We start from the raw sequence: 57671 nt of genomic DNA on the forward strand, positions 1-57671 counted from the left end.
TGCGGGAATAGCTCAGTTGGTAGAGCACGACCTTGCCAAGGTCGGGGTCGCGAGTTCGAGTCTCGTTTCCCGCTCCATATTTAACGAAAACGCCGATCAGCAATGATCGGCGTTTTTGTTTGTGCTGATTTTAATCAGCCGGGTCAGGAATCTGCGCCAGGGCATAGGCGAGAAGGAACAGGCTTATCAGGCCGCCTGCCTCGGCGTTGCTCATGTCGAATTCTTTGCGAATAAATGGCATCGCCACACCGAGGTTGGCGCGGTCGGCCGCCGCAATGGCGTAGATGACGAAAATCAAACCGGCGACCACCCAGCGATAGCGGCTGCACGCGACATGTGTAGGCCTTGTTGTGAAGTGCGTGGGAATAGTCTGTAGTTAATGGCGGGTGGGTGTGTACTGGTTCTGCTGTCTCTACTCTGGCCAGCCCAGTGTGTGTGTTCACTTCGGAGAACTGCCCAGATGTTCCAACTCGATTTTTACTCAACCCTGGTCGCCGCCTCTCTGGTGCTGCTGTTGGGGCGTTGGCTGGTCGCCCGCATCGGCTTTTTACGCGCCTACAGCATTCCGGAGCCGGTGGTCGGCGGCTTATTGGTGGCTGCACTGCTGCTGTTGCTGCGCGCATTAACGGATATCGAGGTTCGATTCGACGCCTCATTGCAGGCCCCCTTGATGCTGGCGTTCTTTGCCACCATCGGCCTGAATGCGGACTTTGCCAGCCTGAAGAAAGGCGGGCGCATCCTCGGCATCTTCCTGCTGGTCGTGACGGCCCTGCTGGTGGTGCAAAATGCCATGGGCATTGCCCTGGCCAAGGCGCTGGGGCTCGACCCGTTGATGGGGCTGTTGGCCGGCTCCGTCACCTTGTCCGGCGGGCACGGCACTGGCGCAGCCTGGGGCGCGGTGTTCAGCGAAAAATATGGCGTGGCTTCGGCGTCCGAACTGGCGATTGCCTCGGCGACGTTTGGCTTGGTATTGGGTGGGCTGATAGGTGGCCCCGTTGCCCGCTTGCTGATCAAACGTGTGCAGGTGCCCGGCGTTGAGCTGGCGCAACCGCCCCAGCCCAAAGGCTTTGAGCAGCCCAACCAGGAACGCATGATCACCTCGTTTTCATTTATCGAGACCCTGGCGTTATTGGCGATCAGCTTGCAGGTCGGCACCTTCCTGTATGGCTTTATTAAAGGTACGGCTTTCGAATTACCGACGTTTGTATGCGTGCTGTTTGTGGGCGTGGTGTTGCGCAACGGCTTGTCGGCGTTGGGCTGGCATCAGGTGTTTGAGCGTGAAGTGTCGCTGCTGGGCAATGTCAGCTTGTCGTTGTTCCTGGCGATTGCGCTGATGTCGCTCAAGCTCTGGGATCTGGCGGCATTGGCCTTGCCGATAGTGATTCTGTTGGCGGCCCAGGCGTTGCTGATGGCCCTGTTTGCGATCTTCGTGACGTTCCGGGTTATGGGCCGCAACTACGATGCGGCCGTGCTGGCGGCGGGGCATTGTGGTTTTGGCTTGGGGGCCACGCCGACCGCCATTGCCAATATGCAGGCGGTCACGCAGCGCTTCGGGCCATCGCCGATTGCGTTTCTGGTGGTGCCGATGGTGGGGGCGTTTTTTATCGACATTACCAATGCGGTGGTGATCAAACTGTACCTGGCGTTGCCGTTTCTGGGGGCGGCGGGTTGAGGGTACCTTCGAATGGTCGCCAAGCGGCGCCGTCCTGACGGATCAGTACGGCGTCGTGGCTCATGTACAGGTCGATGACTTGCTCTATTTGCACGTGGCGAAGCTTGAAGTCATGCGTTGGGGTGATTATCGCGCCATGTTTGTACAGCGTGTAAAAATGCACCTCACCCGAGAGTTGCAAGCCGGCCTCTTGCTGCGCAACTTCGAACGCTTGATCCGGTAATTGCACCTGAAAAAACGCCAGCAGAGGCCAGCGTTTTCGTTGTTCTTTGTCTGATCCGACCCCTACTGCCTCATAAGCACGACGCATCCCCAGCACCCTCTGGTGGTACTGCGCGGTGCTGGTCTGCCCGGTGATGGCCAGCGACAGTTGGCCATCCAATGCGGCCTGCGTGTAGTCGCTGTACTCATAAGCACGGTACTGCACCAGCATGCGCCCCTGCGACTCAATCAAGGTGGGACCGGCGCGGCCATCCCAGGCAGGGCTGTCGCCCAGGCCGATTTCGCTGTCTGTCAGCGGAATGACCGTGGCCGAAACATTGCGCGGTTCAAAGCTGCGGGTGGAGTCAGGTGCCACCCCTGGCCAGTAGGAGCCGAGTGCCGCACAGATGCGTGCATCCTCAGTAAACGGGCTGGCTAACTGATAACCGCACAGCATGTTCGTAAACGGAGCGTCTACCAGGCCCCGGCCCACTTCCCAGCCCGGTCCAAAGACCCCGCTGGCGAAATCCGGTAGCCAGGATTGCCGTTGAGCACGCTGCACAGGAAGGGCCAAGTCGGGTGTTGTGGAGGACTGTGGGTGGGAGACGATGGCGGTGACGCCACGGTCTTCAGGGGCGAAGTAACCACCGGCAAGGGCCTGATTGATAAAAAAACGCACGTCGGACAGTGGGTTGACCCGTGTATGCCAAACCTCTGGGCAGGGCGGCGCAGGGCAAGGGAAAACCGCCGGGTCGCTGGACCATTGCTTGAGCTCTCGTTGCCCACATAACGGAAAAAAATCCGGCGCACCGATGATGGAGTAGGCGGCGATGCTCGCCAGTTCCAGCGCAGGGCAGTGGGCCCGTACCCAGCCGTCGGCCATGGCATCCTGATAGTGCAGGGCTCGGTAGCCGCCCGCCTTGACGATGGCGTCGACATCCTGTCGCTGATTGAGGTCTTCGATCGAACCGTCGTCGCGTAGATGATGGCGCCCATGCACCAACCCGCCGGTATTTGGGGGCATCATGAACGACAGCGGACGGTCTTGGTAATAGGCCAGTTCCACCAGCGCCTCTTTGGCGTCGGGCATCAACAGCCCCGGCGCGAACTCATCGGTATTCGCCCAATGGGACAAGCCCTCGGTAATGACGAAAGGCGCATTGAGAATGTCAGGCTCTTGCCAGCCGGTATCGCGAAATCGCCTATGGATCTGTCCGATTTTTTCATTGATCTGGTGGTTTTCCAACTGCACAGTCAGGTCCATTCCGGCCAGGCACTCGTTGCCATCGAACACTTTGTGCAGGGGCACCCAGAACTCCAGATCCTCATCGATAGATTGAGCATCCATTGGGCCAAACCGCGCCGGTTGGCCGGTGTGCCGGGCAGCGATGAACGCGCCGTAGCGCGCCGGTATCACCCGCATTTGGTTCGACTGGCCCTCGACAAAGGGCAAAAAACCTCTTTGCTGCGGGTTATACAGCGCGTCCGCCGTGCCGACCCGGGCCACCCCGGTACGCGAGAAACACAGGTCCGCCTGGCGCCTGTGCACAGTTTCGGCGTAGGGCCGGTATTCATACGCGAACACCGCGATCGCCAGTTGCGCCTCACCGGCCAGTTGCTGCAAAGCCTCCAGGGTCGGGGGAGCGGCGCCGTAGACATAATTGAGGACGTGCTCGATTTCAGCGGCTGTGGGGAAGGCCGTGAGCGTTTTACCCTTGACCGCGGTGACCACATGGGGCGAGGCGAAGGCATGAAACAGCAGGCTGTCGGCCGGGTGCCCTGGCTCTATGCCGCGTGTGGCATCAGCGGAAAAATCCTCAAAGCCTGGCTGGGTGCGATCAATCTGCACAGGCCTGGCGAGTTCCTCACGGAGGCTTGTCGAGGTGATGTCCAGGCCGTGGTGCAGCAACAGGTCATGCCATCCTGCTGAGGCCAGGCGTGTGCAAGCGCGTTCTACATCGCTGATCAAGGACATCACGCCCCCTCCGAGAGAAACCAGGGGAAAGGGTAAGCAAAGGGGGCATGCGCGGTAACTGACCGAACGGCTAGGTTACCGCCCGGGGGCTTCTTGAGGATGGCGAGTGATCGCGCGCCTAACTCAGCGTGTAAACGTCCTGTTTAGGCATGAAAAAACGCGAAAAGAGTTCGGACTGCGATTTGATGTTGAGCTTGGTGTAGATATTGCGCCGGTGCACCTTGATGGTTTCTGTCGACAGCGCCAGTTTGCCGGCGATTTCTTTATTGGAAAAACCACTGAGCAGCAACTTGAGCACGTCCTTCTCGCGCGTGGTGATCTGTGTGCCCAACTGCACAATGGCTTCGGACCAGGGCGGCGGCTCACTGAGGTTTTTTTCTTCATCGACTTCAAAACACATGCGTTGATGCATCAATGCCATGACCCACGGCTTGATGATATCCAGTGTGGTGATCTGTTCCGGGGTGTAGCGCGTGTTACTGCCAAATGAAATACACAGGGTTCGATCCGCGTCGAGCTGGACGTTGTACTGCACCTCATCGACGGACACGTACCGGGCGAAATACTGATGGTAGTACTCGGTGGTCAGGAAGTGCTCGGGTGCAATGTCTGACAGATGGAAAAAACCGCTCTGCGGGTTTTCACGGTTGGCAATGTAAAACGGGTCCAGCAGGTAAAGGCCTTTTACATACAGTTGCGTCAGGGCGTCGACTTCGTCGGCATCGGCTACCTCGGTCACGCTGACGACGTTGACTTGCTGGTTGCTGAACACCAGGACCACCCAATTGTCGATCTGCACGTACTCATTCAGGACGCGAACCAGCGAGCTCCAGAAAGCTGGGCGGTTCAGCTCCATGATGAGTTTGCCGGCTGACCGGTGCCAGGCGAGGTTGTGAAGGTCGAGTGACATGGACTACCCCTTTAGGGTTAGGGATTCAGGCGAATGAGCTAAGTATTTGTAGGTATTTACTATTCGACGACGCCGGGTATATTCACCCACCAGCGTTGATGGCCATGAAGGCCTGTCGTTTTTGACAAGGATAGTTATATGAATAAATCACATTTGCGAGCCATTTTTTTAGCCTCGCTTGTCTGTGTCGGGGCCAGCACGCCCGCAGCGGCGGCAGAACCCCGGGTTAACCTGTACAACTGGTTCGGGTTGATCGCTCCCGAGACACCGAAGGAATTCGAGCAAAAAACCGGCACCAAGATGCACATCGATACCTTCGACAGTGCCGAGGTCATGCAAAGCAAGGCCATGGCCGGGCGCACCGGGTATGACGTCGTCGTCGCCACCTCCAACGTGTTGCCAAGCCTGATCCAGGCGGGTGTGCTAGCCCCGCTGGATCGCAGCCAACTGAGCAACTATGCGCATATCGACCCGGAAATGCTGGCCTTGCTCGCCACTAATGATCCGGGTAACCAATACGCGATTCCGTACCTGTGGGGCACCACCGGCATTGGTTATGACGTGGATAAGGTCAAGGCGGCACTGGGTGATAACGCCCCGGTGGACAGCTGGGACTTGATCTTCAAAGAAGAAAACATCAGCAAGCTCAAGTCCTGCGGCGTGGCGATGCTCGACTCGCCGAGTGAAATCATCTCCATCGCCTTGCATTACCTTGGCCTGCCGAGCAACAGCCAGAACCCCGAGGACTACCAGAAGGCCCAGGCGCTGCTGCTGAAAATCCGCCCTTATGTCCTCTACTTCGACTCCTCCAGAACCGACGCCGACTTTGCCGATGGCAATATCTGCGTGGTCGTGGGTTGGGCGAGCGGGGCGCTGACGGCCCAGGCCATCAATGAGAAAAACCATACTGGCCGCAAGATTGCCTACAGCTTGCCGCGCGAGGGTGGGCTGGTCTGGTCGGAAAACTTTGTGTTGCTCAAGGATGCGCCCAACGCCAAGGCCGGCTTGGCGTTTATCAATTACATGCTTGAGCCCGAGGTGATTGCCAAGAGCTCCAATCACACGCTGTACCCGAATGCCAACAAGGACGCCACCGCGCTGGTTGAGCAGAAGTTGCGCGATAACCCGTGGATTTATCCGTCCAAAGCCACCATCGCCACGCTGGTGCCGCTTGAGCCGTTGCCCTTGAAGCTGGAGCGTATCCGTACACGTGTGTGGACCAAGGTGAAGAGCGGTACGTGACTGGCTGAGTGAGGCCCGAGTGCTTTCGCATAGATCCCAGAGAGGGAGATAAATCATGGCCCGACGTGATGACCCGTGCGATGTGAAATCGGACGATTATCAGGCGTACAAGGAGATTGAGGAGCAGATCGGTCACTGTACGCCGGAGCAGGCCTGGGCCATGTATTACGTCTCGACCGGGATGGTGCGTGAATACGTTACGCGGGCGGTCATGGAGCATATCGGCAGGGGTAATCGGGCGCTGCTGCTGGAGTTTCCTGAGTTGGCGCGGGTGCAAGAGCGGTCTCGATTGATGCTTCCTCTTTGAGGGTGGTGCTTTTTCAGGTCTTTTGAGGCGGTCTTAGGGGCGGTGGTTTTGAGTGTATATCCGTTGCTGCGGTAACGGCGGCTTAGGGTTCCGCCCTTACGGCGGGTCACTTTTGGCAAACGCCCGGAATGCCGGCCCAGCCAAAAGTAACCACTGAATACACTGAAAAACTGCTTTTCTGTGGGAGCTGGCTTGCCTGCGATGCAGGCACCTCGGTGTGTCAGGCACACAGAGTTGATGCCATCGCAGGCAAGCCAGCTCCCACATTAGACCGAGTATGGCTCTGCTGTTGCTGTTGCTCTGGCCCTTACATCCTTTTCGATGACGAAGTCAGCGGTCTTTTGATCTGCGCTTTTGATCTTGATCTGAAATCGCCCCCCAAATCACTGGCGGATTGCGGGCATGCCGAGCCATAGCGAGGCACCGAGTGTTGGGGCGAGGACCTTTTGGTTACTTTTGACTGGGCCGGCATTCCGGTCCTTGCAAAAGTGACCCGCTGTAAGAGCGGAACCATAAGCCGCCGTTACCGCAGCAACGGATATGTACTCAACAACCATCTCCCCACACAGAGCGTTCGGCCTGTGTTCAACACGTCTTCATGGCCCGCGCCAAGCGCAACGTACCCTGGCGTATCTCATCCCGATTGAGCGAAGCAAACCCCAGGCGCAACGCGTTCTCCGCCAAGCCCTCAGGCGAAAACTGACGCGCACTGCGCACCACAACTCCCTGGCCCAGGGCATCCTCCACTAACCGGTCAACATTCGTCTCATCCTGGAAACGCACCCACAGCGCCAGCCCGCCCTCGGGCGTACGCACCTGCATACGCTCGCCGAACGCCTCGTGCAGACAGCTCTGCAACACTTCCCGCCGCGCGGCGTATTCTTTCGAAACACGGCGCAAGTGCTTCTTCAATTCACCCTCATTGATCAGGTCCGCCAACATTTTCTGCGCGACGGCATCGGTGTCGCCCACTACCAATGCGGCGCTTTTTTGCAGCACTTCAGTCACATGGGCAGGCGCCACCACATAGCTGCAACGAAACGTCGACCCCAATGCCTTTGAAAGCGAGCCGATGTAGATCACATGGCGTTGCGCGCTGTCACTGGCCAGCGGCAAATAGGGCCGCCCGTTAAAGTGATACTCGTGGTCGTAGTCTTCTTCGATCACGCAAAAATCATGCAGCGCCGCCAAGGCCAGCAGCTGTTGCCGACGTGCCGCATGCAGGCTTACGGTGGTGGGGAATTGATGGTGCGGGGTGAGATAGATCATGCGCACTTTATGCGTTTGGCAGAGCTGCTCGATATGGTCGGTGCGGCAGCCTTCATCGTCCATGTCGACCGTGATCAAACGCGCTCCGAGTTTGCGGAAAATCTCCCACGCAGGCGGGTAACTCAGGCGCTCCACCAACACCACGTCACCGGGCTGGATCAGCAGGCTGGCCGTGAGGTACAGCGACACCTGGGTGCCTGGCGTCAGGCAGATATTCTCGGCGCTGATCATCAGCCCGCGATTGTTGCGCAGCATGTCGGCCAGCGCGCAGCGCAGGTAATAGCCGGTGCCTTCGCTGCCGTAGCGCACCGTGTTGGTGGTAAAGCTGCTGCGCAAGGCGTTGCGGTAGTAACGATGCAGCACGGCTTGCGGCAGCAAGCGGTGATCGCACGCGCCGTTATCGAAAAATAACGCGTCATGCCGGTGCTCCAGGGCAATCACCTGGGCGTTCTGGGCGAAGTAGGGCACGACCGCCTGTGGCACCAGCGCTGGGGCGAAAGACGGTTGCGAGCGACTGGGCACGGGCTTGGGCGCCAGTTGCGCATTGACGAAGGTGCCACGGCGCGGCTCGCTGATCAGCCAGCCTTTGGTCATGGCCTCTTCGTAGGCCAGGATCACGGTTTTGCGGTTGACGTCGAGCAGGTGCGCCATCTCCCGAGTGCCCGGCAGCAGCGTGCCGGGCGGCAGCCGCCCTTCGAGGATGGCCGCGACGAGGCCTTCGGCAATCTTGCGATAGGAGGCTTGGCTTGAACCATCATCAAGTTTGAGCAAGGGGCGCCACTTACGCATCTGGACCATCTGAAGTATCCAAAACTGGAGGTTTTAATGGGCCTAGTCTAGCGCAACAATCAGGCCTCACTTACTCCGAGGTCTTTATGAACACACGCCATGTAATCGAACTCTCTCCCTCGGGTAAAACCTTTGAAGCCGGTGACGAGCTGTTGCTGGACGCGATGCTCGCCAGCGGTTTGTCAGTGCCGTTCTCGTGCCGACGCGGTGCCTGTGGGTCGTGCAAGGTGGTGGTCACCCAAGGTGAATACCGCGCCAAGCAACTGGCCCCCGGCGCACCCGCGCCGAGCTACCCGCTGGCGGCCAATGAAATGCTGCTGTGCCAAAGCCATGCCTGCGCCGACATGCGCCTGGAAATTCCCGGCTGGTCGCTGGACACGCCCGCGCTGGTCGTCGAGTCGACAGTGCTGAGCAAGCGCGCACTGAGCCCCGACATCATCGAGTTGGTGGTGATGCCGGATATGCCATTGGCCGTGCGGGCAGGCCAGTACCTCAAGGTCCGCCTGGTCGATGGCGATTCGCGGTGCTTCTCGATCGCCAACTTGCCGGCCGACGGCGATGGGCGGCTGGTGTTTCAGATTCGCCAGGTGAGCGGCGGGTTGTTTTCCGAGACCCTGCTGGGCAGCCTTGAGGCCGGCGACCTGTTGCCGCTGGAAGGGCCTTTTGGTGCCTGCACCTGGCAGGACGATGACGCTGCGCCGGTCGTCCTGTTTGCCACCGGCACCGGCTATGCGGGTATCAAGCCGATCTTGCTGACCGCCTTGAAGCGTGATGTGGAGGTGACGTTTTACTGGGGCGGCGCGCAAGCAGCAGATTTTTACGACCGCGCATTCCTGGACCAGGCGGTCATCGACCACCCGCGTTTCCACTGGCACCCAGTATTGGCCTCGCAGGGCAAGGTGCAGGAAGTCGCGCTAGGCCACGGGCACCGTTGGGAAGCCGCTCAGGTGTATGCCTGCGGTAATGGCGGCATGATCAGCCAGACGCGTGCCGAGTGCCTGGAAGCAGGTTTACCGAGCCATCGGTTTATCGCCGAAGCCTTTGTGCCCAGCGGCCAGTCGAGCGCCGACGCGCTGCTCAAGACCCTGGATGACACCTGGGAAAAGGTCGGCCCGAGGTATTCGCTGGACGGCATGCTCGCCGCCCGTGAAAAAACCATCCGCGCCCTGGCAGCGATTGCCAGCCAGCTCAAGGTCGGCATGACCACCGGGGAAGCCCTCGACATGGCCGCCGAGCAGTTGCAGGCCATGGGCGCCTCCCACACCTGGCACCCGACGTACATCCGTTTTGGCGACGACACGGTTCGCCCATCGAGAGAAGGCATTGACCCACTGCGCCCGCTGCGTGCCAGCGATATCGTGGTGGTCGACCTCGGCCCGGTGTGGGACGGCTACGAGGGCGACTATGGTGACACCTTCGTCTTCGGCGAGTCAGCGCTGCATCGCGATTGTTTCAAGGCCGTGCATGAAGTGTTCGATGAAACCCGCGAGGCCTGGAAGCGTGGCATGACCGGCTGTGAACTCTATGACTTTGCCGAAGAACGGGCCGTTTCCAAGGGCTGGCGGCTGTCGCGCAACCTGGCCGGCCACCGTATTGCGGATTTCCCCCACGCATTGTTCGGCACCACGGAATTGGCCGAGCTTGAGATCACACCGAGTGAAATGGTGTGGGTGCTGGAGATCCAGCTCTGCCACCCCACCGAGCCGGTTGGCGGGTTCTTTGAAGATATCCTGATGCTTGAAGCTTGAAGGGCTGAGGCACTCTAGGTGTTAGGTAGGAGGTTTCCCGAGTTTCCCTGAACTATATGGGCGCAGTCGGCTCATACAGACATTGCCAATCACGGCAATTATTTCTGTGCGATAGGGATATCACCTGTGAAATATGCAATCTGCGCCACCTTGCTGCTGTCACTGAGCGGCTGCCTGACCATGTCGGGTGAATACACCGTGACGGCTCAGGACGCCTCCGGCGCCCCGTTAACCAGGCTCGGCACCTTCACCGCCGAGGGCCATAACATTTACCCCATACGCAATGCGTTCTGCCTCAATGCGCCGGGGGCGACGGTCATCATTCGCGATGCCCGGACCGGCGAGGAACTGCGCAGCGAAAGCCCTTATCACTGCCGTTAAGCCTCAAAAAAAGGATTTCCATGAGAGCGTTTCTGATAGCAGGCCTGGCCGTGGCCGTGAGTGGCTGCGGCAATATTTCCAATATCCGTGCTTACAACACGGCCTATGTTGAACCCACATCCGGGGATACCGCACGTTTGCGTGTAATCACCAATGGCATGGCGCGCGGCGTGCCGGGCCGTGATTGCATCGACTGGCGTGTGCCTGGCGCCGGGGTGATGGCCGTGTCCGAATCAGGCTTTGCGGGTCAGAATAATGGCCGCAGCCTGGGCATGCCCGAGAGCAACCGCCGGGTGGAGGCGCAAGGCTCGGCGCGTAGCGAACTGAAGGTGCCGGCGAACAAGCCTTTTGCCATGAACTTCCAGAGTGAGGGCTATGTTTCTGGCGGCAATTCCTACAGCTGCAGGCAGAGCTTTCACTTCACCCCTAAGGCCGGGCAAGATTACGAACTGATCCTGCTGGACGGTGGCCAGTGCCTGATTGCATTGCAGCGCCTGAACCCGACGGGGAAACCGCAGAACGTGCCGGTAGAGAAGGCCAAGCTGTGCAATGCGATGGATATGTTTTAGGCCGCAAGCCAGACCTGTTTAACCACAACGCCGATCAATGTTGATCGGCGTTGTGGTTTTTACCTGCGCTTATCAGAGCTTCGGCAGTTGCCCCACACGGCCGATCATTTCCGTGACGATCTGCAGGTCCAACAGGAACTGCTCGACGGTCTTGAACTCACCGTCGGTGTGCCCGGTGTACTTCACGTCCGGCTTTGCCAGGCCGAATTGCACGCCATTGGGCAGCTCATGCACGGAGGTCGCGCCGGCTGAGGTGCCGAACTTGTGCTCCATGCCGAGGTTTTCGCTGGCCACGGCCAACAGCGCTTTGACCCACTCACCTTCAGGGTTGCGATACATCGGTTCTGCCACCGAGTAAGTGACGTCCATGGCCACTTTGGTGTGTTTGTCCCAGGCGCTGATTTTCTCTTCGATCTCGGCCTTGAGTTTTTCCGGCGACTTGCCCTTGGGAATGCGCAAGTTCACCGCCAGTTTGAAGGCTTTGGCGTCTTGGCCAACAAAGGTCAGCGAAGTGGTCAGCGGCCCCATGAATGCATCGGAGAAGCCCACGCCCAACTTGCCGCCCAGGTAATCCAGGCCCCAGTTGTCGGCGGCATATTTTGCGGCGTCGGTGATGTGGTTGTGCTTAAGGGCGATCTTGCCGTCGACGCTGTGGATCAGCTCCAGCATGCGTGCGACCGGGTTCACGCCGGTTTCCGGCTCGGACGAGTGCGCGGACACACCAGTGACCGTCAGCTTGACCTCTTTGCCCACCACCTTGGCCGCCACGGTGAAGTCAGCGCCGTTATTTTTGGCGTATTCGTCGCCGGCTTTTTGCAGGTTGGTCGCCAGCTCCGCAGGCTTGTCGCTGAGCAGAGTGGCCACCGACACCGAAGGAATCTGATTGGTGGCCGCGCCGCCGGTCATGGCGATGATTTCTGCGCCTTTGCCGTCACCTTTGCGCACCGGGAAGCTTGCCATGACGGTGCCGTAGCCTTTTTCGGCAATCACCACCGGGTAGCCGCCATCCAGCGCCAGGTTGTATTGCGGCGTCGGGTTATGCTCGAAGTAGTAAGGAATGGCGTCTCCGGACGTTTCCTCGGTGGTGTCCACCAGCAGCTTGAAGTTGCGCGCCAGTGGCAGCTTTTCTTCCTTGATGACCTTCATCGCATACATCGTCACCACGATGCCGTTCTTGTCATCCTCGGTGCCACGGCCGTACATGCGGTCGCCGATCAGGGTTACTTTGAACGGGTCGAGCCTGGTGCCGTCCTTGAGCACCCAGTTTTCCGGGGTCACTGGCACCACGTCGGCGTGGGCGTGAATGCCGACCACTTCATCGCCGCTGCCTTCCAGGGAGATTTCATACACGCGGTTGTCGACGTTACGGAAGTTCAGGTTGAAGGCTTTGGCCAGGCCCTGGATCTTGTCGGCGATCTTGAGGAATTCCGGGTTCTTGTACTGCGGCAGGCCGTCGATGTTGAAGGTTGGGATCTCGACCAGCTCGCGCAGGGTTTCCAGGGCGGCCTTGCCGTACTTCACGCGGGTATAAATCCCCAGCAGGCGATTGATTTCGTTCTGCTGGTCGGCGCTCAGGGGTTTGTTGGCGAGGAAGGCTTCGATGGCCGGGCCGACGTCGTCGGTTTTTCCCAGGTCGCCCTTGGCCAGGGTGGCGAGGAAACCACGGAAATCGGTGGTTGGGGTTTCACCAAAGTGCTTGATGATGGCTGTGCTTTGTTCGACGCTGATATTGGCGGACGCAGGCGTGGCGACGGCCGCAAAGCTGGCGACGAACAGGGTGGCAGCCACCAGTTTCTTGAGTGGAAAGTGCATGGTTAGAGGCATTCCTTTGCAGGCGGTGAGTAAGAGGTTTCTGATCGATCTGTCAGAAACATTTCCACACACTACCATCACCAAGGCCGGGATAGGGAGCCTCGATATGGGAAATGTCCTACTCAAGTATCAGGGTTGCCCAGTAACAAAATGTGGGAGTTGGCTTGCCTGCGATAGCGGTGGATCAGCAATGAAGTTGTCGACTGACAGTCCGCCATCGCAGGCAAGCCAGCTCCCACAGGGGGGTACAGTGAAGTTTGAAATGAGTGCTCAAGGCTTACCCGGATGCGGCTCCGGATACGATGCCATCACGTCCAACGCCTTGGCATACGGCCCCTCCCACAACTGCTCGTGCAACTGCCCGATGCGCTTGGCCATCGCCGCGTCGTGCATCACCACTTCCAGGTTGCGCGAGTTATCCAGATACCCGCCCAACCAGTTGCTGGTGCCAACCCAGGCCACTTGCCCGTCGATCTCCATGGTCTTGCTGTGGATCACCCGCGCATACGGAATAAACCCTTGTTTGGCTTCGGGCAGGGTGACGATCTTGACCTCGACGTTGGGCAGCACGGCCAGGCTTTTGAGGTAGGGCAGTTCCAGCTTGTCGGTGTTCCAGTTGGACACCATCAGCTTGACCGACACCCCACGCGCAGCGGCGGCGCGCACGGCGTTGTCGATCACTGCGTAGTAGGGGCGGGTTCTATCCGGCCCGTAGGACAGCGGTGCGTAGTCGAGCAATTGCACGCGCACTTCTTTCTTGGCTTCGCTTAGCAGGCGCGGCAGTTCCAGTTGTGAGTCGCCCACGCCGGGCGGGTTGTAGCGTTGCGGGCTGGCCACCAGGTAGTTGCCGGTGCGCGCAGGCTCCTGGGCCGCAGCGGGCAGTGGCACCGGTTGCTTATCCGCCAAGGCGGCCTGGGCTTGCCAGTCCTGGTTGAAGATCGCCTGCACCTGGCTGACCACGCTGGCATCGCTGATGCGCAAGCCGGTTTCATGGATATGCTCCAGCGAGCGCCAATCGAAATTCTGGCTGCCGACAAACGCCTGCTTGCCGTCCACCACCATGTACTTGGCGTGGATGATCCCACCGCTCAACTGCCCATAGGCCAACACGCGAAAGCTCAGGTTAGGAATTGCGCGCAGGCGTTCCAGGGTAGACGCCTCCGACAGCCGAATACCTTTTTCCTCCAGCAGAAAGCGAATCTTCACACCCCGTTTGCCGGCAGCTTCCAGATGCTCGATCACCTTGTCCATCACCGAACCGGGATGGTCGGCCGCGTAGAACTGGCCGATATCAATGCTGCTTTTTGCGCCGTCAAACAGCTCGATCCACACCGGCCCCGGCTGGCGCAAGTCGGCAGTCCCCAGCGCAGTGTCCACCGGCACGGTGTGTACCAGTTCAAACCCTGGAATTGAAAAGTCCGCCTGGGCAAGCGGACTCAACAGAAGGCCGGTCAGGCCTGCGATACGCAACTTTATCGAGAGGGACATAGGCGTCTCATCGGGGCAAAAAGAAAGGCGGGCGCATCATGCGCCCGCCCTGAAGGTCATGCAGTGCGGGTGTGCAACGGCGTTGGCACCAGATGCGGTACTTCACCCTGTACACGGGCGCCGGTGGCCGCGCGGATCAGCAGGATTTTCAGCTGGTCGTTGATGCGCTCCAGGCTGTCCTGGAAGAAGTTGTGGAACACCACGCAGAACAGCGCGATGGCGATACCCAGGCCGGTGGCGAACAAGGCCGTGCCGATGCCACCGGAGATCTGGCCCGGGTCGGACACGCCGGCGCTGGCCAGCGCCTTGAAGGTGTCGATGATGCCGAGGATGGTGCCCAGCAGGCCCAGCAATGGCGCGGCGGTGGTGATGGTCTCGATGATCCACAGGCTGCGCGACAGCGGCGCACGGGTCTTGAGGTACTGGGTTTCGATTTCGTCGTCCAGGTCCTTGCGCGAGCCGTTGGAGGCCTTCTGCGCGAGGATCGGCAGCACCATGTTCAGCGGCAGGCTGTCGCGGCGGGTGAGGCTTTCTGGCAAGTCACGCTCGCTGTGCACGTTGGCGCCCAGCACGTCGGTCAGGGCGCGGGCCTGGCGGCGCACGTAAGCGAAGTAGATGCCCCGTTCGATGGTGATGAAGATCGCAATCGCCATCGCGGCGTACATCACATAGAAGGTGATTTGGTGCAGCAGGTCCATGTCCATGAGTGTGTTCCTCTCAGGTGATTAATCAGAAATTCGCTTCCAGGGAAACCGTGACGGTACGGTCCAGGCCGACGATGTAAGCCGGGTCGCCATCGCGGAAACCGCTGTAGCTCGCCGCGTTGGTCTTGGTGGTGTACACGCCGTCCAGGTACTTCTTGTCAAACAGGTTGTCGACGTTCAGGCGCAGGGTGGCGTCCTTGACTACCTTCTTATCGACCGGCAGATAGATACCGGCGCCGAGATTGAAAATGGTGCGCGCCGAGATGGCTTCGTCGTTGGTCAGGTCACCGTAGAGCTTGCTGGTGAACTTGCCGCCGAAGGTGCCGTAGAAGCGCCCGTCGTCGTAGCCGATGTTGGCCGCCAGCATGTTGGTCGGCACGTTGGCGAACTGCTTGCCGCTGGTGGGCAATACGATCGGTTTGCCGGCGCTGAAGACGGTCAGGTCATCCTGCTGCTTGGAGCTGGTATAGGTGTAGGAGGTGTAGTAGTTGAAGTTGTGCGGCAGCTTGCCGCTCCACTCCAGTTCCAGGCCTTTGTTGATCACGGTACCGGCGTTGATGTCGGCCGAATCGCCGTTGCTGTCCAGGGACGTGAGTTGGCGGTTCTTGAACTGCATGTAGAACAGGGTGGCGGCGAGGGTCATGTCTTCGCCGGTGTAGCGCCAGCCCAGTTCCTGGTTCCAGCTCAGTTCCGGCTTGGAGTCCAGGGAACCCACGCCTTTGTCGTACAGCACGTAGTTCTGCGGGATACGCATGTTGCGCGAGAGGCTGTAGAACAACTGGTCACGCTCGTCGAGCTGGTATTTCAGACCTGCGTTGGGCAGCAGCTTGTTGTAGGTCTGGTTGGCCTTGCCCGGTTGTTCGGTGAGGCTGCCGTGGTTGGTGCCCTCACGCTCGACATTCATGTAGGCAAGGCCCGCGATCAGGGTCCAGTCCGAGTTGATGTACCAGGTGTCCTGAGCCCAGACTTTTTGCGCTGGCGTCACGGTGTAGCGGTCGCGGCCTTGTACGGTGTTGCCATTGGCGTCGACCACGGAGCTGGCGTCCGGCCAAGTGTCGCTGGGCTTGCCGCTGTTCTTGAGGGCAATGAACGGTTGGGTCTGGCTTTGGCGGGCGCGTTCGTACCAGTAGCCGAATTGCAGGCTGTGGTCGCCTAGGTCCCAGTTCAGCTTGGTGGTGATGCCCGGGCGCCAGGTCTGGGTGCGCGAAGGGCGGTAGTAGACGCCCGTCGTCGCGGAGCCGTCGGCGTTGTATTGGGCCTGCGTCGGCAGGTTGCCGAGGTCGAATACGCCGCCTTTGTTGGAGCCGCTGTTGAGCGCATAGGCGGAGGAGCCCACGCCGCTGCCGTTGCCGTAGTAGTAATACGGGATCACCGAGAGCGACAGGTTGTCGCTCAGCTTGTACTGGGTGTTGAGCACGGCGGTGAAGGTCTGGAACGGGTTCTGTGCCAGGTCGTAATAGCTGCTGATCTTGCCGTTGGAACCCAGCGCCGGCTTGGCCGGGTACGGGTCATACTTGCGGCCGAACTGCTGGAACTGCGCCTTGGTCAATTGGCTGTAACTGTTGTTGTCCTGCTCGTGGTACTTGAGGATCAGGTTGGCGGTGTTGCCGTTGCCGGCGTCGAAAAAGCTGTTCCACTCCACCTTGTCCGCACGCACCGCGCCCGAGCCGCGCCACATCTGGCCTTCGGTGTGGGACGCCGACAGCCAGTTGGAGAGGCCGTTGACTTCGCCGGTGTTGAGGCGCGCAAAGGTTTTGCGGGTGGCGTTGCTGCCCACCACTTGTTTAACGAACGCACCGGTTTCCTTGGTCGGGCGAATCGTCACGATGCCGATGTTGCCGCCACTGGAGCCGATGTGCGGGCCGTCGGCTTCCGACGAGCCCTGGGTGACGAAGATCTGGTCGATGTTTTCCGGATCGCCGAGCAGGTTGGAGTACAGCGCGTAGTTGCCGGAGTCGTTGATCGGCATGCCATCCACCGACATACCGACCTGGTCGGAGTTCATGCCGCGCATGGTGAAGCGAAAGCCCGACAGACCGGTGTTGTCCTCACTGGAGATGTTCAGGCCCGGCGTGTACTTGAGCTTGTCGATGGCGTTGCCGGTGGCGGTTTGTTTGTCCAACGCTTCCTTGGTGATGGTCGAGCGGCCCTTGGCGCTCTCTTCCTGGACCATGTAACCGCCCCCCGCGGTCGCCTTGCCTCCCTGAACTCCGATCGTGCCGACGTCACTGTCGCTGGTAGCTGCCATGACCACTGCGTGGGTCATGCTCGTCGCGGCAACAAGTGCCAGATGAATACGTGTGAACCTCATCACTGTCGTCCTGGTGTCGGTGCTTATTGCACGCTGTAGTTGAAGGTGGCGGTGAAGCGTTGCTCGTTACGTCCACCGAAGGCTTGTTCGGGGAACGGCTTGACCTGCTTGATGCGGCGCAGGCTATTGGTAGCGGCCCGATTGAGCAGCATGCTCGGCGCCGGGGTCTGGATCCCGGCATCAAGGACGCGGCCTTGTCGATCCACCATCAACCACACCACCACCTCGCCGCTGGGGCGCTCGAGGGACGCCTGGCGCCCGGTGGGGTATTGCTTGTAAGTGTCCAGCTCGTTGCGCAGCCCTTTGAGGTAACCGCCTTCCAGTGCCTGGCCATCCACTTTGGGCGGTGCCGGTGGCGCGGGCGGCGCAGGTGTCGGCGCGACGGCGGCCTGTACCGGCTTGGCCGCCACTGGTGCGACTGGCGCTGGCGTGGGAGTCGGTTTGGCGGCCACCACGGGCTTGGGTTTGGGCACCGGCTTGGGCTTGGGTTCAGGTTTTGGCAAGGGTTTGGGCGGTGGTGGCGGCGGGGCCGGTTCGGCTTCTTCGTCCTCGATCACCGGCGGTGGCGGCTCTTGCTCGACCACAGGCTCAGGAACCACTTCGGGCTCGGGTTCGACCAGGGCCAGCTCGACCGCCGACTCGTCGTACTGCGGCTGGATTTTCAACGGTTGGGACTGGATACCCAGTGCAATCAGCACCAGGGCGATCAGGGCCGGGACACTGCCCAGCAGCTGACGCGCACGAAACAATACATACATGATCAAGACTTACGCGTGGCAATGGACACGGAGGTAAAGCCACCCAGGCGCAGGGTGTCCATGACTTCCACCAGGCGCGAAACCTCTACGCCTTTGTCGCTGTTGACGATGATGGTCGACTTGGTATCAGGCTTTTCTGCAGCCTTCAGTGCCGGCACCAACGCATCGACCGTGAGGTCCTTGCCGTCGAGTTGCAATTGGCCTTCCAGGCCCAGGGTCAGGATGAATTTATTCTGCGGCTTGAGTTGCTGCGAGCTGCTGGCGCTGGGCAGTTGGGTCTTCATGCCGAGTGCGGGGATCACGTTCAAACTCACCAGTACGAAAAACACCAGGAGGAACATCATCACGTCGATCATGGGGATCAACTCGATATGTGCCTTGCGTTTCTTGGGTTCATCCCAGGTTCTCATTCTGTTACCCCGTCGTTGAATTAGGGGCGACACGCTAACAACCAAAAATGACCGAATGGTTAACTTTAATTGACGTTTTAAAGGCTCTAGGACGCGTCTTTCAGAGATTTTACCTTGCGGTTTCATGACGTAATGCAATTGACACGAAGGCAGTACATTCTGGGGGAATTTACTTGAAGAGCTGCCGCGTATGCCCACTGCACTGCCTCAATTGTCGACCCCGCGACTACTATTGCGGGCGCTGGAAATGGACCAGGCCGAGGTGCTCTTCATGCTCGCCAACGGGCCGAAAATCGCTGACAACACGGCCAACATTCCGTCGCCCTATACCTTGGAAACTGCACAGAGTTTTATTGCCGGGGCCGCAGACAAATATCGGGCGGGCGAGTTGTTGAACCTGGGCATGCATGTGCGTGAAACCGGTGAGTTGGTTGGCATGGTCAGCCTGCGCCTTAACGCTCGTCATCACGCAGGGCATTTGGGCGGCTGGGTCGCGGCGCATGCGCGTAACCTGGGGTATGCCGCTGAGGCGGCGAGCGTGATGATGAGTTTTGGCTTCACCGAGCTTGGGCTGCAGCGTGTCGGCAGCCAATGCTTTGGCCGCAACAAGGAATCGGCGCGAGTGATGCAGAAAATCGGCCTGCGCTACGAGGGTTGCCTGCGTCAGGCGTTTCTCAAAAATGGCGTGTACGAAGACCTGCTGGGCTTTGCCACCGTGCGTGAGGACTGGGAGCGCGCGTTGTGAATGACGCAGTGGACCAAGGCAGGCGGCGAGTCCTTAGCGGGCTGGCGGTCGCTACCGCGTTTTCAATCCTCAGCCCATTTGCGCGCAGTGCCGGGGTGGATTACCCGTTCACCCTCGGCGTGGCTTCGGGCGACCCGCTGCCGGATGGTTTTGTGATCTGGACGCGCCTGGCGCCGTTGTTCAATGCAGCCGATGGCAGCGGTGGGTTGAAGCGCGCGGTGCCGGTGCGTTGGCGGGTGGCCAGTGATGCGGCGATGACGCGCATCGTGAAGCAGGGCGAAGTCTTGGCGACTGAGCGGTTCGCCCATTCGGTGCATGTTGAAGTGGCCGGGCTGGCGGCGGGCCGGCCGTATTGGTACCAGTTCGAAGGCCTCGGCGCGCAGAGCCCGGTGGGCCAGGCACGTACCACGCCACCTTTGCAGGCGATGGCCTCGGCTCGGCTGGGGTTTGTTTCCTGCTCGCATTGGGAGCGCGGTTACTTCAGCGCCTATCGCCATTTAGCCGCAGAGCAACCTGACCTGGTGTTTTTTCTCGGGGACTACATTTACGACAGCTCTTACGCCGTCGACTCGGGGAAAGTCTTTCGGGCCCACGGCAGCGGCAACGCGGTGAGCTTGAGCGACTACCGCAACCGCTACGCGCTGTACAAAACCGATCCGGACCTGCAAGCCCTGCACGCGGCTGCCCCCAGCGTGGCAACCTGGGATGACCATGAAGTGCAGAATGACTACGCCAACCGCTGGTCCCAGGACCCGAAGATTCCCGTGGCGCAATTTCTCCAGCAGCGGGCGGCGGCGTACCAGGCGTTTTACGAGCACATGCCGCTGCGCGCCAGCAGTGTGCCGAAGGGGCCGGACATGCGCATTTACCGGCGCCTGGATTACGGTCGGCTGGCGCGCTTCCATGTGTTGGATGGGCGCCAGTATCGCTCCGAGCAACCCTGCATCCAGGCCAACGGCAGCCATCAGGGGCATATCGCCGCCAACACTTGCAGCGACCTGCGTGATCTCGGCCGCACCATGCTGGGTTGGCAACAGGAAGCCTGGCTGGACCAGGGCTTTGCCCAGTCGCAGGCACAGTGGAATGTGATCGCCCAGGACTTGCTGGTGGCGCCCTTGCTCCAGCGCGACCTGAGCAACCACAAGGTGGGCCATTGGACCGATGGTTGGGACGGCTACGTGGCCAATCGTTCACGCATGCTGGCGTCCATCTGGCGTCACAAGGTCAGCAACCCGGTGTTCTGGGGCGGTGATATCCATTCGTTCTGGACCACTGACCTGCACGCCGACGCCAACAACCCGGACTCGCCAGTGATCGCCACTGAGTTTGTCGGCAGCTCGGTGACCTCCGATGGCCCGCCCTTTGAAGCGTTCAGCAAAATCCTGCCGCTTAATCCGCATGTGAAGTTTTTCGACAGCCGCCAGCGTGGGTATGTGTCGGTAGAGCTTACGGCTCAGAAGATGCTGACGAACTTTCGGGTGATAACTGACCCGCGCGATCCCAACGCCACGGTGTCGACCCTCAAGTCGTTTGTGGTGGAGCCGGGGCGAGCGGGGGCGATTGCGGTTTAGTCCAGGCTGTAACGCACCGACAGCGCGCCTTTTTTCTCCGACAAGGCCAGGATCGTCACCTGGCCCAGCTCACTCAACGCTTGCACATGGGTGCCGCCGCAGGCGTAGGCGGGCAGTTCGCCGAAACCCACTTCGCGGGCGCCGTCTTCCAGGGTCATATGGCGCGGGTAGTCGGCGGCGATCCATTGGTTGACCTGTTGCTGGATCGCCTCGGCGTCGATGGCCTGGGCCATTTCGCCACGGATAAAGGTGATTTTGCACTCGCCCGGCCAATGGTGGGCTTTGATCGGCATCCAACCGAAGCTTTCTCCCGCATTGCCGATCAGGTGCCCGGCCGAATGCAGGCGCGTGTACAGGGCACGGCGTTGTGCGTCGACCCGTGCGCTGATCGGGCCGGGCTGCACAGGCTGGTCCACGTAATGCACCACACGGTCAGCCTCCTGAGTCACGCGCAGCACCTGGCTGTCGCCCAGCCAACCGGTATCAAAGGGTTGCCCGCCGCCTTGGGGATGAAAAATCGTCGACTGCAGGGTGACCGCGAACAGGCCTTCGTGGGGTGTGCAGCTCAGCACTTCAAGCTCGGCGGTCAGGTGGTCGTGGGTGAAAAACAGGCGCTCGGTCATCATTTACATCCGCATCAGGGTTCTACGGGCAGTATAAATAGTGCGTGGATGGGTGATAATCCGTTCAATTATCAATGGACCTGTGCGTCATGAGCATCAATCTTCCTTTGCCACTGCTGGGTGAAATGGCGATTTTCGTCAAAGTCGTGGAGACCGGCAGTTTCTCCGAAGCGGCGCGACAACTGAGCGTTTCGCCCTCGGCCGTGAGCCGCAGTATCTCGCGTCTCGAACAGGCGCTGGCGACACGCTTGCTGCAACGCACCACGCGTAAATTGCGCTTGAGCGAAGGCGGCGAAGAGGTGTTCAAGCGTTGCCAGGAGATGGTCAACGCGGCGCGCTCGGTGATGGAGATCAGTGGCCAGTTCACCCATGAAGCCGAAGGCCTGGTGCGGGTCAGCGTGCCCAAGGCGGTGGGCCGGTTTGTGGTGCACCCGCATATGTCGGAGTTCTTGCGGCGCTATCCCAAGGTGGATGTGCAATTGATCCTGGAAGACCGGCATGTGGACCTGATCGACGACAATGTGGACCTCAGCATCCGCATCACCGACAGCCCGCCGCCGGGCTTGGTCGGCCGCCAACTGTTACCCATCGAGCACCTGTTGTGTGCCACGCCGCAGTACCTGGCCGCGCAGGGTACGCCTGAACATCCCCATGATTTGCTGGAACACAGCTGCATTTACCTGGGCGAAACGCCGGGGGATTCACGCTGGAAGTTTCGTCAGGGTGCCAAGGCGGTGACCGTGGGCGTGCGCGGGCGCTACGCCGCGAACCACACCGGCGTGCGCCTGGATGCGGTGTTGCAGCATGTGGGGATTGGCAGCTTGCCGTACTTCACGGCGCGCCACGCCTTGGCGGCGGGGAGCCTGGTGCAGGTATTGCCCGAGTGGGATTTTATTGCGTCCTACCATGGTGAGGCGTGGTTGCTGCATTCGCCCACGCGGTATCTGCCACCGAAGTTGCGGGTGTTTATTGATTATCTGGTGGAGTGCATGGCGAAGGAGCCGACACTGCGCCGAAGGTAGGAGTGCGGTCCAACTGTGGGAGCTGGCTTGTGTGGGAGCTGGCTTGCCTGCGATGCAGGCGACTCGGTCTATCAGTTAAACCGAGGCGATACAATCGCAGGCAAGCCAGCTCCCACACAAGCCAGCTCCCACATTTAAAATCAGTGCTTGCTCTGATCCTGCGGCATGGCCAGCAGCTGTTTTTCCTGGTTCCAGTCGAACGGTTCATCGTTCTGTTCGGCTTCAAAGCGACGTTCTTCCAGGGCCTGGTACAGGTCCAGTTCTTCATCGGGCATGAAGTGCAGGCAATCACCGCCGAAGAACCACAGCAGGTCGCGTGGCACAAGGTGGGCGATTTGCGGGTAACGCAGGATGACCTGGCTCATCAGGTCCTGGCCCAGGTACTGGCTCTCGATCGGGTCGATCGGCAGCAGGGCGCGCAATTCGTCGAAGCGCTCCAGGAACAGGGTGTGGCTTTCCTCGGGCACCTGTTCGGCTTCGCCGACGGCAACCAGGATGCTGCGCAAGTGGTCGAGCAAGACGAGATGATCGGCAACGACGTTGGACACGAGATAAGTCCTCTAAAGCAAAAACGGGCGCGAGAGTATATGCCTCTCGCGCCCGTATTTATATGACCTTAGCTTTATAGGGTGTGAGCGGTCAGCGCACTTTACCCTCAGCCTGGGTCAGCTCTTCCTTGCTGAAATCATCCACATCGATCACCTTGCGGCGCGCGGCTTCGGCGTCGCGCAGGGTTTGCGCTTCGGCCGGTTGCAATACGCCCGCGTGCAGCGCCGCGTCGATGGCATGCTCGCCGGCGGCCGGTTTGACCTGGCCGCTTTTGAGCGCGGTGTGGAGTTTTTTCTGCAAGGGGTGGCTGGCACCCAGCAGGTCGTAGGCATGTTGCAGGGCACCCACCGGGTCTTCTGCCGATTGCGGGCGATAGCAACCCGCCAGCAACTCTTCCAGGGTCGGGTCGCCTTTGGCACGGCCAATCACCGCAGCCACTTCGGCGTCCAAAGCATCGGACGGCCCGGTGTGACGACGGCCGAACGGGAACACGATCACCCGCAGCAGGCAACCGAGGACCCTGTTCGGGAAGTTGCTCAGCAGCTCATCCAGGGCACGCTCCGACTCACCGAGGCTTTCTTCCATGGCCCAGGCAAACAGCGGCTCCAGGTGATCCGGCGAATCCAGGTCGTGGTAACGCTTGAGCGCGGCCGAGGCCAGGTACATATGGCTCAGCACATCACCCAGGCGTGCCGACAGGCGTTCGCGGCGTTTCAATTCACCACCCAGCAACATCATGCTCAAGTCGGCGAGCAGGGCGAATGCGGCGGCCTGACGGTTCAGTGCGCGGAAGTAGCCCTGGCTCAAGCGGTTACCCGGTGCCTTCTCGAAGTGGCCGATGCCGAGGTTCAGCACCAACGTGCTGGCGGCGTTACTCACGGCAAATCCGATATGTTGCATCAGCAGGCCGTCAAATTCCTTGAGCGCCTGGTCATGGTCTTCACGACCGGCCAGGGCCATTTCCTTAAGCACGAACGGGTGGCAGCGGATCGCGCCCTGGCCAAAGATCATCAGGTTGCGCGAGAGGATGTTCGCGCCTTCCACTGTGATGAAGATCGGCGCGCCTTGCCAGTTGCGGCCCAGGTAGTTGTTAGGCCCCATGATGATGCCCTTGCCGCCGTGCACATCCATGGCGTGGCTGATGCACTCGCGACCGCGCTCGGTGAGGTGGTACTTGAGAATCGCCGACAACACCGAAGGCTTTTCGCCCAGGTCGACCGCGTTGGCGGTGAGCATGCGCGCGCTGTCCATCAGCCAGGCGTTGCCGCCAATGCGCGCCAGGGCTTCCTGGATACCTTCAAAGGCCGACAGCGGCACGTTGAATTGCTCGCGCACTTGAGCGTATTGGCCGGTCACCAAACTGGTGAACTTGGCCGCGCCGGTACCGACCGCAGGCAGGGAGATCGAACGGCCGACCGACAGGCAGTTCATCAGCATCATCCAGCCCTTGCCGAGCATTTCCTGGCCACCGATAAGGAATTCCAGGGGGATGAACACGTCCTTGCCGGAGTTGGGGCCGTTCATAAAGGCGGCGCCCAACGGCAGGTGGCGACGGCCGATTTCCACGCCGGGCGTGTCGGTGGGGATCAGCGCCAGGCTGATGCCCAGGTCTTCTTCCTCACCCAACAAGTGGTCCGGGTCATGGGCCTTGAAGGCCAGGCCGAGGAGGGTCGCGACCGGGCCGAGGGTAATATAGCGTTTTTCCCAGTTCAGGCGCAGACCGAGGGTTTCCTTGCCTTCCCATTCACCTTTGCAGATCACGCCGGTGTCGGGCATGGCGCCGGCGTCGGAGCCGGCCAGTGGGCCGGTGAGGGCGAAGCAGGGGATATCGTCGCCACGGGCCAGGCGTGGCAGGTAGTGGTTGCGTTGTTCGTCGGTGCCGTAATGCAGCAGCAGCTCGGCCGGGCCGAGGGAGTTAGGCACCATCACGGTGGAGGCGAGGTCGCCGCTGCGGGTGGCGAGTTTCATCGCGACCTGGGAGTGGGCATAGGCGGAGAAACCCTTGCCGCCATATTCCTTGGGAATGATCAGGGCGAAGAAACCGTGGGTCTTGATGTGCTCCCAGGCGGCGGGCGGCAGGTCCATGGCCTGGCCGATTTCCCAGTCGCTGACCATCGCGCAGAGCTCTTCGGTAGGGCCGTCGATAAACGCTTGTTCTTCTTCAGTCAGTTGCGCCTTGGGGTAGGCCAGCAATTTGTCCCAATCGGGGCGACCGCTGAACAGTTCGCCGTCCCACCACACGGTGCCGGCGTCGATGGCGTCGCGCTCGGTCTCGGACATCGGCGGCAGGACTTTCTGGAACCAGCTGAACAGCGGCTTGGTGAAGTATTGGCGGCGCAGGTCGGGCAGCAACAGGGGCACGGCCACGGCGGCGATCAGCACCCAGAGGATGACCAGCAGCCAACCCGGTGCATGGCTCCAGGCGCCCATCGCCAGCAGGTAGACGGCAACCACGCCCAGCGCGGGCAGGGGCGCGGTGCGGCGGTGTGCCAGGTAGGCAATGCCGACCACCAGAACCAGTATCCACAACAACAGCATATTCAATCCTCCGTGAAACCAAGGGCGAAACCACCATGGAGCTTAGTCGGCATCCGAAAAAGCGCGGTGGCGAGGGTGTAACGAGTTGTGCTGGCGCACGCCGACATTTGGCCGAATCGTCGTTATCTCCACGGCAGGCCTGTCGTTAGACTCAAGGCTTCCCTTGGAGATAAAGCTCATGGATACGTACTTGAATCCCAGCCGCTTCATCGATAGTGACCACCCTGCGGTGGTGGAGTTCGCCGAAAAACATCGCGGAACCCGCCCGGATTTAAGTGACCAGGCGGTCAGTCTCTACTACGCCGTGCGTGAGGCGATTCGCTACAACCCGTACACCTTCAGCCGTGATCCAAATACCCTCAGTGCCAGCTTTGCCCTGGCCACCGGCGAGAGCTACTGTGTACCCAAGGCCACCTTATTGGCCGCCTGTGCCCGTCATTGCGGGATCCCGGCGCGCATTGGCCTGGCGGACGTGCGCAATCATTTATCGACACCGCGCCTGCTCGCGCTGCTCAAAAGTGATGTGTTCGCCATGCACGGCTATACCGAGTTGTACCTGCACGGCCGTTGGGTCAAGGCCACGCCGGCGTTCAACAGTCAACTGTGCGAGTTGTTCGACGTGCCACCGCTGGCGTTCGATGGGGTCAACGACAGCGTGTTCCACGCCTTCAACCGCCAGGGCCGGCGCTCGATGGAATATGTGCTGGACCACGGGCAGTTCAGCGACGTGCCCGAAGCGCTTTTCTTCGCGCATATTCAGCAGTGTTATCCGCACCTGTTTGCCGACGACATGCCGATCTCGCTGAAGGACATGCACAGCGATATGCACAGCGATTTAAGCCGCGGGTGAACCGGCGTATGCTGCTGCGTTCATCAAGCCATGTTCATCAACGATAAGGCGCGGTCATGCTGAAAATCTGGGGTCGTAAAAATTCATCAAACGTCAGGAAGGCACTGTGGTGCGCCGAGGAACTCGGCCTGGACTATGAGGCAATTGATGCGGGCGGGGCTTTTGGTGTGGTCGACACGCCGCAATACCGGGCCTTGAACCCCAATGGCCGGGTGCCGATGATCGAAGACGGCGACTTTGTGTTGTGGGAATCCAACACCATCGTGCGTTATCTGTGCGCCAAGAGCGCGTCGGATTTTTACCCGAACGACCTGCAAGCCCGGGCCAGCGCCGAGAAGTGGATGGACTGGACCACGTCGACGCTCGCCGATCCGTTCAAGGCGGTGTTCTGGGGCATCCTGCGTACCCCGGCGGAAAAACAGAACTGGGACAGCATCAATGCCGGGCGCCAAGCCTGTATCGATGCGCTTAACACCGTTGACCAGGCCCTCGCCGAGCAACCCTACCTCAGCGGCCAGCATTTCGGCATGGGCGATATCCCCTTGGGCTGCTTTGCCTACGCCTGGTTCGAGATGCCCATCGAGCGCCCGGCAATGCCCCATCTAGAGGCCTGGTACCAGCGCCTCAAAGATCGCCCGGCCTACCGCAAGGCCGTGATGACCGCGTTGACTTAATACTGACTATTAATACAGGTGACTGTACTTGTGCGGCGCGGGCAAGCACCATGCTTGTCATGCGCCGCCGTTGAACTACATGCGCTGCGCGCTCATCTACTCTTTCTATTCCCTTCTCTGGTGCGTAATCCGATATGAGTTCCGCTCTGTCCATCCGGCAGCTAACCAAAACCTACGGCAACGGTTTCCAGGCCCTGAGTGGTATCGATCTGGACGTTGCCGAAGGTGACTTCTTCGCCTTGCTCGGCCCCAACGGTGCCGGCAAATCCACCACCATCGGCATCCTCTCGACCCTGGTCAACAAAACCAGTGGCTCGGTGAATATCTTTGGCCATGACCTGGACAAATCCCCGGCGGCGCTCAAGCGCTCCATCGGCGTGGTGCCCCAGGAATTCAACTTCAACCAGTTTGAAAAGACCTTCGACATCGTCGTGACCCAGGCCGGCTATTACGGCATCCCGGCGAAAATCGCCAAGGAACGCGCCGAGCAGTACCTGACTCAGTTGGGCCTGTGGGACAAGCGCGACGTGCCTTCGCGTTCGCTGTCCGGCGGTATGAAGCGCCGCCTGATGATCGCTCGCGCGCTGGTGCATGAACCGCGCCTGTTGATCCTCGATGAGCCGACCGCCGGTGTGGATATCGAGCTGCGCCGTTCGATGTGGACCTTCCTCACCGAGCTGAACGAGAAGGGCATCACCATCATCCTCACCACCCATTACCTGGAAGAGGCTGAGCAGCTGTGCCGCAACATCGGCATCATCGACCACGGCACCATTGTCGAGAACACCAGCATGCGCAACCTGCTGGGCCAGTTGCATGTGGAAACCTTCCTGCTGGACCTGAAAAACAACCTGTCGGTGGCGCCGCAACTGCTCGGCTACCCAAGCCGCCTGGTCGATGACCACACCCTGGAAGTGCAGGTGGACAAAGCCATGGGCATCACCGCGTTGTTCACCCAGTTGGCGGCCCAGAGCATCGAAGTGCTGAGCCTGCGTAACAAAACCAATCGCCTTGAGGAGTTGTTCGTGTCCCTGGTGGAGAAAAATCTGGCGAAGGTGGCGGTATGAGTTCCGAACTGCAACCCAACCTCGTCGCACTGCAGACCATCGTTTACCGCGAAGTGAAGCGCTTTACCCGGATCTGGCCGCAGACCCTGCTGCCGCCGGCGATCACCATGGTCTTGTACTTCGTGATCTTCGGTAACCTCATCGGCCGCCAGATCGGCGACATGGGTGGCTTCACCTACATGGAGTACATCGTGCCGGGCCTGATCATGATGTCGGTGATCACCAACTCCTACGGCAACGTGGTCTCGAGCTTTTTCGGCAGCAAGTTCCAGCGCTCCATCGAAGAACTGATGGTCTCGCCGGTGTCGCCGCACACCATCCTGATCGGCTACACCCTGGGTGGCGTGCTGCGCGGTTTGATGGTCGGGGTGATCGTGACCTTGCTGTCGCTGTTCTTCACCCATCTGCAAGTGCATCACCTTGGGGTCACCCTGCTGGTGGTGGTACTGACGGCGACGATCTTCTCGCTGCTGGGGTTCATCAACGCCGTGTTTGCCCGCAACTTCGATGATATTTCGATCATCCCGACGTTCGTGCTGACGCCGCTGACCTACCTGGGCGGGGTGTTCTACTCCATTACCTTGCTGCCGCCGTTCTGGCAGACCGTGTCGCTGGCCAACCCGGTGTTGCATATGGTCAACGCCTTCCGCTACGGCATCCTGGGCGTGTCGGATATCAAGATCAGCGTGGCGATCACCTTTATGCTGGTGGCGACCGTGGTGCTGTATGTCGGCTGTGCGCGGTTGCTGGTGAGTGGGCGCGGGATGCGTACCTAAGCCGTTAGCTGCAATAAAAAACGGCCTCCAAGTGAGGCCGTTTTTTATTGACTGCAGGCAGGGTCAATGTGGGAGCTGGCTTGCCTGCGATAGCGATGGGTCAGGCAGCCATTGTTTAACTGACAGACCGCCATCGCAGGCAAGCCAGCTCCCACCTTTGGTTTTGTGCAGAGGTTTAACCTTTAAGTGCCAGCTCGATCAGTCCGTGCAGCTCTTGCACCGTCAGTGGTTCGGTCGAGAACAAAATGCGAAACACCGTCGGCGCCGCCAGCAGGTTGATTAAATGGTCCACGCTCGGCGGCGTACTCTGTGGGTAGCGATCGATAATCGTCTGAAGCTGCCCACTCAGAATGCTCACGCAATAACCCGGTGTGATCATGCTCTGCAGGTCACGCATCATGTTGCGCCCTGGCTCGGAGCTCATTTCATCCAGGTATTGCTCGGCCCAGGCCCGCAGATCACCGCGCAGGCTGCCGGTATTCGCCGGCTCACAGTCGGGGCGCATGCGGGCCAGGGCCACATCAGCCAACAGCACGGATAAGTCGCCCCAGCGCCGGTAAATGGTCGAGGGCGTGACGCCTGCGCGCGTCGCAATCATCGGTACGGTAACGCTGGAGCGCTCATGGGCTTCCAACAGCTCACGCACTGCTGAATGCACCGATTCTTGGACCCGGGCACTGCGGCCTCCCGGGCGAAGGCCTTCTTTTATCGCCATGCGTAAAACCTTAACACAAAGAATTTGCTTTAAGCGCGCGCCGGTAGCACACTGCGCAAAAGCAAAGTATTAGCTTTAGTGGAGTGTGCCCATGTCTCGCGTTATTTCGCAACGGTCCAGCCTGGCGTTCCTGGTCATCACGGTGTTGACCTTCCTCGCCGCGTCCAGCGCGCCGACGCCGTTGTATCAGGTGTATCAGGAAAACCTGCATTTCTCCGCGACAATGCTCACGGTGATTTTCGGCGTATACGCCGTCAGCCTGTTGGCAGCGTTGCTGACCGTGGGTTCACTGTCGGATCACCTGGGGCGCAAGCCGGTGATTTTCGTCGCATTGCTGCTCAATATTGCGGCGATGCTGCTGTTTATCAACGCCGACAGCACCGCGCACCTGATTGCCGCCCGCGCGCTGCAAGGTTTCGCCACCGGCATGGCCACGGCGGTGCTGAGTGCGACCTTGCTCGACACCGACCGCCAGCGCGGCCCGATGCTCAATAGCCTGGCGCCGCTGTTGGGCATGGCCAGCGGCGGGCTGGGCAGTGGCCTACTGGTGGAGTTCGCGCCGCGTCCTACCCAATTGATTTACTTCACGCTGTTGGGGTTGATGGTGTTGCAGGCTGTGTATGTGTGGCGCCTGGCGGAAACCGTCAGTCGTATTCCGGGGGCCTTGAAGTCGCTGGCGCCGACCCTGCATGTGCCGCAGCAAGCGCGCCGGGCTTTATGGTTGGTGATGCCGCTGAATGTGGCGGTGTGGGCGCTGGGCGGGTTCTTCTCATCCCTGGCGCCGTCGCTGATCAAGGCTGCCACCGGTTCCACTTCGCACCTGATCGGTGGCGGCCTGGTGGCGGTCGTGACCTTGAGTGGCGCGGTGATGATCTACAGCGTGCGCGAGCGCCCGGCCGATAAAATCATGCGGCTGTCGGCAGGGCTGTTGGCCGTGGGCGTCGCGTTGCTGCTGGTGGCCGTCCACATGGGTATTTTGTGGCTGTTCTTTGTCGCCAGTGTGATTGCAGGTTTTGGTTTTGGCGGCGGCTTCATGGGCAGTGTGCGCAGCATTGTCGGACTGGCGTTGCCCCATGAGCGGGCCGGTTTGATGTCGGCGTTCTATGTCTTGAGCTACTTGGCGTTTTGCCTGCCAGCGCTGTTGGCGGGTTACTTGTGCCAGGTTTACGGCCTTATCGTCACGACTGAAGGCTATGGTGCGGCGCTGATACTGCTGGCCCTGAGTGCCTTGGTCGGTTTAATGCTGCAGAACTCGGTGCGGGCCAAGGCGGCAGTAGAGTGATGCTGTATATTGGTAAAGTAGATAACTTATAGAGATATTACCCGTTATATAGATATTCGTTCAGGTTCTATGATGGCTTCAACCTCATACGAGGAAGAGGATTGCCATCATGACCTGCACGACGACTCCCAGTTGCACGCCCCCAGGCTGCAAAACCCCAAGCTATAAGCCCTTGAGCCATCTGACCCGCCCACGGGAAGTGATTCGCCAGTTCACCCCCAACTGGTTCGCCGCGACCATGGGTACCGGCGTGCTGGCCCTGGCCTTGGCTCAACTGCCGTTCAACCTGCCAGGTTTGCACGCCATTGCCGAAGGGCTGTGGCTGTTCACCATTGGCCTGTTTGTGCTGTTCAGCCTGTTGTACGCGGCGCGTTGGGTGATGTTCTTCCACGAAGCGCGACGCATCTTCGGGCACTCCACGGTGTCGATGTTCTTCGGCACCATTCCCATGGGCCTGGCCACCATTCTCAATGGCCTGCTGCTGTTCGGCCTGCCGCGCTGGGGCAGTGAGGTGATCCCGCTGGCTGAAGCCTTATGGTGGCTGGACGTGGCGATGGCCCTGGCCTGTGGTGTGTTGATCCCGTTCATGATGTTCACCCGCCAGGAACACAGCATCGACCAGATGACCGCCGTCTGGCTGTTGCCGGTGGTTGCCGCCGAAGTCGCTGCCGCCAGCGGTGGCTTGCTGGCGCCGCACTTGGCCGACGCCCATGCGCAACTGGTGATGCTGGTGACCAGCTACGTGCTGTGGGCGTTTTCCCTGCCGGTGGCGTTCAGCATCCTGACCATCCTGATGTTGCGCATGGCCCTGCATAAACTGCCGCCTGCCAATATGGCCGCATCGAGCTGGTTGGCCCTTGGCCCCATCGGCACCGGTGCGCTGGGCATGTTGCTGTTGGGCGGTGACGCCCCGGCGATTTTCGCCGCCAATGGCTTGCCGGGTGTGGGCGAAATGGCCAATGGCCTGGGCTTGGTAGCCGGCATCACGCTGTGGGGCTTCGGTTTGTGGTGGATGTTGATCGCGGTGCTGATCACCCTGCGTTACCTGCGCGCCGGCATTCCGTTCAACCTCGGCTGGTGGGGGTTTACCTTCCCGCTGGGGGTTTACGCGTTAGCCACGCTGAAGCTGGCGAGTCTGCTGCACCTGAGCTTTTTCAGCATCTTTGGCAGCGTGCTGGTGCTGGCACTGGCGCTGATGTGGCTGATCGTGGCCAAGCGCACCGTGCAGGGCGCCTATAAAGGTGAGCTTTTTGTTTCGCCATGCATTGCAGGACTAGCGAATAAGTAAGCGCGATTAGGTAAAGTCGTGGCCTGAGAAACTACACGCCTTCAGGCCACGCAGGAACACGGACGATGAGCCACCCCTCACAATTCACCTTGCTGCGCACACGGCGCTTTCTGCCGTTTTTCATCACCCAGTTACTGGGCGCATTCAACGACAACATCTTCAAGCAATCGCTGATCCTGGCGATTCTCTACAAGCTCACCATCGAGGGCGACCGCTCCATCTGGGTCAACCTGTGCGCCTTGTTGTTTATCCTGCCGTTCTTCCTGTTCTCGGCGTTGGCCGGGCAGTTTGGCGAGAAATTCAACAAGGACGCGCTGATCCGCGCGATCAAGATCGGCGAGATCGTGATCATGGCCGTGGGCGCCACGGGCTTTCTGTTCAACCACCTGGAACTGATGCTGCTGGCGCTGTTTGCCATGGGTACGCATTCGGCGTTGTTCGGCCCGGTGAAGTACTCGATCATGCCCCAGGCGTTGCACGACGATGAGCTGGTGGGCGGCAACGGACTGGTGGAAATGGGCACGTTTCTGGCCATTCTGGCCGGCACCATTGGCGCCGGGATCATCATGTCGTCGAGCAATTACGCGCCCTTGGTGGCGGTAGCGATTGTCGGCGTGGCGGTGCTCGGCTACCTGGCCAGCCGCAGTATTCCGCGGGCGGCGGCGTCCACGCCCGAGCTGCGCCTGAACTGGAATATCTTCAGCGAATCCTGGGCCACCTTGCGCCTGGGCCTGGGGCAGACGCCGGCAGTGTCGCGCTCGATTGTCGGCAACTCGTGGTTCTGGTTTGTCGGTGCGATCTACCTGACGCAAATCCCGGCCTACGCCAAGGAATGGTTGTACGGCGACGAAACTGTGGTGACGCTGATCCTTACGGTGTTTTCGGTGGGCATCGCCGTTGGCTCGATGCTCTGCGAAAAGCTCTCGGGCCGTAAGGTCGAGATCGGCCTGGTGCCGTTTGGCTCGTTTGGCCTGACGGTCTTCGGCCTGCTGCTGTGGTGGCACTCGGGCGGCTTTCCGCAATCGGCCCAGGAACATAGCTGGCTGGCGGTACTCAGCTACGGTCAGGCGTGGTGGGTGTTGTTCGATATCCTTGGCCTGGGTGTGTTCGGTGGTTTCTATATCGTGCCGCTCTACGCGCTGATCCAGTCGCGCACGGCCGAGAACGAGCGCGCGCGGGTCATTGCGGCCAACAATATTCTCAATGCGTTGTTCATGGTGGTTTCGGCCATCGTCTCGATCCTGCTGCTGAGCGTGGCCAAGCTGTCGATCCCCGAGTTGTTCCTGGTGGTGTCGCTGCTCAACATTGCGGTCAACACTTACATCTTCAAAATCGTCCCCGAGTTCACCATGCGCTTCATGATCTGGCTGCTCAGCCATTCCATGTACCGCGTGGAGCATCGCAACCTTGAGCTGATTCCGGATGAAGGCGCGGCGCTGCTGGTGTGCAACCACGTGTCGTTTGTCGATGCACTGTTGATTGGCGGCGCGGTACGTCGGCCGATTCGCTTTGTGATGTACTACAAGATCTACCGTTTGCCGGTGCTGAATTTTATCTTCCGCACGGCCGGGGCGATTCCGATTGCCGGGCGCCATGAAGATATCCAGATCTACGAAAAGGCCTTCATGCGAATTGCCCAGTACCTGAAGGAAGGGGAGTTGGTGTGCATCTTCCCGGAAGGCAAGCTGACCGCCGATGGCGAGATCAATGAGTTCCGTAGCGGGTTGACGCGGATTCTGGAGCAGACCCCGGTGCCGGTGATTCCGATGGCGTTGCAGGGGTTGTGGGGGAGCTTTTTCAGTCGCGATCCGAACAAGGGCATCTTTCATCGGATCTGGTCGCGGGTGGTGTTGGTGGCGGGTGAGCCGGTTGCGGTGGAGGCCGCGACGCCTGAGCAGTTGCAGGCGCGGGTAGGGGTGTTGCGCGGGAGTGTCAGGTAGTTATTTGCTGGCTGTAAGGGCCTCATCGCAGGCAAGCCAGCTCCCACATTTGAACGCTGAACACCGTCCAATGTGGGAGCTGGCTTGCCTGCGATAGCGGTAGTGGCTCAGGCGCTGATCTTGAGCCCAACCAGCCCGCAAATGATCAACGCCACACTCGCCAACCTGAACATCGCCATGGACTCCCCAAACAGGATAATCCCGGCGATCACCGTGCCTACTGCACCCACACCGGTCCAGATGGCATAGGCGGTGCCCAGCGGCAGCTCCTTCATGGCCAGGCCCAGCAGGCCGAGGCTGATGGCCATGGCGGCGATCGTCAGTGCTGTCGGCAGCGGCTTGCTGAAACCGTCGGTGTACTTCAGGCCGACCGCCCAGCCGACCTCAAACAGCCCGGCAAAAAACAGAATGATCCAGGACATGTTGATCTCCCCTCTATAGCTGGGGTCGTCCCCGGATTAAGCGCTTGAGAGCGTCGCGAGGTCGTCCCCGCGAAGCCCGGTAGCTTGCCGAAAATTGATCAGGTGATCAAGTTTACGGCGCGCTCTCCAGGGCGCGACGGTCTTCTTTTTCGCTCATTCTGCGAAAGTAAGTCGACAGCAATGCCCCGGAAATATTGTGCCACACGCTGAACAGCGCGCTCGGCACCGCCGCCAAGGGCGAAAAGTGCGCACTGGCCAGCGCGGCGCCCAGCCCGGAGTTCTGCATGCCCACTTCCAGCGCCAGGGATTTACGCTGCGCCAACGGCAGTTTGAACAGGCGGCCGGTGAAGTAACCGAGCAGATAACCGAAGCTGTTGTGCAGCATCACCACGGCCATGATCAACAGGCCGGACTCGGCGATCTTCGCCTGGCTCGCTGCAACGACTGCAGCGACGATGATTACGATGCTTACCACTGAGACCAGCGGCAATACCTCCACGGCATGGCGCACCCGGTCGCCCAGCACGCGTTGCGCCACCACGCCCAGCACGATCGGCAGCAACACCACTTGCAGGATCGACCAGAACAGCTCCATGAACGACACCGGCAGCCAGGCCGAGGCCAGCAGCCAGATCAATGCGGGCGTCAGCAGCGGGGCGAGGAGGGTGGTGACGGCGGCGATGGCTACCGACAGCGCGAGGTCGCCCCGGGCCAGCCAGGTCATGACGTTGGACGACGTGCCGCTTGGGCAGCACCCGACCAGTATCACGCCGACGGCGATTTCCGGCGGCAGGTGGAACGCCTGGCACAGCAGCCAGGCCACGCCCGGCATGATCACAAAATGCGCAACCACACCGAGGGCCACGCGCCAGGGATGGCGGGCGACTTCGGCGAAGTCTTCCAGTTTCAAGGTCAGCCCCATGCCGAACATCACCAGGCCCAGCAGCGGCACGATGGCGCCTTTAAGGCCAATGAACCAGCCGGGCTCAAGGAAGGCGAGCACCGCGAAAATCAACACCCAGTAGGCGAAGGTATTGCCAACGAAGCGGCTCAAGGCGGCGAGTGCGCGCATGGGGAAGTCCTTGTTATTAGAGTTCGAGGGTGTAACTGCAATCAAATGTGGGGCTTGTGTGGGAGATGTTTGTGTGAGGACTGGCTTGTGTGGGAGCCGGGCTTGCCCGCGATGCAGGCACCTCGGTCTTCAGCTGGATCGAGTTGATGCTATCGCAGGCAAGCCAGCTCCCACACAAGCCAGCTCCCACATTTTGATCTTCACATGGCTTAGATGCCCTGCGGGGTTTCTTCGCCGCCCAGTGCCTCAACCAACGCCGGCAGGAACTCACCAAACGTCAGCATCATCAGGGTAAAGCTGGCATCCAGCTGGCCCAATGCCTCGTCGCCGCCGTCCTGTTCAGCCTGGTCTTGCAGCAGGTCTTCGAACTTCAGGCGCTTGACGGTCATTTTGTCGTCGAGCATGAAGGACAACTTGTCCTGCCAGGCCAGGGACAATTGCGTCACGACTTTGCCGGTAGTCAGGTGCAGTTGGATCTCTTCGCCGGTCAGGTCCTGGCGCTTGCAGCGCACGATGCCGCCGTCTTCGTGGGTGTCGCGCAGTTCGCATTCGTCGAGGACGAAGAAGTCATCGGCCGGCTTCTGCGTGGTGACCCAGTCGGTCATGATCGCCGTTGGTGCGGTTTTAACCGTCAGCGGGCGTACCGGCAGGGTGCCGATTACTTCGCGCAGGGTCGACAGCAGGTCTTCGGCGCGTTTCGGGCTCGCCGAGTTGACCAGGATCAGGCCCTGTTTCGGCGCAATGGCGGCGAAAGTCGACGAACGACGGATAAACGCACGCGGCAGGAAGGCCTGGATGATTTCATCCTTGATCTGGTCGCGTTCCTTCTTATAGACCTTGCGCATTTGCTCGGCCTCGATCTCTTCGACTTTCTCTTTAAGCGCGTCACGCACCACGCTACCCGGCAGGATGCGTTCTTCCTTGCGTGCCGCGATCAGCAGGAAGTCACCGCTGACATGCACCAGGGGAGCGTCTTCACCTTTACCAAAAGGTGCGACGAAACCGTAAGTGGTCAACTCCTGGCTTGCACACGGGCGCGCCAGTTTGGTGGCCATGGCCGCTTCCAACGCCTCGGCATCAACAGGCAGATCTTGGGTCAGGCGATAGATAAGCAGGTTCTTGAACCACATGGGGTGAGTCTCTCCTTTATACAAAGGGGGGCATTATTCTCTTGATCCGGGCTGAGGCCAACCCTGCCTAAGCCATTGGAAGGGCTGAAAAAAAAGATTTAAGAAAGTGCTTGCCAGACTTAAGGTCGCTCCGTAGAATGCGCGCCACACCGAAGCGAAGGGTGATTAGCTCAGCTGGGAGAGCGTCTGCCTTACAAGCAGAATGTCGGCGGTTCGATCCCGTCATCACCCACCATTCGTTTCAAGTGTTACGCGCAGCGGTAGTTCAGTCGGTTAGAATACCGGCCTGTCACGCCGGGGGTCGCGGGTTCGAGTCCCGTCCGCTGCGCCATATTCGGTAACCTGGAACACTGAACGCCAGGTCACCACAGAAAGCCCGCTCATTGAGCGGGCTTTTTGCTGTCCGGGGTTTGTAAAACCAAAAAACGCCGCCGATCATTTCCGATGATTGGCGGCGTTTTTTTATGGGCTGATCAGAAATCCCAACGCGTTGTCACCATCACGTTGCGCGGCTCAGGTGTCATTGATAATGGTTTTTAACTGTGCCGCCAGGCAACGTATAAACGCAATAGACTCACATTTGGGGCTTGAGGCCCCGTTTTCCGGGGCGCGGAGGACACCAGAGAAATTATTTTAAATAAATTGCATTTAAATCAAGACATTGCAGATTTTTGGTGTATTATGCCGCCCACACCGAAGCGAAGGGTGATTAGCTCAGCTGGGAGAGCGTCTGCCTTACAAGCAGAATGTCGGCGGTTCGATCCCGTCATCACCCACCATTCGTTTCAAGTGTTACGCGCAGCGGTAGTTCAGTCGGTTAGAATACCGGCCTGTCACGCCGGGGGTCGCGGGTTCGAGTCCCGTCCGCTGCGCCATATTCGGTAACCTGGAACACTGAACGCCAGGTCACCACAAGAAGCCCGCTCATTGAGCGGGCTTTTTTTTGCCTGCGATTCAGCTTTGCGCTTCGGCGGCGAGCGCCACAGGCGCGGGTGCAATCTCACGTCGGCTCAGAAACACAAACACCACCACCGCCGTAAACAGGGTGAGCCCGGCCAGCCATTGCAGCAACGTATTGAAGCCCGCGAGGTAGGCCGTGCGCAGCAATTCCAGCGGGAGGTTTGCACGGGTGTCGCCCATGACCAACTGCTGGGCAACCCCAGCAATGTCCTGCGAACTGTCTGCGGGCAGATGATGGGCAACCAGCGCACTCAACACCGCCACGGTGATGGCCAGCGCCACACCTTCACTGGCAACCCGGGTCGTATTGAAAATGCCTGCGGCCATGCCCGCACGCTCTGTGGGCACCACGCTGATCGCCAGGCCATCCATCAAGCCCCACGGCAAGCCCGTCCCCATCCCGATCACCAACATTGCCACGACAGTTAGCAATGGCTGGCCGGGCTGGGCCAGGCTCAGCCCATATAAACCCGCCGCCGCGATCAACAGGCCAAGGGCACACAACAGCCCCGCCGACAGCCAGCGTGTCAGCGTTGCGGCCAGTAACGGCACCACCAGCATCGGCGCAGACAGCGCCAGCATCATCAAGCCCGCCTCTGACGCGCTGGCGCCTTCGACCCCAATAAACCGCAGCGGCAGCAACACCACCAGCACGATGTAGCAGTAGCAGGTGCCAATCGGCAACAATTGCACGCCGATAAAACGCGCAAAGCGAAACAGGCGCAGATCCAGCATCGGTTGGCTCGCACGCTGTTCAACCAGGATAAACACCAGCAAGAAAGCCGCAGCCGCCGCAAGCAGGCAACCGGTCGTCACCGAAGCCCAACCCAACTGCGGCGCGAGAATGATCGCCGTGGTCAAGCTCACCAGCATTGCCGAAAACGTCAGTACGCCAGGCAGGTCCAACTGCAGCGCTTGCGGGTCGCGGCTCTCTCGCATTGTGGGTGCGGCGAACAGCAACGACAGGCCCGCCAGCAATGCGGTGGTGAAGAAAATCGCACGCCAGCCCCACAGTTCAATCAGCCACCCAGACAGCAGCGGCCCGAAAGCCAGGCCCGCGCCAAAGGTGGTGCCCAGCAAGCTGAAGGCGCGTGTCCTGGCATGGCCATCGAACTCCTGCGCCAACGCTGCGCAGCCGCTGGCCAATGCGGTAGCTGCCGCAACACCTTGAACACCGCGCAGTACATCCAGCCAGAGCATGCCCGGCGCCACGGTCAGCAGCAGCGAGACACCTGTAAACAGCGCCATGCCCCACAGGAACAAACGCTTGCGACCATACCGATCGGCAAGGGTGCCGGCGGCCATCAGCAGGCTGCCGAAACTAAGCATGAACGCGTTGGTGATCCACGCCAACTGTGTGGGGTGCGCAGCAAATGCGTGGCCGATAAAGGGCGTCGCTACGGCGCCACCGGTAAAGCTCATGGGTAACACCAGAGCCGCCAGGCAGATCGCGGCAAGAATGGCATAGCGGCCATGGGCGGAGTCGGTTGTGTTCATCGGGAGATTCCTGTGGGCCTGTAAAGATAAAGACTCTAGTCAGGATGTAATGGCGGATAAATGGGCCTACATTCCACACATAACGGACAAATTGGATGCATTGGTATGAGCGACAATCTCAGCGGTGTGATCGCCTTCGTGAAAACCGCTGAAGCGCTCAGCTTCACAGGCGCGGCGCGGGCGATGGGCATTTCCGCCTCGGCGGTGGGCAAAAATGTGGTCAAGCTGGAAGCGTCGTTGAATGTGCGGTTGTTGCACCGCAGCACGCGCAAAGTCAGCCTGACTGCTGAAGGCCAGTTGTTCTACGAGCGCTGTCGGAAAATTCTCGATGACCTGCAGGACGCCCGCGCCATGCTCTCCCATGCCATGCAGGCCCCCCGCGGCAAGTTGCGGGTCAGCCTGCCCACCATCGGTTACAGGTTTCTATTTGCGCATATGGTCGCCTTCAGGCGGACCTACCCGGAAATTGAGTTGGAGCTGGATTTCAACGACCACCTGGTGGATCTGATCGAGGAAGGCTTCGACGTGGTGATCCGCAGCGGCGGTCTGGCCGATTCGACCTTGATGGCGCGCCGACTCGGGCCATTTCGCTTTGTGTTGTGTGCATCGCCTGAGTACCTGCGTGCGAACGGTCGGCCAGCAACCCTCAGTGACCTTGAGCGCCACCAATGCCTGCGTTATCGCTTCGCCACCACCGGCAAAATCATGGAGTGGACCTTATCCGCCAACCCGGCGATCACCCAATTACGGCTGCCCACGGCGCTGACGTTGAACAATATGGAAGCGATGCTTCGGGCCGCAATCGATGGCCATGGCATCGCTTACGTGCCGGACTTCCTGGCCCGTGAGGCGCTGGCCCAGGCGCAGTTGGAAACCGTGTTGGACGGGCACTCTGATGACCAAGGCCAATTCTGGGCGCTGTGGCCTTCCAGCCGGCACCTGTCGCCAAAGATCCGGGTGTTTGTGGACTTTGTTGCTGAACGCCTGTTCACAGCCCCATCAACCGATACCCCACCTGCAACTCGGTAATAAAATGCTGTGGCTGCGCCGGATCCGCCTCCAGCTTTTGCCGCAAGTGCGCCATGTGTACACGCAGATAGTGCGGGCGGTCGACGTAGTCCAGCCCCCACACTTCGAGCAATAACTGCCGATGTGTCAGCACCCGGCTCTGGCCGCGAATCATTGCGCAGAGCAGGCGGTACTCGATGGGTGTGAGGTGCACCGGCTGGCTCTGGCGCCACACTTCGTGGGTCGACAGGTCGACTTCAATTTCGCCAAACGCCACCTTGCTGGTCGCCGCCACAGCGCCCGTCTGCCCGTGCCGGCGCAGTTGTGCGCGGATGCGAGCGAGCAATTCGGGCACGCCGAACGGCTTGGTCAGGTAATCATCGGCCCCTGCGTCCAAAGCGGCGACTTTCTCTTCTTCGCGATCACGCGCCGACAACACCAGAATCGGCACCGCCAGCCAACCACGCAACTCACTGATCAGTTGCTTGCCATCGCCATCGGGCAAGCCGAGGTCGACGATCACCAGGTCCGGTTGACGGCTGGCGGCATGAATCAGCGCACGTTTGACGCTGTCGGCTTCGAACACCTGAAAGCCTTCATCTTGCAGGGCGATCCCGACAAAGCGGCGGATATTGGCTTCGTCTTCAACAATCAAAATGCGTGCAGTGCTCATAGGTTTTCCATGGCCGGCGGGGTGCCGGCCGGTAAGGTGATGATGAAGTGCATGCCGCACGTCTCAAGCGGGTGGGTGTGGATATGCCCGCCATGGGCCTCAACGATGCGTTTGGCCAGCGCCAGGCCCAGGCCGATGCCCGTGACGGAAGATTCCTGCTGGCCACGTGCGAAAGGTTCGAACAGGTTGGCGGGAGCCTTGCCCGGGCCGTTGTCGCTGACTTCCAGCACGATGCTGTCCGAAACTTTGCTGCCAGTGACGGTAATGAGGGTGCCCGCCGGCGTGTATTTGGCGGCGTTATCCAGCAGGTTAACCAGCACCCGCTCGATCAGCAGGGCGTCGATATCCACCAGCGGCAACTGTGAATCCAACAGGGTTTGCACGCGGTGGTGTGCCAACGGCTCACGCAACTGGCGCAGGGCGCTGCCGACGATTTCTTCCAGCGAATGCCACTGCCGGTTCAGGCGCACGCCGCGCTCTTGCATGCGCGCCATGTCCAGCAGGTTTTCGATCAGCCGCTGCATCGATGTAGCTTGTTCATGGATGCCGTGCAGCAATTCGGTCAGCGGACCTGGCGGGGCATGGGGCAGGGCGGTGTCGGCGGCGCCGATCAGGGTGGTCAGGGGCGTGCGCAAGTCGTGGGAAATAGCGGCGAGCAGGGTGTTGCGCATCTTCTCGCCTTCCATCTGCACCAGCGTGCTTTGCGCCACTTCGACGAAATGCACGCGCTCCAGCGCAATCGCCAATTGGCTCATGCAGGCTTCCAGCAGACGGCGCTCCTGCGGGTCGTTCAGGCGCTCGCTCTGGGCCAGTTCCAGTACCAGCACGCCGCGCACGCGCATCGGCGCTTTGAGCGGTAAGTAACAACCTTTGGCTGCTGACAAGGTGTCGGTGCCATGACCTGCGGCTTGGCCATGGTCGTAAGTCCATTGGGCGATGCTTTCGTCAATCGGCAAGCCGCTGGCACTCACGCTGTGCACGCCATCGGCGGCGTCCGGCAACGCCAAGCCGACCCGTGCTTCGAACACGCCACTGAAGGTGCGCAGCGCGACTTCGCTGATGTGCTCTACGGTCAGTGCCGCCGACAAGTCGCGAGCCAGCCGCGCCAAAGAGGTAGCGCGCCGTTCGCGCGCGGCCGCCGTGCGTGCTTCATGGCGCAGGCGGGCGGTGAGTTGCCCGGTGATCAAGGCAATGCCGAGCATCAGCGCAAAGGTGAAGAAATACTGAGTGTCATTGACGGTGAACGAGTAGCGCGGCTGTACGAAAAAGAAGTCGAAACACAGCACCGCCAGCATTGCCGCCCACACACCGGGGCCGCGCCCATAACGCAAGGCCACCAGCACCACGGTGAGCAAAAACAGCATGACCACGTTGGCCAGGTCGAACACTTGCAGCAGCAATGCAGCGACGGCGCTGGCACTGAAACAGGCAAGCGTGGCCCACAGGTAGGCCAAGGCGCGGCCGGGGGGCAGCGAGGGTTTTTCGAGGGTAGGCGCAGGCCCGGGCAAGACGCTGTGAGCGATCACGATCTGATCGATCTGCGGGTGATGTCGGCTGATCCGGTCGCTGACCGACTGATGCCAGAAGCGCCACGCCTGGCGCGGATGATGGCCGAGCACCAGGCGATTGGCGTTGTGTTCGCGGGCGCAGGCGGCTAGGGCTTCAGCCACGTCCATGCCCGGCAGCGTCGCGGTATCAGCGCCGAATTCGCTGGCCAGGCTCAGGGTTTTCATCGCCGTGAGGTAACGCTTGGCGCCGTTGCCTTGGGCCGTTGCGACATGCACGACGATCCAGTCAGCTTCGAGCTTTTGCGCCAATCGTGCAGCTTCGCGCACCAGACGTTCATCACCGGCGTCGCCCGCTACACCCACCAGCAAGCGTTCGCGGGCTGGCCACAAGGCTTTGATCGACTGTTCGCGACGGTACACGCGCATTTGCGCGTCGACCCGATCCGCCGTACGCCGCAGCGCCAGCTCGCGCAGGGCCAACAGGTTGCCCTTGCGGAAAAAATGCTGTGCGGCGCGCTCCGCTTGCGGGCCGAGATAGACCTTGCCGTCCTTCAAGCGTTGCAGCAAATCGTCGGGCGGCAGGTCGATCACCACCACGTCATGGGCGTTATCAAACACGTGGTCCGGTACGGTTTCGCGCACGCGAATGCCGATGATGCCGCTGACCAGATCATTCAGGCTTTCCAGGTGCTGGACGTTGAGCGTGGTCCATACATCGATACCGGCGCTGAGCAGTTCTTCAACGTCTTGCCAGCGTTTGGGATGCCGCGAGCCAGGCGCGTTGCTGTGGGCCAGCTCGTCCACCAGCAATACGGCGGGCTGCCTGCGCAACGCGGCGTCGAGGTCGAATTCGCTGAGCGCAAAATCGTGGTGCAGCAAGGCAGCGCGGGGCAGTTGCTCCAGGCCGTCGAGCCGCTCGGCAGTCTCCGTGCGGCCGTGGGTTTCTACTACGCCGGCAATCACATCACGGCCCAGGGCGACTTCGCGTTGCGCCGCCGCGAGCATGGCGCAGGTCTTGCCCACCCCGGCATTTGAGCCGAAGTAAATACGCAATTTGCCGCGCAAGGCGGCCTGTTCTTCGAGCTGTACCCGCGCGAGCAAGGCGTCGGGGTCGGGGCGTTCGTGGTTGAGTGCGGGCATGTTCTTCCTGTTGAATACAACACGATTAACTGTGGGAGCTGGCTTGTTGTGGCGAGCAAGCTTGCTTGCGCTGGGGTGCGAAGCACCCCCAAAAAGCCAGCTCCCACATTGGGTTTGTGGTGTTACACCAAGCCCAATCCACTCAGCAGCATGTCGATCACCTTGATCCCCGCAAACGGCACCAGCACGCCGCCCAGGCCGTAGATCAACAGGTTGCGGTTAAGCAACGCCGCCGCGCCGATGGCCCGGTACTTCACACCGCGCAAGGCCAGCGGAATCAACGCGACAATGATCAGCGCGTTAAAAATCACCGCGCTCAAAATTGCCGAATTGGGGCTGCTCAGGTGCATCACGTTCAAGGCGCCCAGCTGTGGGTAGGTGGCGACAAACGCCGCCGGGATGATTGCGAAGTACTTGGCTACATCATTGGCCACGCTGAACGTGGTGAGCGCGCCACGGGTCATGAGCATCTGTTTGCCGACCTCGACCACTTCGATCAGCTTGGTCGGGTTGCTGTCGAGGTCGACCATGTTGCCGGCCTCTTTGGCCGCCTGGGTGCCGCTGTTCATCGCCACGGCCACGTCGGCCTGGGCCAGCGCAGGTGCGTCGTTGGTGCCGTCGCCGGTCATGGCTACCAGCTTGCCCTGGGCCTGGTAGTCGCGGATCAGTTGCAGCTTGTCTTCCGGGCGGGCTTCGGCGAGGAAGTCATCGACACCGGCTTCCACCGCAATCGCAGCGGCGGTCAGGCGGTTGTCGCCGGTGATCATCACGGTCTTGATGCCCATGCGCCGCAACTCGGCGAAGCGTTCCTTGATGCCGCCTTTCACCACGTCCTTAAGCTCAACCACGCCCAAGGCCTTGGCACCGTCGCTGACCACCAGCGGTGTGCTGCCGCGCCGCGAGACTTCATCGACCTTGGCCTGCAATGCCGCCGGGAAACTCCCGCCCAGGGTTTCGATATGGCTGCGAATCGCATCCGCCGCGCCTTTGCGAATCGCCCGGCCTTCGGCCAGGTCGACGCCGCTCATGCGGGTTTGCGCGGTGAAGTGCACAAAGCGTGCGCCCAGGGCGTTGATGTCCCGCGCACGGATGTCGAATTTTTGCTTGGCCAGTACCACAATGCTGCGGCCTTCCGGGGTTTCGTCTGCCAGTGAGGCGAGTTGCGCGGCGTCAGCCAGTTCGGCTTCCTTCACGCCGGGTGCCGGCAAAAAGCTGCTTGCCTGGCGATTGCCCAAGGTGATGGTGCCGGTCTTGTCCAGCAGCAACACGTCGACATCACCCGCCGCCTCGACGGCACGGCCGGAGGTGGCAATCACATTGGCCGACATCATGCGGCTCATGCCCGCCACGCCGATGGCCGAGAGCAGGCCGCCGATGGTGGTGGGGATCAGGCACACCAGCAACGCCACCAACACCGTGGCGCTGATCACGCTGCCATTGCCGCTCATGGCCACGGCGAAGATCGAGTAGGGGCTCAGCGTGGCGATCACCAGCAGGAACAACACGGTCAGGCCCACCAGCAGAATCGTCAGCGCGACTTCATTCGGCGTCTTCTGGCGCTTGGCCGATTCGACCATCGAGATCATGCGGTCCAGGAACGATTCGCCGGGGTTGACGCTGATGCGCACCACCAGCCAGTCCGACAGCACCCGCGTGCCGCCGGTGACCGACGAAAAGTCGCCACCGGCCTCGCGAATCACCGGCGCCGATTCGCCGGTAATTGCGCTTTCATCCACCGACGCCACGCCTTCAATCACCACGCCGTCGAGCGGCACCAGATCACCGGCTTCGATCAACACTACGTTGTCCTTGCGCAGCAGGCTCGCCTCCAACGGCAGCCACGCTGCGCCGTGGCGCGGTTGCTGCAGCAATTTGGCCAGGGTCTGGCGTTTCATGCCACGCAGGCTCGCGGCCTGGGCACGGCTGCGCCCTTCGGCCAGGGCTTCGGCGAAGTTGGCGAACAGCACGGTAAACCACAGCCACAAGGTGATGCTGAGGATAAAACCGCTGGGCGCTTCACCCTTGCCGCCCAGGGACTGGAACCACAGCAAGGTGGTGAGAATGCTGCCCAGGTACACCACGAACATCACCGGGTTTTTCCACTGGGCCTGGGGCAGCAATTTCTTCAGTGCATCGACGCCGGCAGTCAGCACGATGCGCCGGTCAAACAGAGGTAAACGAGCATTTTTCATGAAGGAATCTCTTACTCACTGAGCGCAATAGAGGGCTGACGCGCATCCAGCGCCACGTTGAGTTGCAGCACATTCACCCGGGGCTCGCCGAGCAGGCCGAAGGTGCGTGCGGCGGTGTGGTCGTTGAGCAGTTGCAGCAGTTCGGGTTCGGCGATGTGCCGCAAGCGCGCCACCCGTGCCAACTGCAGCCGGGCGTTGGCCACCGAGATATGCGGGTCGAGGCCAGAGGCTGAGGCGGTGACTGCGTCCACCGGCACCGGGGCGTCAGCGGCCAGGCCGTTATCCTGGCGATAGGCTTTGGCGCGGGCAGCCACCTGGTCGAGCAGTTTTTGGCTGGTGGGGCCGAGGTTGCTGGCGCCGCTTGCGCCTGCGTTGTAGGGCTGCGGCACGCTTTTGCTCGGGTCTTGCGGATCAGCGCCGAGGGTCATGCTGGGGCGGCCCTGGAAGTACTCCGGCTTGGTGAAATTCTGGCCGATCAGCACCGAGCCGATCACCCGCCCATCGCGTTCAATCAGCGAACCTTGAGCCTGAAACGGGAACAGCCATTGCGCGGCCACGGTGGTGAACGCCGGGTAAGCCAGCCCGGTCAGCAGCATGAAAAACACCGCCGACACCAGCACCGGGCGCAGCAGCCCTTTGAAGATCGATTGAGTGGTCATCAACATGTCCTTAGTTGTAGGTCTGGCCGGACAGCAACTGCAGTTGCTCCACCAGCGGGCCAAGCGCGAGCGCGGGCAAGAAGGTCAGGCCACCGACCACCAGCACCACGAACACCACCAGCAACATGAACAGCGGGGTCGCGGTAGGAATGGTGCCTGCGCCGGCCGGCACGGTTTTTTTCATCGCCAGGGAACCGGCCACGGCGAGCATCGGCAGCATCGTGAAGAAGCGCCCGATCAGCATCGCAAGGCCAATGGTGGTGTTAAAAAACGGTGTATTGGCATTCAGCCCGGCGAACGCCGAACCGTTGTTGGCGGTGCCGGAGGTGTAGGCGTACAGCACCTCGCTGAAACCGTGCGGGCCAAGGTTGTTGAGACTGGCCAGGGTGTCTGGCCACAGGGCGGCGAGGGCGGTGAAACCCAGGATACTGACCGGGTGCGCGAGCACCGAGAGCATCACCAGTTTCATCTCGCGGGCCTCGATTTTCTTGCCAAGAAATTCCGGGCTGCGGCCGATCATCATGCCCACCAGAAACACCGTGAGCAGCGCGTACTGGATCAGGTTGATAAAGCCCACGCCGTCACCGCCGAACACGCAGTTGAGCATCATCTGCGCCAGGGGCACGAAGCCGCCCATGGGCGTCAGCGAGTCGTGCATGGTATTGACCGAGCCGGTGGTGGCTGCCGTGGTGGTGGCGATAAACAAGCTGCTGTCGGCAATGCCGAAACGCAGTTCCTTGCCTTCCATGTTGCCGCCGCTTTGCTCGATCGACAGCACCTGGTTGGCGCCGGCCTGGGTCAGCAACGGGTTGCCGGTTTGCTCGGCGCCATACACAAGCGCAAGAAAGCCGATAAACATCACCAGGAAGGTGCCGAAAAACACCCAGCCCTGACGACGTTGCAACAGCATGCTGCCAAAGGTGTAGGTCAGCGCCGAGGGGATCAACAGCATGCTGAGGATGTGCAGGATGTTGGTCAGCGGCGTCGGGTTTTCGAACGGGTGCGCGGCGTTCATGCTGAAGAAACCGCCGCCGTTGGTGCCGATGTGCTTGATCGATTCAAAGCTCGCAACCGCGCCGACGATCAGCTGTTGTTGCGCGCCTTCCAATGTTGTCGCCAGGGCTTGGGAGGCTAAGGTTTGCGGCATGCCCTGCCACACATACACCAGCGCCATGCCCACGCACAGCGGCAGCATCACGCGGTAGAGCGTGCGGGTGAAGTCGACCCAGAAGTTGCCGATATCGGCCGCGCTTGAGCGGCTCAAGCCACGTATAAAACCGGCGGCCGCCACCACGCCGGAGGTGGCACCGACAAACATCAAAAAGGTAATGACCGCCATCTGGCTGAAGTTCGACAGGCTGGTTTCGCCCGAATACGCCTGCCAGTTGGTGTTGGTGATAAAGGACACGGCGGTGTTGAACGCCAGGTCCGGGGTTTGCGCAGCCAACCCCAGGGGGTTGATCGGCGTTACCGCCTGCAGGCGCAGGATGCTGTAGCCCAGCAGCATCATCGCCGCGTTCGACAGCAACAGCGCTGAACCGTAGCGGCCCCAGCTCATGGTTTCCAATGGGTTGATGCCCAGCAGGCGGTAGGTAAAACGTTCCGGCAGGGCATGGCGGTTCCCGGTGAATACCCGGGTCAGCCACTTGCCCATGAGCACGGCAAGCGCGGTCATCAACCCCAGGACCAGCGCAAATTCCAGCAAAGTGCTTAGCATGTCGTGGCTCCGTTCAAAGCTTGCCCATGGCGACAATGGCCATGGCAGTCGCAACAAAAAACACCAGGGAGAGGCCCATAAACATCACGTCGTACATGGCGGGCTCCCTAGAACTTTTCGGCGCGAATGAGGGCGTAGCCCAAGTAAGCGAACAGCCCCACGGCGCATAAGCCGCTGGCCACATAAATGAACGTTAGTGTCAGCACGGTGTAACTCCCCTTGTTGAGTAAGCCGGGGAGGTTAGGCGCTCTTGTATCAAGCTCGGGCACTGATTACGGCGGGCGGTATTAAGACGGTATATAGAAGGTTTAAAGCAGGGCGCACGAAAACAAGGGATAGCCCGCGGGTGGCTGATCCCTTGAAAGTCTGGGGTTCTGCTGATTTCGTTGACCAGCTTATTTGGCTTTCTTTTTCTTCTCGCTGCGGGTGGCGAGGTGTTCGAAGCAAAACGCGGCGGTGCCGAAGAGCGCAATCATTGACAGGACGACCATGCCTAAAGTTGAACTTTCCACGATGACTTCCTACGGGTTTTGGAGGTGGGAAGTGACGGTAGAGTTTAGGGCTTAGTTGTTCAATAGAGGCGACGTAATCGTTATGGGGAACTTCGGATTTATACGGATTCTTTACGGTGATTGGCTTTTCTGTTCGATCGTTCCCACGCTTTGCGTGGGAATGCATCCTGTGACGCTCCGCGTCACGCCCCTTAACTGCGGACGCAGAGCGTCCAAGACGGCATTCCCACGCGGAGCGTGGGAACGATCATAACCTCACAAATTCCGACTATGCCGATAGTCGCTCACCGCCTCATACACCGCCTTGCGCAACCGGTTAATCCCACCAATCGGCCGATGCGCCTCCAGCCCGAACCACGGGTTGAACGACTGGTTATCACAGGCAAGATTCAACGCGGGCGTATCAAAGTCCTGCGCAGGAATCCGCACCTTGGCCACTGTCTCATAGGGCGCATCACTTTCCTTCCATTCGATGCTGGTGTCTTCGATCGGCATGAATTTCTGCGGATTTTGCCGCTGAATCTGCAACACAAAACACGCCGGTACACGGTCGGTGGACAGTTGCTGGTTCAGTGCGCTGCGCAGAAAGTTCGGCAGGTCCTGATTCTGCTTGGGCAACACATATTCCGGGCAACTCTGCGGGTCGGGTGCTACACGAAACTTGGCATTTGCCGCGCCAAATTTGTAGGGGGAAACCGAAAAGTACGTCGTCTGCGTCGGGCTCGCCGGAGCGGGCGCCAGGGTGGCCAGGGCGATAAACAGGTGGCGCACTTGCCAACTGCGCGGGTCGGCTTTAGGGAAGAACGCCAACACCTTTTTGCCGTCAGCCTGGGCACCGATGTTCTGCGCGTATTCGGCCACATCACTGACAAAAAAGTTCGGGTGGCTGAACATCACAAAGTCCTGTTCGGTGCGCGTCTGTTGGTCGGCCATCAATTGTTTGCCTGGCACATCCAGCAGCTTGATCGCCATGCCCCGCGCATCGCGGATGCTGTCGAACTGCGGGTAGGCGTTGCCGTTGGACAGGCGCATCTGCGCCTGCCAGGTCTTGCCAGGTTCAGCGAATACGCCTTGGCGCAGCGCCGGGTCGAGGTCCGTCAGCACGCTGACTTCGGCCTTCACGCAGCCGTGGGCCTTGGCATGCGCGTCACGCAGGTAGCGCGTGCCTTCGCGATGCTGATCGACGATGCGCACTGCCGTCTGGATGATGCCTTGGGTCATGGCTGTTTCGCCGGGCGGGATCTGTTCATCCGGCGACACCGGGCCGCTGTGTTGCCAGGCGAACCAGGCCGTGGCGAACAGCCAGCCCAGCAGCCCCAAACCCAGCAGCCACAGCAGGGTTTTACCGAGAAAGGCGCCCAGGCGTAGCCAGAGGCGTGCGAGCAGCGAACGTTGGTTGTATTGAGATCGGATAATCATGGCAGTGGTTGCTCCAGCGGGCCGCCCAGCACTTTGAGGTATTCCAGCAGCGCCCAGCGTTCCTGCGGCAGCAAGCCACGGCCGATCACGCCATTGCCACGTTTGCCATCACGGAATTCGTGACCGCTGTTGTGGTTGCCGGTTATTTTGGTATCGAACAAAAAGGCGTTTTTGAACGCACCCGTTTCAAAGCCCAAATGACGCGGGTCGTAATTGAACGTGCCTTTGTAGAAGGTGGTGCTGCGCTCGTCCTGGGGCGAGAGCAATTGATAGATCGTCGGCACCGAGCCGTTGTGCAGGAATGGTGGTGTGGCCCATACGCCGGCCAGCGGTCGGGCCTTGTAGGCGCGCAATTCACGTACACCGATGGGCAGGCCAAAACCATCCAGGCCTGGGCGTTCGGCCGGGGTTACACCGGCGGCGTGGTAGGCGTGTGCTTCGACGAAGGCAGTGACGTAGGCCAGGCCTTGGGCCACCGACAGGTTGTGCAGGTCCAGCGGTGCGGTGGGCGTGGGGTGCAGCTCGACATTGAGCCTGGCCAGTTCCTCCGGGTCCCACTGCAGGGCGCTGAGGTCATAGCGCTGGTCGGCGATGTTATTGGCCGTGCCTGGGTCGGTACCGATGTAGTCCACGGGCAACATCTTCAGTTGCTGCACCGGGCGGCCGTTTTCCTGCGTGACTGCAGGCACATGGCAACCGGCGCAGTTCTCGGCGAACAGCGCGCGGCCTTGGGCGGCGAGGGGCTTGTCGATGGCGCCGAACAGGTCTTGCGGCCAGGTCGGCGGCTTGAGGCGTTGCAGGGTTTCTTCGATCCGGTTGAGGTCGCGCACGCGCACGCTGGAAGGGTAACGGGCATCGCCCTGGAGGGGTTGGCCGGCCGCGTCGAAAAAGGCCAGGGTCGCACCCACGCCCAAGGCCTCGCCGATGTTACGTGCCATGGGCTGCTGGGCCGAACCGTTCCATTGCACCCAGTCGAAGGTCCAGATATCCCACAGGTGCGGGTAGTCCACCGGCGCATTGGCGACCCGGTAGTTAGCCGGCGAGATAGCGTCGCCGAAGCTGGCATTGGCGATGCGGCCAAATGCGTCAGTGCGGCCCGGGCCTTCTTCGGTGGGGTAGAGGCCACGGTGCGTGTCGTTCCAGGCAACTTTAAGGAACTGGTTCAGCGACTGCTTGAAGTCCTGACGCAGTTGTTGCTTGTTGTGATCGTCATAGTCGTGGCCGAGCACGTTGTGGGCGAAGCGATCGAACTTCCAGGGCAGGTAATAGGTGGCGGCGAGGCTGGCCACCAGCGCCTGGCCGAAGCTGCCTCCGCGCAGGGTCGGTACGCTGGACGGCAGCACATGCTGGGCCGAACCGCCATCGATGCGCAGCGCCTGGTTTTTGAAGTGCAGCTCGCCGGTGTGGCAGGCGGCGCAGGTGATGTCCAGGTACTGCACCTGGCTGCCGGCGTTCTGGTGCCGGGCGAAACCCACCGGCAGGTTGCCGGGGTTTTGTGCGCTGGGCACCTGCTTGGGATCGACCAGAAAGCCGAAGCGTGCGAGGTAGTCGGGTGTGGCAAAACGCCGGTCCGAAAAGGGCAGTTCGAGGGCGGTGAACCAGTCGTAATGCAGGCCTTTTACCTGGGTGCCCTGGGGCGTGAAGTAGTAGGTCTGGCGATCGGCTTCGCTCCATTGTTGCTGATAGTGCACCTGCTCCACGGGCACGTAGTCCGGCAGCTTGGGGTTGAGGGTGTAATAGAGGACCACGCCCAGCAGCAAACCCAGGGCGAGCAATATCAGAAGTAAAACACGGGAAAAAATGCGCAAGATGGCTATCCTTGTCTCGGCCTTGTCGAGTTGTAGCGTTCTTATGCCATTGCGTCACAGGTGCGGCAAGTGGCCAGCAGCCTGGTTGCGAATGGTCCCGCGATCCTTCGCGGGCCTCCATAATGAATGAAAATGCTTTTAAACACGTGAACTTATCAGAAGTTTCCTGCTCACATGCCGGTAGCCATTGGTCGTGGCCGCCTGATAAGCTCGCGACTTTACTCGAATGCCCTTTTGGCGCACGAACAAGGAAATAGCATGAAACAGCATCGGTTGGCGGCGGCGGTGGCCCTGGTTAGCCTGGTACTTGCGGGTTGTGATTCGCAGACCAGCGTAGAGCTGAAAACCCCGGCGCAGAAAGCTTCCTACGGCATCGGCCTGAACATGGGCAAAAGCCTTGCTCAAGAAGGCATGGATGACCTGGACTCCAAAGCGGTAGCCCAAGGCATCGAAGATGCCGTCGGCAAGAAAGAACAGAAGCTGAAGGACGACGAACTGGTTGAAGCGTTTGCCGCACTGCAAAAGCGTGCTGAAGAACGCATGACCAAAATGAGCGAAGAGTCGGCAGCCGCCGGCAAGAAATTCCTCGAAGACAACGCCAAGAAAGACGGCGTGGTCACTACCGCTTCCGGTCTGCAATACAAGATCGTGAAGAAGGCCGACGGCGCTCAGCCTAAGCCGACCGACGTAGTGACTGTTCACTACACCGGCAAGCTCACCAACGGCACCACCTTTGACAGCTCCGTAGATCGCGGCAGCCCGATTGACCTGCCGGTCAGCGGCGTGATCCCGGGTTGGGTCGAAGGCCTGCAACTGATGCACGTGGGCGAGAAGGTCGAGTTGTACATCCCGTCCGACCTGGCCTACGGCGCACAGAGCCCGAGCCCGGCGATTCCAGCCAACTCCGTGCTGGTATTCGACCTGGAACTGCTGGCCATCAAGGACCCAGCCAAGGCTGAAGCCCCTGACGCACCTGCGGCGCCAGCTGCCAAGAAGTAATCGGCACCTGAACACACAACGCCCCGTTTTTACGGGGCGTTGTTGTTTCTGGCGTTTGCATGATTGTTCCCACGCTCTGCGTGGGAACACATCCGGTGACGCTCTGCGTCACATGTGCCTTGGGGCGGCATTCCCACCCAGAGCGTGGTAAGGATCGCAAATCCGACCGAACCCCTGGAAACTGTCACAGTCTGATATAAGACTCGAGCACGGGTAGCCGCACATCAATGCCAAGTCAATGAATTCTTGGGTTTTTTTTATGTGCGCAAAAAACGCCCGATCTGACTGCAAGCCTTGTAAATCGCGGCTTTCAGCCGATAAAACAGGCTCTGTTCACAAGGTTATCCACAATTTGTGTGGATAACCTTTTATGTCGCCTGGAACTGGAGTGACCGATGAAACCACCCTTCAATTTCACCCGTTTCCTGCCCATGGCCGCACGCTTGCTTGGTCGTGGCCGGTTGCCGACCCTGCTGTTCGCCGTGGCCGCCAAAGGCTCAAGCCAGGGCAATCGGCTGGGTAAACTCAAGGATGATCTCAAATTGCTCCAGGCCTTGTGCCTGGCTTACTGGCGCGGTGAGTATCGCGCCATAAGCCCCAAGGCGCTGATCTCGGTAGTGGCGGGGCTGATGTACTTCCTCAGCCCGATTGACGCGATCCCGGACTTTATCCCGGTGTTCGGCATGCTCGATGACATTGCCGTGCTGGCATGGGTCATGAAGACCCTGGACGGCGAACTGAGCGCGTTTCGCGCCTGGCGCGACGCCCAGCGCCCGGAAAAACTCGCGGTGGTTGAGCGGCTGCCTGCGACGCCTGCGCTGTTGGCCCAGGAAAACCCGCAAAAAAACTGAACACGCTTATATCCCCCTGCGACCTTTGTGGCTGTTAGGATTACACTTCTAAGGAAAGAACTTACTTAGTAAGTGTTGTTATCCTACGGGGCAGTCATGGATATTCAGATAATTTCACGCGATGGCGCACCCGAGTATGCGGTGCTGCCATGGGACCAGTACCAGGCGCTACTAAAAGCAGCCGGTCAGCAACAGCCTGTCGCCACTCCTTCTTCTACCGCTCAGGTCGCGCCCGATCAGGCTTTACGCCCGCTCGCGGACCTGCGCGGCCTGCGTGAGGCCAAGGGCTTGGCTATTGAAAGCCTGGCCCGCACCGTGGGCATCAGCCCTTCGTACCTCGGATTGATTGAAAGTGGTGAACGCCAGCCGGATGCCGCCATCCGCCGCAGCCTGGCCTGGGAATTGGGCGTTGCAGGTTGGAGGGATGAATCTTGAGTCTACGAATCAGTCGTCAACACTGGGATGGGTTACTCAACGAACTGGACCAGGCGCGCCGCCAGCGCCATTTGCTCACCTACCGCGCGCTGCTGGAGCGCCTGCAATTTCCCACGCCGGCCATGCAAACCCTGGCCGCTGCCCTTGAGCACCTGGCCGCGTTGGACGCCAAGGCCGAGCAGCCGTTGCGCAGCTCCCTGGTGATCAGCCAGGGCGCCAGCCGCTTGCCGCGTACCGGTTTCTTTGAGTGTGTGGAGCGCCTGGGGCGTTTCAGCGGGCCGTCCGATGGTGTGGCTGCTGCGTCCTGGCATGCTTCGGAAGTGGTGCGGGTGTTCGAGTACGAGTACCCGGAGTCCGCCGAGGCCTAAGCGGGCAGGTTGTCCATGCTGTCGATCACATGGATGCTGTAGCCGGCGATGTCTTTGGCGTGGTGCTTGGCTTGCGAGGCCAGCTCCGCTAACTGGCTGGCATCCAGTTGTGCACAGGCCTGTGGATATAAATGCACCACGCCGATCGACAACGACAGCAAAGCGAATTCCTGACGCACGCCCTGACGGTTCAAGGCCACGAAGCAACCGGCGTCCAAGTGCTCGGCACGATAGAAGCGTCGGCATTGGGTGTGGAAGTCATCCAGTAACTGGTTGAGCCGCTTGCGCCAATCCTGCGGGCCGAGCACCAGCAAAAAATCATCACCGCCGATATGCCCGACAAAATCGCGGCTAGGGTCAACCCGATCGTTCAGGCACTGCGCCAGGCACAACAACACCTCATCCCCACGCCCGTAGCCGTAGATATCGTTGAACGGCTTGAAGCTGTCGATATCCACGTAGCAGATCACCGACTCGCGTTGTTGCTGCAGCAACCGCGTCAGGCATTGCTGGATCGGCACATTGCCCGGCAGCAGCGTCAGTGGGTTGGCATAGCGTGCCTGCTGGATCTTCAGCTCGGTGATCAACTTGAGCACATCGATCACCCGACCCAGGCCCAGGTAGTCACCGTTGAGGGTGATGATGAAGTCTTCCTCGATCCGTTGCCGCGCGCGGCTGGTGAGCAGGCGGCTGACCTGTTGCAGGGACTGGCTCAACTCCACCGCCAGGAAGTCATCGCTCATCAAGCGGCTGATGGGTTTGCGCGCGAACAGGTCGGTGGCGAACGGTTTGAGCAGCGCATCCGACAACGAATGCCGGTGCACGATGCCGACCGGGTGACCGCGCCCATCCAGCACGGCCAGCGAGTTGAGGTTGGCCTGACGGCGGAAGGATTCGAGCACCTGGGCGGTGGCGGTGTCCTGATCCACCGCCGGTTGCTCGTTGAGCAAGGCGCTGAGGTCGCTGCCTTCTTCGTTGAGGGTGATGTTGGTGTGGTCCTGCTTGGGCAACATCAACCGCGCTTCCTGGGGCGGTTGTTCCTGGGGGCGGCAAAGCAGGTAGCCCTGGACCAGGTCAACGCCCATTTCCGTCAACACCGCCAACTCCTCCGGCAGCTCGATACCTTCGGCAATCACCTGGGCGCGGGATGCCTTGGCGATTTGCAGGATGGAGCCGACGAACTCGCGCTTGAGCGCATCCTGATGGATACCGTCGATAAAGTGCCGGTCGATTTTCACGTAGTCCGGGCGCAGCTCAGACCATAAACGCAGGCTGGAATACCCGGCGCCCAAGTCATCCAGAGCGATGGCAAAACCCATGTCGCGGTAATGATGCAGCGCGGTTTGCAGCAGGTCGAAGTCGTCGGTGGGCGTTTGCTCGGTGAGTTCGATCACCACCTGGCTCGGCGGGATGCCGAAGTCGCGCAACAACTGCAAGGTGCGGCCCGGTTGATGCGCCGTCTCCATCAAGGACTCCGGCGAGATGTTCAGGAACAGCTTGCCCGGCAACTTTTGCTCGCTGAAGCGTCGGCAGGCACTTTCGCGGCAGGCCATTTCCAGTTCGCTGAGGCGCCCGGCATGGCTGGCCACGCTGAACAGGGCGACGGGGGAGTGCAAGGGGCTATTGGACGGGCCACGGCTGAGCGCTTCGTAGCCGAGGATTCGTCGCTCGGACAGGCAAATGATCGGTTGGAACAGGCTGTGTAAACTGCCTTGAGCCAGGATTGAGCCCAATGCATTCAGCTGTTCGGTCATGGTCATGGCGATCTCGATCGAAAAAAAAGGACCGCAGGCTAACGCCTGCGGTCCCTTCATTTCACGACAGAATGATGTCTATATGATGACACTCCGTGGAGCGCTCACATTAAATTGCCATCATTTACTGCTTGGCCACCTGCTTGCTGATTTTCAGGTAGTCCAGCAGAACCCGGCCTGTCTCGGACAGATAGGCGTCGTCTTCCGGCTTGGTTTTTTCCGGCTCGGCCGGCAGCGCATCTTCATCTTCTTTCTTCAGCTCTTTGAGCGGATCTTCGCCTTTGGCCTTGCGGCGAGCGTTTTCCAGTACAAGCTGCTGATTTTCGATGCTGGTGTGCTGCGCACGACGATCGACTTCGTTGAGGCTGACGGTTTTTTCTTCCATCAGCTTCTTGGCCAGGGCCAGTTTGTCGCGGATAAACACGAACTCGGCATCCTTGGCGGAGCGGGTCTCGTGGTCAGCCTTCAACTGCGTCAGGTACGGCTTGAACGGGTCCGAAGCCGGCTTGATCGCAGGGCGGATGGTGTCCCATGGCATTGCCTCAGGCAGCGCGCTTTCGCCGATTTCCTTGGTATCGATGATCGACGGGAAGTCCACATCCGGCAATACGCCCTGGTGCTGGGTGCTCTGCCCGGAAACCCGGTAGAACTTGGCAATGGTCAGCTTCAGTTCGCCATGGTTCAGCGGCTGAATGGTCTGCACGGTGCCTTTACCGAAGGTCTGGCCGCCAACGATCAACGCGCGGTGGTAGTCCTGCATGGCGCCGGCGAAAATCTCCGAAGCCGAGGCCGAGAGGCGGTTGACCAGCAGCGCCATCGGGCCTTTGTAGAACGCGCCCGGGTTCTCGTCTTCGAGCACGTCGACACGGCCGTCCGCGTTGCGGACCAACACGGTTGGGCCTTTGTCGATAAACAGGCTGGTCAGCTCGGTGGCTTCCTGCAGGGAACCGCCGCCGTTGTTGCGCAGGTCAATGACCACGCCGTCGACTTTCTCTTTCTGCAGTTCTGTCAGGATTTTCTTCACGTCACGGGTGGTGGACTTGTAGTCCGGGTCACCGGCACGGAACGCTTTGAAGTCCAGGTAGAACGCAGGAATCACCACCACGCCCAGTTTGTAGTCCTTGCCATCCTGCTTGAGGTTGAGGACTTGTTTCTGAACGGCCTGGTCTTCGAGTTTCACCGCTTCACGGGTGATGGACACGATCTTGCTGGTCTGGTCGTTCGGCGCATTGGTGTGTGGAATCACTTCCAGGCGCACCACGCTGCCTTTCGGCCCACGGATCAGCTTGACCACTTCGTCCAGGCGCCAGCCGACCACGTCGACCATCTCTTTGTCACCCTGGGCGACGCCGATGATCTTG

48 protein-coding genes, 5 tRNA genes and 1 pseudogene (1 of these 54 running past the window's edge) are annotated in these 57671 nt (G+C 60.4%); 26 read left to right on the forward strand and 28 right to left on the reverse strand.

Annotation, left to right across the window (positions count from 1 at the left end):
* Position 1 precedes the first annotated feature (1 nt).
* Positions 2-77, forward strand: a tRNA-Gly gene (locus AOA62_RS03370).
* Positions 78-145: 68 nt separating this feature from the next.
* Here AOA62_RS03370 and AOA62_RS03375 read toward each other — a convergent pair.
* Positions 146-367: pseudogene (locus AOA62_RS03375) on the reverse strand (hypothetical protein); the annotation flags it as partial.
* A 93-nt stretch (positions 368-460) separates the two neighbouring features.
* Between AOA62_RS03375 and gltS the strand changes: the two are divergent.
* Complete coding sequence (gene gltS, locus AOA62_RS03380) at positions 461-1672, forward strand: sodium/glutamate symporter (protein WP_099547845.1); 1212 nt, start codon at positions 461-463, stop codon at positions 1670-1672.
* Here the strand turns inward: gltS and AOA62_RS03385 are convergent.
* Positions 1629-3848, reverse strand: coding sequence for a hypothetical protein (locus tag AOA62_RS03385; protein WP_099547846.1), 2220 nt, complete (start codon positions 3846-3848; stop codon positions 1629-1631). The two genes, gltS and AOA62_RS03385, sit on opposite strands and share 44 nt — an antisense overlap.
* Before the next feature lie 118 nt (positions 3849-3966).
* A complete protein-coding gene (locus tag AOA62_RS03390; protein WP_099547847.1) occupies positions 3967-4758 on the reverse strand; it encodes a response regulator transcription factor in 792 nt (263 codons plus the stop codon).
* 138 nt (positions 4759-4896) lie between these two features.
* Here AOA62_RS03390 and AOA62_RS03395 point away from each other — a divergent pair, with 138 nt between their 5' ends.
* Both AOA62_RS03395 and AOA62_RS03400 read left to right on the forward strand, forming a co-directional pair.
* Positions 4897-6000, forward strand: a complete 1104-nt coding sequence (locus tag AOA62_RS03395; RefSeq protein WP_099547848.1) for a polyamine ABC transporter substrate-binding protein — start codon at positions 4897-4899, stop codon at positions 5998-6000.
* Between the two features lie 55 nt (positions 6001-6055).
* A complete protein-coding gene (locus AOA62_RS03400; protein WP_099547849.1) occupies positions 6056-6307 on the forward strand; it encodes a hypothetical protein in 252 nt (83 codons plus the stop codon).
* 585 nt (positions 6308-6892) lie between these two features.
* Here the strand turns inward: AOA62_RS03400 and AOA62_RS03410 are convergent.
* The gene (locus tag AOA62_RS03410) at positions 6893-8374 is read right to left on the reverse strand and encodes a PLP-dependent aminotransferase family protein (protein WP_099547851.1); all 1482 of its coding nucleotides are present in this window, start codon (positions 8372-8374) and stop codon (positions 6893-6895) included.
* Between the two features lie 77 nt (positions 8375-8451).
* On the opposite strand from AOA62_RS03410, the gene AOA62_RS03415 reads away from it, so the two are divergent.
* From AOA62_RS03415 to AOA62_RS03425, 3 genes are all read left to right on the forward strand, one after another.
* Positions 8452-10113 (forward strand): NAD(P)H dependent flavin oxidoreductase family protein, encoded by a 1662-nt coding sequence (locus AOA62_RS03415; protein ID WP_099547852.1) that lies wholly within the window; start codon positions 8452-8454, stop codon positions 10111-10113.
* Between the two features lie 126 nt (positions 10114-10239).
* A complete protein-coding gene (locus AOA62_RS03420; protein WP_017136409.1) occupies positions 10240-10494 on the forward strand; it encodes a hypothetical protein in 255 nt (84 codons plus the stop codon).
* Positions 10495-10514: 20 nt separating this feature from the next.
* A complete protein-coding gene (locus tag AOA62_RS03425; protein WP_099547853.1) occupies positions 10515-11063 on the forward strand; it encodes a hypothetical protein in 549 nt (182 codons plus the stop codon).
* Positions 11064-11135: 72 nt separating this feature from the next.
* Here the strand turns inward: AOA62_RS03425 and AOA62_RS03430 are convergent, their stop codons facing one another.
* The 6 genes from AOA62_RS03430 to AOA62_RS03455 form a co-directional block, all read right to left on the reverse strand.
* Complete coding sequence (locus tag AOA62_RS03430) at positions 11136-12875, reverse strand: dipeptidase (RefSeq protein WP_099547854.1); 1740 nt, start codon at positions 12873-12875, stop codon at positions 11136-11138.
* A 270-nt stretch (positions 12876-13145) separates the two neighbouring features.
* Positions 13146-14363, reverse strand: coding sequence for a phospholipase D-like domain-containing protein (locus AOA62_RS03435; RefSeq protein ID WP_099547855.1), 1218 nt, complete (start codon positions 14361-14363; stop codon positions 13146-13148).
* 56 nt (positions 14364-14419) lie between these two features.
* Positions 14420-15067: a MotA/TolQ/ExbB proton channel family protein gene (locus tag AOA62_RS03440; RefSeq protein WP_017136406.1), complete on the reverse strand. Its 648-nt coding sequence runs from the start codon at positions 15065-15067 to the stop codon at positions 14420-14422.
* Between the two features lie 25 nt (positions 15068-15092).
* A complete protein-coding gene (locus AOA62_RS03445; RefSeq protein ID WP_099547856.1) occupies positions 15093-17378 on the reverse strand; it encodes a TonB-dependent receptor in 2286 nt (761 codons plus the stop codon).
* 23 nt (positions 17379-17401) lie between these two features.
* Positions 17402-18136, reverse strand: a complete 735-nt coding sequence (locus AOA62_RS03450; RefSeq protein WP_069788770.1) for an energy transducer TonB — start codon at positions 18134-18136, stop codon at positions 17402-17404.
* Between the two features lie 2 nt (positions 18137-18138).
* Positions 18139-18546 carry a biopolymer transporter ExbD gene (locus AOA62_RS03455; RefSeq protein WP_005786670.1) on the reverse strand — a complete coding sequence of 136 codons (408 nt, stop codon included), beginning with the start codon at positions 18544-18546 and terminating at the stop codon, positions 18139-18141.
* 190 nt (positions 18547-18736) lie between these two features.
* Here AOA62_RS03455 and AOA62_RS03460 point away from each other — a divergent pair, with 190 nt between their 5' ends.
* Together AOA62_RS03460 and AOA62_RS03465 are read left to right on the forward strand one after the other, a co-directional pair.
* Positions 18737-19291, forward strand: coding sequence for a GNAT family N-acetyltransferase (locus tag AOA62_RS03460; RefSeq protein ID WP_099547857.1), 555 nt, complete (start codon positions 18737-18739; stop codon positions 19289-19291).
* Complete coding sequence (locus AOA62_RS03465; protein ID WP_099547858.1) at positions 19288-20862, forward strand: alkaline phosphatase; 1575 nt, start codon at positions 19288-19290, stop codon at positions 20860-20862. The genes AOA62_RS03460 and AOA62_RS03465 overlap by 4 nt, the downstream gene beginning before the upstream one ends.
* Here AOA62_RS03465 and AOA62_RS03470 read toward each other — a convergent pair.
* Positions 20859-21485 (reverse strand): hypothetical protein, encoded by a 627-nt coding sequence (locus AOA62_RS03470; protein WP_099547901.1) that lies wholly within the window; start codon positions 21483-21485, stop codon positions 20859-20861. The two genes, AOA62_RS03465 and AOA62_RS03470, sit on opposite strands and share 4 nt — an antisense overlap.
* A gap of 89 nt (positions 21486-21574) precedes the next feature.
* Between AOA62_RS03470 and AOA62_RS03475 the strand changes: the two genes are divergently transcribed.
* Positions 21575-22507 (forward strand): LysR family transcriptional regulator, encoded by a 933-nt coding sequence (locus AOA62_RS03475; RefSeq protein WP_099547859.1) that lies wholly within the window; start codon positions 21575-21577, stop codon positions 22505-22507.
* A 140-nt stretch (positions 22508-22647) separates the two neighbouring features.
* On the opposite strand, the gene AOA62_RS03480 is transcribed toward AOA62_RS03475, so the two are convergent.
* Together AOA62_RS03480 and AOA62_RS03485 are read right to left on the reverse strand one after the other, a co-directional pair.
* Positions 22648-23055, reverse strand: a complete 408-nt coding sequence (locus tag AOA62_RS03480) for a PA2817 family protein (RefSeq protein WP_010567536.1) — start codon at positions 23053-23055, stop codon at positions 22648-22650.
* A 91-nt stretch (positions 23056-23146) separates the two neighbouring features.
* The gene (locus tag AOA62_RS03485; protein ID WP_099547860.1) at positions 23147-25594 is read right to left on the reverse strand and encodes an acyl-CoA dehydrogenase; all 2448 of its coding nucleotides are present in this window, start codon (positions 25592-25594) and stop codon (positions 23147-23149) included.
* A 178-nt stretch (positions 25595-25772) separates the two neighbouring features.
* Here AOA62_RS03485 and AOA62_RS03490 point away from each other — a divergent pair, with 178 nt between their 5' ends.
* The 4 genes from AOA62_RS03490 (at position 25773) to AOA62_RS03505 (ending at position 28961) form a co-directional block, all read left to right on the forward strand.
* Positions 25773-26444: a transglutaminase family protein gene (locus AOA62_RS03490; RefSeq protein WP_099547861.1), complete on the forward strand. Its 672-nt coding sequence runs from the start codon at positions 25773-25775 to the stop codon at positions 26442-26444.
* A gap of 56 nt (positions 26445-26500) precedes the next feature.
* Positions 26501-27118 carry a glutathione S-transferase family protein gene (locus tag AOA62_RS03495; RefSeq protein WP_099547862.1) on the forward strand — a complete coding sequence of 206 codons (618 nt, stop codon included), beginning with the start codon at positions 26501-26503 and terminating at the stop codon, positions 27116-27118.
* A gap of 134 nt (positions 27119-27252) precedes the next feature.
* Positions 27253-28185, forward strand: a complete 933-nt coding sequence (locus AOA62_RS03500; protein WP_017136395.1) for an ABC transporter ATP-binding protein — start codon at positions 27253-27255, stop codon at positions 28183-28185.
* A complete protein-coding gene (locus AOA62_RS03505; RefSeq protein ID WP_017136394.1) occupies positions 28182-28961 on the forward strand; it encodes an ABC transporter permease in 780 nt (259 codons plus the stop codon). Before AOA62_RS03500 ends, AOA62_RS03505 begins: the two co-directional genes overlap by 4 nt.
* 175 nt (positions 28962-29136) lie before the next feature.
* Here the strand turns inward: AOA62_RS03505 and AOA62_RS03510 are convergent, their stop codons facing one another.
* Positions 29137-29676, reverse strand: coding sequence for a TetR/AcrR family transcriptional regulator (locus AOA62_RS03510; protein ID WP_099547863.1), 540 nt, complete (start codon positions 29674-29676; stop codon positions 29137-29139).
* Positions 29677-29767: 91 nt separating this feature from the next.
* On the opposite strand from AOA62_RS03510, the gene AOA62_RS03515 reads away from it, so the two are divergent.
* From AOA62_RS03515 to AOA62_RS03525, 3 genes are all read left to right on the forward strand, one after another.
* Entirely contained in the window at positions 29768-30958 is a 1191-nt protein-coding gene (locus AOA62_RS03515) for an MFS transporter (protein ID WP_017136392.1), read from the forward strand.
* Between the two features lie 109 nt (positions 30959-31067).
* A complete protein-coding gene (locus AOA62_RS03520; protein WP_099547864.1) occupies positions 31068-32246 on the forward strand; it encodes a TDT family transporter in 1179 nt (392 codons plus the stop codon).
* A gap of 65 nt (positions 32247-32311) precedes the next feature.
* Entirely contained in the window at positions 32312-34186 is a 1875-nt protein-coding gene (locus AOA62_RS03525; protein ID WP_099547865.1) for an MFS transporter, read from the forward strand.
* 107 nt (positions 34187-34293) lie between these two features.
* On the opposite strand, the gene sugE is transcribed toward AOA62_RS03525, so the two are convergent.
* The 3 genes from sugE to rdgC form a co-directional block, all read right to left on the reverse strand.
* Positions 34294-34608, reverse strand: a complete 315-nt coding sequence (gene sugE, locus AOA62_RS03535) for a quaternary ammonium compound efflux SMR transporter SugE (RefSeq protein ID WP_099547866.1) — start codon at positions 34606-34608, stop codon at positions 34294-34296.
* A gap of 112 nt (positions 34609-34720) precedes the next feature.
* Entirely contained in the window at positions 34721-35680 is a 960-nt protein-coding gene (locus AOA62_RS03540; RefSeq protein WP_099547867.1) for a bile acid:sodium symporter family protein, read from the reverse strand.
* Between the two features lie 209 nt (positions 35681-35889).
* Positions 35890-36810, reverse strand: coding sequence for a recombination-associated protein RdgC (gene rdgC / locus AOA62_RS03545; RefSeq protein WP_003172886.1), 921 nt, complete (start codon positions 36808-36810; stop codon positions 35890-35892).
* Between the two features lie 159 nt (positions 36811-36969).
* Between rdgC and AOA62_RS03550 the strand changes: the two genes are divergently transcribed.
* The 4 genes from AOA62_RS03550 (at position 36970) to AOA62_RS03565 (ending at position 37685) form a co-directional block, all read left to right on the forward strand.
* Positions 36970-37045 (forward strand) — tRNA-Val (locus AOA62_RS03550).
* A 19-nt stretch (positions 37046-37064) separates the two neighbouring features.
* Positions 37065-37141 (forward strand) — tRNA-Asp (locus AOA62_RS03555).
* 372 nt (positions 37142-37513) lie between these two features.
* Positions 37514-37589: transfer RNA gene (locus AOA62_RS03560), tRNA-Val, on the forward strand.
* A gap of 19 nt (positions 37590-37608) precedes the next feature.
* A tRNA-Asp gene (locus tag AOA62_RS03565) sits at positions 37609-37685 on the forward strand.
* A 79-nt stretch (positions 37686-37764) separates the two neighbouring features.
* On the opposite strand, the gene AOA62_RS03570 is transcribed toward AOA62_RS03565, so the two are convergent.
* On the reverse strand, positions 37765-39267 hold the full coding sequence (locus AOA62_RS03570; RefSeq protein ID WP_099547868.1) for an MFS transporter: 1503 nt from the start codon (positions 39265-39267) through the stop codon (positions 37765-37767).
* A 105-nt stretch (positions 39268-39372) separates the two neighbouring features.
* Between AOA62_RS03570 and AOA62_RS03575 the strand changes: the two genes are divergently transcribed.
* Complete coding sequence (locus tag AOA62_RS03575; protein ID WP_099547869.1) at positions 39373-40296, forward strand: LysR family transcriptional regulator; 924 nt, start codon at positions 39373-39375, stop codon at positions 40294-40296.
* Here the strand turns inward: AOA62_RS03575 and AOA62_RS03580 are convergent.
* The 8 genes from AOA62_RS03580 to AOA62_RS03615 all read right to left on the reverse strand — a co-directional run bounded on the left by AOA62_RS03580 (position 40256) and on the right by AOA62_RS03615 (position 51903).
* Positions 40256-40948 (reverse strand): response regulator, encoded by a 693-nt coding sequence (locus AOA62_RS03580; RefSeq protein WP_017136385.1) that lies wholly within the window; start codon positions 40946-40948, stop codon positions 40256-40258. The genes AOA62_RS03575 and AOA62_RS03580 overlap by 41 nt on opposite strands.
* Positions 40945-43596 (reverse strand): sensor histidine kinase KdpD, encoded by a 2652-nt coding sequence (locus AOA62_RS03585; protein ID WP_099547870.1) that lies wholly within the window; start codon positions 43594-43596, stop codon positions 40945-40947. Before AOA62_RS03585 ends, AOA62_RS03580 begins: the two co-directional genes overlap by 4 nt.
* Positions 43597-43718: 122 nt before the next feature.
* The gene (gene kdpB, locus AOA62_RS03590) at positions 43719-45788 is read right to left on the reverse strand and encodes a potassium-transporting ATPase subunit KdpB (RefSeq protein WP_099547871.1); all 2070 of its coding nucleotides are present in this window, start codon (positions 45786-45788) and stop codon (positions 43719-43721) included.
* A gap of 11 nt (positions 45789-45799) precedes the next feature.
* Positions 45800-46447 carry a potassium-transporting ATPase subunit KdpC gene (kdpC, locus tag AOA62_RS03595; protein ID WP_099547872.1) on the reverse strand — a complete coding sequence of 216 codons (648 nt, stop codon included), beginning with the start codon at positions 46445-46447 and terminating at the stop codon, positions 45800-45802.
* 10 nt (positions 46448-46457) lie between these two features.
* A complete protein-coding gene (gene kdpA, locus AOA62_RS03600; RefSeq protein ID WP_099547873.1) occupies positions 46458-48164 on the reverse strand; it encodes a potassium-transporting ATPase subunit KdpA in 1707 nt (568 codons plus the stop codon).
* 107 nt (positions 48165-48271) lie between these two features.
* Positions 48272-48433, reverse strand: a complete 162-nt coding sequence (gene kdpF / locus AOA62_RS32630) for a K(+)-transporting ATPase subunit F (protein WP_368665703.1) — start codon at positions 48431-48433, stop codon at positions 48272-48274.
* Positions 48434-48931: 498 nt separating this feature from the next.
* The gene (locus AOA62_RS03610) at positions 48932-50095 is read right to left on the reverse strand and encodes a catalase family protein (protein ID WP_017136379.1); all 1164 of its coding nucleotides are present in this window, start codon (positions 50093-50095) and stop codon (positions 48932-48934) included.
* The gene (locus AOA62_RS03615) at positions 50092-51903 is read right to left on the reverse strand and encodes a di-heme-cytochrome C peroxidase (protein WP_017136378.1); all 1812 of its coding nucleotides are present in this window, start codon (positions 51901-51903) and stop codon (positions 50092-50094) included. Before AOA62_RS03615 ends, AOA62_RS03610 begins: the two co-directional genes overlap by 4 nt.
* A gap of 258 nt (positions 51904-52161) precedes the next feature.
* Between AOA62_RS03615 and AOA62_RS03620 the strand changes: the two genes are divergently transcribed.
* From AOA62_RS03620 to AOA62_RS03635, 4 genes are all read left to right on the forward strand, one after another.
* Positions 52162-52902 (forward strand): FKBP-type peptidyl-prolyl cis-trans isomerase, encoded by a 741-nt coding sequence (locus AOA62_RS03620; protein WP_017136377.1) that lies wholly within the window; start codon positions 52162-52164, stop codon positions 52900-52902.
* 395 nt (positions 52903-53297) lie between these two features.
* Positions 53298-53753 carry a YkvA family protein gene (locus tag AOA62_RS03625; protein ID WP_017136376.1) on the forward strand — a complete coding sequence of 152 codons (456 nt, stop codon included), beginning with the start codon at positions 53298-53300 and terminating at the stop codon, positions 53751-53753.
* Positions 53754-53849: 96 nt separating this feature from the next.
* Positions 53850-54188 carry a helix-turn-helix transcriptional regulator gene (locus tag AOA62_RS03630; protein WP_026013635.1) on the forward strand — a complete coding sequence of 113 codons (339 nt, stop codon included), beginning with the start codon at positions 53850-53852 and terminating at the stop codon, positions 54186-54188.
* Positions 54185-54556: a hypothetical protein gene (locus AOA62_RS03635; RefSeq protein ID WP_005786715.1), complete on the forward strand. Its 372-nt coding sequence runs from the start codon at positions 54185-54187 to the stop codon at positions 54554-54556. The genes AOA62_RS03630 and AOA62_RS03635 overlap by 4 nt, the downstream gene beginning before the upstream one ends.
* On the opposite strand, the gene AOA62_RS03640 is transcribed toward AOA62_RS03635, so the two are convergent.
* Positions 54553-56316 (reverse strand): bifunctional diguanylate cyclase/phosphodiesterase, encoded by a 1764-nt coding sequence (locus AOA62_RS03640; RefSeq protein ID WP_026013634.1) that lies wholly within the window; start codon positions 56314-56316, stop codon positions 54553-54555. The genes AOA62_RS03635 and AOA62_RS03640 overlap by 4 nt on opposite strands.
* Before the next feature lie 118 nt (positions 56317-56434).
* Positions 56435-57671 carry the 3' portion of a carboxy terminal-processing peptidase gene (locus AOA62_RS03645; RefSeq protein WP_017136373.1) on the reverse strand. The gene runs 878 nt beyond the window's last position, so the window shows 1237 of its 2115 coding nt (coding positions 879-2115); its start codon lies beyond the right edge, outside the window; it ends in the stop codon at positions 56435-56437.

Source organism: Pseudomonas sp. 2995-3 (assembly GCF_002742565.1).
Classification (GTDB): domain Bacteria; phylum Pseudomonadota; class Gammaproteobacteria; order Pseudomonadales; family Pseudomonadaceae; genus Aquipseudomonas; species Aquipseudomonas edaphica.

Excerpts from the sequence above, each read along its gene's own strand:
- gltS (WP_099547845.1), top strand. The coding sequence starts at position 461 with ATGTTCCAACTCGATTTTTACTCAACCCTGGTCGCCGCCTCTCTGGTG.
- AOA62_RS03385 (WP_099547846.1), bottom strand. The coding sequence starts at position 3,848 with ATGTCCTTGATCAGCGATGTAGAACGCGCTTGCACACGCCTGGCCTCA.
- AOA62_RS03390 (WP_099547847.1), bottom strand. The coding sequence starts at position 4,758 with ATGTCACTCGACCTTCACAACCTCGCCTGGCACCGGTCAGCCGGCAAA.
- AOA62_RS03395 (WP_099547848.1), top strand. The coding sequence starts at position 4,897 with ATGAATAAATCACATTTGCGAGCCATTTTTTTAGCCTCGCTTGTCTGT.
- AOA62_RS03400 (WP_099547849.1), top strand. The coding sequence starts at position 6,056 with ATGGCCCGACGTGATGACCCGTGCGATGTGAAATCGGACGATTATCAG.
- AOA62_RS03410 (WP_099547851.1), bottom strand. The coding sequence starts at position 8,374 with ATGGTCCAGATGCGTAAGTGGCGCCCCTTGCTCAAACTTGATGATGGT.
- AOA62_RS03415 (WP_099547852.1), top strand. The coding sequence starts at position 8,452 with ATGAACACACGCCATGTAATCGAACTCTCTCCCTCGGGTAAAACCTTT.
- AOA62_RS03425 (WP_099547853.1), top strand. The coding sequence starts at position 10,515 with ATGAGAGCGTTTCTGATAGCAGGCCTGGCCGTGGCCGTGAGTGGCTGC.
- AOA62_RS03430 (WP_099547854.1), bottom strand. The coding sequence starts at position 12,875 with ATGCACTTTCCACTCAAGAAACTGGTGGCTGCCACCCTGTTCGTCGCC.
- AOA62_RS03435 (WP_099547855.1), bottom strand. The coding sequence starts at position 14,363 with ATGTCCCTCTCGATAAAGTTGCGTATCGCAGGCCTGACCGGCCTTCTG.
- AOA62_RS03440 (WP_017136406.1), bottom strand. The coding sequence starts at position 15,067 with ATGGACATGGACCTGCTGCACCAAATCACCTTCTATGTGATGTACGCC.
- AOA62_RS03445 (WP_099547856.1), bottom strand. The coding sequence starts at position 17,378 with ATGAGGTTCACACGTATTCATCTGGCACTTGTTGCCGCGACGAGCATG.
- AOA62_RS03450 (WP_069788770.1), bottom strand. The coding sequence starts at position 18,136 with ATGTATGTATTGTTTCGTGCGCGTCAGCTGCTGGGCAGTGTCCCGGCC.
- AOA62_RS03455 (WP_005786670.1), bottom strand. The coding sequence starts at position 18,546 with ATGAGAACCTGGGATGAACCCAAGAAACGCAAGGCACATATCGAGTTG.
- AOA62_RS03460 (WP_099547857.1), top strand. The coding sequence starts at position 18,737 with ATGCCCACTGCACTGCCTCAATTGTCGACCCCGCGACTACTATTGCGG.
- AOA62_RS03470 (WP_099547901.1), bottom strand. The coding sequence starts at position 21,485 with ATGACCGAGCGCCTGTTTTTCACCCACGACCACCTGACCGCCGAGCTT.
- AOA62_RS03475 (WP_099547859.1), top strand. The coding sequence starts at position 21,575 with ATGAGCATCAATCTTCCTTTGCCACTGCTGGGTGAAATGGCGATTTTC.
- AOA62_RS03485 (WP_099547860.1), bottom strand. The coding sequence starts at position 25,594 with ATGCTGTTGTTGTGGATACTGGTTCTGGTGGTCGGCATTGCCTACCTG.
- AOA62_RS03490 (WP_099547861.1), top strand. The coding sequence starts at position 25,773 with ATGGATACGTACTTGAATCCCAGCCGCTTCATCGATAGTGACCACCCT.
- AOA62_RS03495 (WP_099547862.1), top strand. The coding sequence starts at position 26,501 with ATGCTGAAAATCTGGGGTCGTAAAAATTCATCAAACGTCAGGAAGGCA.
- AOA62_RS03500 (WP_017136395.1), top strand. The coding sequence starts at position 27,253 with ATGAGTTCCGCTCTGTCCATCCGGCAGCTAACCAAAACCTACGGCAAC.
- AOA62_RS03505 (WP_017136394.1), top strand. The coding sequence starts at position 28,182 with ATGAGTTCCGAACTGCAACCCAACCTCGTCGCACTGCAGACCATCGTT.
- AOA62_RS03510 (WP_099547863.1), bottom strand. The coding sequence starts at position 29,676 with ATGGCGATAAAAGAAGGCCTTCGCCCGGGAGGCCGCAGTGCCCGGGTC.
- AOA62_RS03515 (WP_017136392.1), top strand. The coding sequence starts at position 29,768 with ATGTCTCGCGTTATTTCGCAACGGTCCAGCCTGGCGTTCCTGGTCATC.
- AOA62_RS03520 (WP_099547864.1), top strand. The coding sequence starts at position 31,068 with ATGACCTGCACGACGACTCCCAGTTGCACGCCCCCAGGCTGCAAAACC.
- AOA62_RS03525 (WP_099547865.1), top strand. The coding sequence starts at position 32,312 with ATGAGCCACCCCTCACAATTCACCTTGCTGCGCACACGGCGCTTTCTG.
- sugE (WP_099547866.1), bottom strand. The coding sequence starts at position 34,608 with ATGTCCTGGATCATTCTGTTTTTTGCCGGGCTGTTTGAGGTCGGCTGG.
- AOA62_RS03540 (WP_099547867.1), bottom strand. The coding sequence starts at position 35,680 with ATGCGCGCACTCGCCGCCTTGAGCCGCTTCGTTGGCAATACCTTCGCC.
- rdgC (WP_003172886.1), bottom strand. The coding sequence starts at position 36,810 with ATGTGGTTCAAGAACCTGCTTATCTATCGCCTGACCCAAGATCTGCCT.
- AOA62_RS03570 (WP_099547868.1), bottom strand. The coding sequence starts at position 39,267 with ATGAACACAACCGACTCCGCCCATGGCCGCTATGCCATTCTTGCCGCG.
- AOA62_RS03575 (WP_099547869.1), top strand. The coding sequence starts at position 39,373 with ATGAGCGACAATCTCAGCGGTGTGATCGCCTTCGTGAAAACCGCTGAA.
- AOA62_RS03580 (WP_017136385.1), bottom strand. The coding sequence starts at position 40,948 with ATGAGCACTGCACGCATTTTGATTGTTGAAGACGAAGCCAATATCCGC.
- AOA62_RS03585 (WP_099547870.1), bottom strand. The coding sequence starts at position 43,596 with ATGCCCGCACTCAACCACGAACGCCCCGACCCCGACGCCTTGCTCGCG.
- kdpB (WP_099547871.1), bottom strand. The coding sequence starts at position 45,788 with ATGAAAAATGCTCGTTTACCTCTGTTTGACCGGCGCATCGTGCTGACT.
- kdpC (WP_099547872.1), bottom strand. The coding sequence starts at position 46,447 with ATGACCACTCAATCGATCTTCAAAGGGCTGCTGCGCCCGGTGCTGGTG.
- kdpA (WP_099547873.1), bottom strand. The coding sequence starts at position 48,164 with ATGCTAAGCACTTTGCTGGAATTTGCGCTGGTCCTGGGGTTGATGACC.
- AOA62_RS03610 (WP_017136379.1), bottom strand. The coding sequence starts at position 50,095 with ATGATTATCCGATCTCAATACAACCAACGTTCGCTGCTCGCACGCCTC.
- AOA62_RS03620 (WP_017136377.1), top strand. The coding sequence starts at position 52,162 with ATGAAACAGCATCGGTTGGCGGCGGCGGTGGCCCTGGTTAGCCTGGTA.
- AOA62_RS03625 (WP_017136376.1), top strand. The coding sequence starts at position 53,298 with ATGAAACCACCCTTCAATTTCACCCGTTTCCTGCCCATGGCCGCACGC.
- AOA62_RS03630 (WP_026013635.1), top strand. The coding sequence starts at position 53,850 with ATGGATATTCAGATAATTTCACGCGATGGCGCACCCGAGTATGCGGTG.
- AOA62_RS03640 (WP_026013634.1), bottom strand. The coding sequence starts at position 56,316 with ATGACCATGACCGAACAGCTGAATGCATTGGGCTCAATCCTGGCTCAA.